This is a genomic window from Pectobacterium sp. CHL-2024 (assembly GCF_044751765.1).
GTDB lineage: Bacteria > Pseudomonadota > Gammaproteobacteria > Enterobacterales > Enterobacteriaceae > Pectobacterium > Pectobacterium brasiliense.
The window spans coordinates 1-48,425 of the sequence record NZ_JBIXKO010000021.1 but is presented as its reverse complement, the minus strand read 5'-3'; the positions used below and the strand labels follow the sequence as shown (position 1 = coordinate 48,425).

Here is a 48,425-nt window from a genome sequence, read left to right as displayed (position 1 = left end):
CGAGCCGCCAGTGACGCGTTCCCGACGCGGCACTGGCTTTCGCGACGTCCTGTCGCTCACTCGGCGGTCAAGCTCACCGCTGCATAATTTTTACGCCGGATAACGGCAAAATCCTTGATGCCCTTATATTTGTGACTAAGAGATACACCCTATATTATTGATTACAGAACGGGCAGGTTTCTGCCGTAATAGATTTCCTGCATTTCGTGATACAGCAGATCGGTAATTCTTTTCCGTTCGGCAGCGCTGAGCTCTTCAGGGCTGACGTTGAACAGGTAGTGTTTCAGGTCGAAGTCTTTCAATAACATCTTGGTATGGAAGATATTTTCCTGATACACATTCACGTCCATCATGTGATAGAGCGATTTCATGTCCTCGGACATGAAGTTCTGAACCGAATTGATCTGATGATCGATGAAATGCTTTATGCCATTAACATCACGGGTAAATCCCCGCACACGATAGTCGATGGTCACAATATCGGATTCAAGCTGGTGGATGAGGTAGTTCAACGCTTTCAGCGGCGAAATGACGCCACAGGTAGAGACTTCAATATCTGCACGGAAGGTACAAAGCCCGCCTTCTGGGTGGCTTTCCGGATAGGTATGAACGCAGATATGGCTTTTATCCAGATGCGCAACAACGGAATGGGGCAACGGCCCAGGATGTTCTGAGGTATCGACATCTCGTGGATCGATGGGTTCTTCGCTGACCAGAATGGTCACGCTGGCACCTTGTGGATCGTAGTCCTGACGCGCGATGTTAAGGACGTTGGCACCGATAATTGAGCAGGTTTCAGTGAGGATTTCTGTTAAACGGTTAGCGTTATATTGTTCGTCGATATAGGCGATATAACCATCGCGATCGTCGGCCGTTTTGGTGTAACAGATATCGTAGATACAAAAACTCAGGCTTTTCGTCAGGTTGTTAAAGCCGTGTAGCTTCAGCTTGTGCAATTTACGTCACCCCCTTGTGGCTGTGTGATTCCCTAAGTGATGGATTATTGCGCATCTTGTAACGCGCTCAACAGATACTGTGGCAGGGCAAAGCTGCCGATGTGAACATCAGGCGTGTAATAGCGACAGGCGATAGCGGATTGCGCAAAACGCTGGCGCAGCGTGGTGGCGTCTATCTGGCGCAGCGCAGGATTATTGCTGGCCCAGGCGAACGTCATAATGCCGCCGTAATAAGTCGGGATCGCTGCCTGATAAAAGCTGACATCCTTGAAATAGTGGCCGAGCTTTTTATGGCTGCCGACAGCTTCATCCTGTTGCAGGAAGCACACGCCATTCTGAGCGACGAAAATCCCACCTTCGTTCAGGCAGCGGGCGCAGCCCTGATAGAAATCGGAGGTGAACAGGCTTTCACCGGGGCCGATAGGGTCGGTGCAATCGGAAATAATGACGTCAAATTTTTCGTTGCACTGTCTGACGAAGTTAACGCCGTCATCAATCACCAGATTAAAACGCGGGTCGTCATAGCTACCGGCGCTGTGATTGGGCAGATATTGGCGACAAAATTCCACCACACCGGCATCGATTTCTACCATTGTGATATGTTCGACGCCGCGATGCCGACAGACTTCTCGCAGCATACCGCCATCACCGCCACCGATAATTAGTACGCGTTTGGCGCTGCCGTGTGACAAAAGGGGAACGTGAGTGAGCATTTCGTGATAGATGAATTCATCGCGCTCGGTGGTTTGCACCACGCCGTCAAGCGCCATCACGCGACCTAATACGTCGTTTTCAAATATGATGAGATCTTGATGATCGGTCTTTTCGTGATATAGCACGCGATCAACCGAAAAGTACTGGCCAAAGTTGGCATGCAGAGTTTCATACCAAATTTCTTTCTGGGACATGTTAGGGCTTCCTCCGCGATAACAGCCATGAAAATTGGCGCGCCATCATAGCTGACTCTTTTGCCGCTTGCACGGTCAAATTTCAGTCAGCACGGAGGAGGAGGGGAACTACTGTGCGTAGGAGAGCAGACCCAGTGAATTACGTGCCAGAGACTGACATTTCTTCGGTGTCGGGATAGCGATTTTACTCAGATCGCGATAGCTGTCTTCACCCATCGCCGTCATGTCGTACGCGCTGTAATTGCTGAGATCCCAGCGGTTTTGCTGAGCAAAAGCGACCAGCGTCCGACGAATCTGTTCATTCGGCAGATCTTGATAGCCACAGTGGTTTTTCAGATAAACAAAGATCGCGGTCAGATCGGCCAGATCTTCCGCTTCAAATTCATTCAGCGCCTTGCTGGCGGAAGAGAAGCTCATCAGGCTTAGCAGGAGCAGAGCCAGCGCAGAGTTTTTCATGGTTGAACCTGTTCCAAATGTTGTCAGATGACGTTATCACAGATATCCCATGAGGTTCCAAGTTTTCTTACGGGAAACATCTGATATCCCCGTCATTCTTCAAGCTGCATGTGCGTTGACTTTCCTCGCTCACCCCAGTCACTTACTTATGTAAGCTCCTGGGGATTCGCTGTGTCGCCGCCTGCCTGCAACTCGAATTATTTAGGGGATTGCGATAAAAAATGAATGGTGAAAAGGCGGAAAACCAATAATCGCAATCTATTGAAATGGTTGGTTTTTATTTTATTGGCAGTCGGCGATGGCAATCGCCTCAGGTTAATCGCAGGATTAAAGCCCATTTATCGCTGTTTGATACGATGACGCCACCGCCAGCCTCTGTTATTAATAACAGCGATCTCATCTAATACAGTTTTTATTCTATGATCTCCGGTGTCTGGCGCGTCAGTAGTTGGTTGTTGGCGGGACTGTTGCTGCTTCCTTTAGCAACGGTTTTTTATCAGGCTTTTTTTGCCGATGGGATGGGATTTAGCCAACTGTGGCAAATCGGATTACCCACCTATCTGATACATTCAGTGGTCATCGTGATTGGCACGCTTTTCTTCAGCCTGCTGTTTGGGTTGCCTTCCGCCTGGTTTATCGCCATGTACCGTTTTCCCAGTCATCGCGTACTGCAATGGGCGCTTTGCCTGCCGCTCGCGATGCCCGCGTTTCTACTCGCCTACCTTTATACCGATGTGCTACGGCACCTATCCCGGTTGTTGCAGGAAGGCGGGCTGCAGATAGCCTCGTCGTGGGGGGAATCCCACATCGCTGGGCTACCCGTTTCGCTGGGCTGCATCAGCCTGGTGTTGGCGCTGGTGCTTTATCCCTATATTTACCTGCTGGTGCGTGAAGCGCTGGCGAAACAGCCTGCCAGCTTGATTCATTCGGCTCGATTACTGAATCAAACACGTACCCAGGTTTTACGCCGCTTATGTTTGCCGATTGCACTGCCTGCGATTGCCTGCGGTGGCGCGCTAGTGGTGGTTGAAACGCTGGGCGATTATGGCGCGGCGTCTTATCTTGATACCCCAACGATGACAACGCAGGTGCTGGATATCTGGCAGAAGCAGGGCGATCTCGGCGCGGCGGCACGCGTTGGCGTATTGATTTTGCCTGCGATCTTCCTCTTGATGTTTCTGGTTAATGTCTGGCGTCGCAAGCAGAGAATTTATCAAGCTCAAGCCAATCCTTCTCAGGTGGTTCCGCCTGTGTTGAGCGGGTGGCGCAGCAAGGCGGTTCGCAGTTACTGCTGGGGCATCGTTTGTCTGTCGTTTCTGTTCCCGGTGCTATATCTACTCTTTCTGGCGCTTCGACACATGATGTCAGTGTGGGATATGGCGTTCCTCCATGCAGTGATGAATAGCCTGTTAGCCTCAGCCATCGCGACTATCATCATTACGCTAATGGCGCTGTCGTTTATCTTCTACACGCGCACGGCTGGGATATTTGCCAATCAGACACCGGTTCGACTGGTCAGCCTGAGTTTTGCCTTGCCCGGCGCGGTACTGGCCGTCGGACTGTTTACGTTACTGTCGCTGGTGGACAGCGGAATTAATCTGTTTGCCAACGCGGCGGGGTTACCTCCCGCGGAGGCTTTGCTGGCGGGATCGCTGTTTATTCTCATCCTCGCCTATAGCGTTAAATTTGGGCGTCTGATGCTGGACAGCCTTGAGCGCAGCATGGAAGGCATTCCGCGATCGCTGGACAGTGCGAGCCTTGTACTGGGCGCCTCTCCCCTCAGCCGTTGGTCGCGCGTGCATATTCCGCTGTTGCGCCGCAGCCTGTTCATCGGGGCGCTGCTGATTTTTACGGAAAGTATGAAAGAGCTGAATGTCTCGTTACTGCTGCGCCCTTTCGGGATTGATACGTTGGCAACGTATGTTTTCCGCTTTACGGCGGACGAGCAGATTGCGTCATTTGCCTTTCCTGCGCTGGTGCTGGTAGCGGTAGGGTTAATCCCCGTTTTCTGGCTGAATCGCGCACTGAATATAAAAGGATAATCACATGGCCGCGCCGATAGATATTCTGAGCGTTCAGGCAGTAAGTTGTACGTTGCAGCAGTCTCCCGTGCTGGAGAACATCTCATTTGCCGTGCGTGATGATGAGACGATCTGCCTGTTGGGGCGAAACGGCTGTGGTAAAACGGCGCTATTACAGGTGATCGCTGGCCTGCTGCCGATTACTCAGGGCAAGATTTTTCTGGAAGGTGAACCCGTCAGCTCGCCGCAAGCGTACGTCCTGCCCGAGCTGCGTCAGGTTGGTCTGATTTTTCAGGACTACGCGCTCTTTCCGCATCTGACGGTGGAAGGCAACATTGCGTTTGGTTTATATGGCCGCCCGGACAGCGAGGTGAAGCCAATTTGTGCGGAGATGCTGACGCTCTTGCAACTGGATGATGTTGCCGTACGTTACCCACACGAGCTATCGAATGAACAGCAGCAGCGTTTGGCGATTGCCCGGGCGCTGGCCTGTGAGCCGAAATTGCTGTTGCTGGATGAGCCGTTTCCCGGTCTGGACAGCCAGACCCGCTATCGCCTGATCACCGAATTGCGGCAGATTCTCAAGCAGCGTCATGTTGCGGCGGTTTTCGCTACGCACAGCCGGGAGGAAGCTTTTGCCTGCGCCGACCATCTGATTCTGCTGGATGAAGGGAAGATTGTGCAGCAGGGCTATCCATCCGAGCTGTACCATCGCCCGAATAGCCGCTTTGTCGCTGATTTTATGGGGAATACGAACTATTTGCCTGTGAAAATTATGAGCGACCATCAATGGCAAAGCCCATTGGGCGATCATCAGGCGACCCATCCGCTCAATCAGCCGATGGATTCACAATGCGACTGGATGGTACGCCCGGCAGACGTGGCGCTGGCGCTCGATCCCGATGGCCCGGCGTCTATCGAAGATAGGCTATTCATGGGCACATCAAACTTGTATCGGGTGAAGATGGGAGAACTGATGCTGCTGGTGCAAACCGGCAACTGGTTTGAACCGGGGCAGCAGGTGCGTTTAAGCATTAAGACGGATCCGCCAGTCTTGTATCCTGCTTTACCCGCCGTCAGCACTCCGGCTGACGGCCCTGAAACGAAATAATTATGCCTCTGTGTGCAGGTCTGCTGCTGGCATGAGCCAGGTGCTGTTATGCTTTTCAAACCCTAATTTTGGGTAGTAATCCACCGCCAGCGGCGCGGCCAGCAAAATGATTTTGCAGCCTTTTTCAAGCTGCTGAGCGGTTTGTTGAATCAGCTTCTTGCCTATTCCCGCGTGCTGACAGTCCTCTGATACCGCCAGATCGGACAGATAGCAGCAAAAATGAAAATCCGTCACGCTGCGCGCGATCCCAACCAGCGTCTCCCCTTGCCAGGCGGAAACCAGCAGGTTGGCGTGCTTAAGCATACCTGCAATTGCCGTCTCATCATCCAGCGGGCGGCGCGGCCCCAATGACGTTTTCGCCAACAGCTCAATGAACTGCTGACTGGAAAGCGGGGCGTTCACTTTGTAGCAAACATCCACTGGTGGTGTGCTCATGGTGTCTCCTTCATGGTGTGGTTTCTGATATACTTCGCGCGCTTGGGCATTGCCCAGACTGATTCAAAAGTCAGCATTGGCGCATCATCGATAGTGAGTCTGTCATTCTACCGAGGGTGCTGAATACCTTACTTCAAAGAGTTATCAGTATGATGAAACATACCGTGGAAGTCATGATTTCTGAGCAGGAAGTGATGGCGCGGGTTACCGAACTGGGGCAACAGATCAGCGAACACTACCGTGATAGCGGCAGCGATATGGTGCTGGTGGGGCTATTGCGTGGATCGTTTATCTTTATGGCCGATTTATGTCGGGCGATTGATGTCCCTCACGAAGTGGACTTCATGACGGCATCCAGCTATGGCAGCGGTATGAACAGTACGCGCGATGTTAAAATCCTGAAAGATCTGGACGAGGATATTCGCGGCAAAGACGTGTTGATCGTTGAGGATATTATCGACTCGGGCAACACGCTGAGCAAAGTGCGGGAAATTCTGCAACTGCGTGAGCCAAAATCGCTGGCTATCTGTACGCTGCTGGACAAACCAGAGCGCCGTGAAGTGGCGGTGAAAGTCGAGTGGGTTGGGTTCTCGATCCCTGATGAATTTGTTGTGGGTTACGGCATCGACTATGCCCAGCACTATCGCCATTTACCTTACGTCGGCAAGGTTGTTCCACAGGAATAGCGTATCAGATAAGGCCGATGTCGTGAGCGACGCCCAGCGAGTGGGCGTCAGACAGCGTATCAAGGCAGGGAGGAAATCGCGCGGCGATAACGCTGTTCCAGCGTCTCCCGGTTGGTCGCCGTCACTTCCAGATCGCGCAGACGGCCATCCTGAATACCGTAAACCCAACCGTGGATCGTGACTTTCTGCCCACGCTTCCAGGCGGACTGCATGATGGTGGAGTGGCCGAGGTTATAAACCTGCTCGACAACGTTGATTTCACAGAGCGTATTCAGCCGCTGTTCGGGAGGCAATTCCCCCAGCAGCGAACTATGCTTGTACCACAAATCACGGATATGCAGCAGCCAGTTGTTAATCAAACCCAGTTCCGGGTTTTCCACCGCAGCCTGAACACCACCGCAGCCGTAGTGGCCGCAGATGATAATGTGTTCGACTTCGAGAACTTCGACGGCATATTGCACGACAGACAGGCAATTGAGGTCGGTGTGAATAACCAGATTGGCGACGTTGCGGTGAACAAACAGTTCACCTGGCTCAAGGCTGGTCAGACTTTCCGCAGGTACGCGACTGTCCGAGCATCCAATCCATAGAAAACGGGGACGTTGTGCCTGCGCCAGACGTTCAAAATAGCCAGGATCCTCTTCCACCATCGTTTTAGACCAAAGCTGGTTATTGGCGATGAGCGTTTCAATTTCTTTCATGAAAGTAAATGACCTGTAACAAACAAGGGGCAGTGAGGAGTAATATAAGGCAACATGCGTCGTTTGAAAAACGATAGTTTATACTCGTCATACTTCAAGTTGTATGTGCGTTGGCTGCGTTCACTCACCCGAATCACTTACCTGAGTAAGCTCATCGGGATTCCCTCGCTTGCCGCCTGCCTGAAACTTGAATTATTTAGAGTATTCATTTGTCACACTTCAAATCTGTAGAATTCACTGATAATAAGGCAATCCATTTCTTATGACATATGCACTGGAACTGGCGCAACTAACCAAAACCTATTCGGGAGGCGTCCAGGCGCTACGGGGGATCGACCTGAACGTGGAAGCGGGGGATTTCTATGCGCTTCTGGGGCCAAATGGCGCGGGAAAATCGACCACGATTGGGATTATCAGCTCGCTGGTGAATAAAACGGCCGGTAAAGTTCGCGTCTTCGGCTATGACCTTGAGCTGGACAAAGTGAATGCAAAACGCCAACTGGGGTTGGTCCCGCAGGAATTTAACTTCAATCCTTTCGAAACGGTATTACAGATTGTGGTTAATCAGGCTGGCTATTATGGCGTGAAACGTCAGGATGCATTGCAGCGTGCCGAAAAATACCTGAAACAGCTCGATCTGTGGGAGAAACGCAACGAAAAAGCGATGATGTTGTCCGGCGGGATGAAGCGTCGTCTGATGATTGCGCGTGCGTTAATGCATGAGCCTAAGCTGCTGATTCTTGATGAGCCGACCGCAGGCGTGGATATCGAATTACGTCGTTCCATGTGGGGCTTTTTGAAGGAACTGAACGCGCAGGGCACCACGATTATTCTGACGACGCACTATCTGGAAGAAGCGGAAATGCTGTGCCGCAACATCGGGATCATCCAGCGGGGAGAGCTGGTGGAGAACACCTCGATGAAGCAGTTGCTTGCTCAGCTGAAGTCCGAAACGTTTATTTTCGATCTGGCGGCGAAAAGCCCGCTGCCACAGCTGGAAGGCTATGTGTTCCGCCTGGTGGATACGTCAACGCTGGAAGTGGATGTGATGCGTGAGCAAGGTCTGAATGCGTTATTCAGCCAGCTAAGCGCGCAGGGGATAACGATATTGAGTATGCGTAATAAAGCGAACCGGTTGGAAGAGCTGTTTGTCACCTTGGTTAATGGGGACGGGGCGAACGGTAAGGGAGAAAAGGCATGATGCATTTGTATTGGGTAGCGCTACAGAGTATTTGGGTGAAAGAAGTCACTCGATTTGGGCGTATCTGGATTCAGACGCTGGTGCCGCCAGTGATCACCATGACGCTGTATTTCATTATTTTTGGCAACTTGATCGGCTCACGTATTGGTGACATGCACGGTTTCACCTACATGCAGTTTATCGTGCCGGGCCTGATCATGATGGCGGTCATTACCAACGCCTATGCTAACGTCGCTTCTTCCTTTTTCAGCGCCAAGTTTCAACGCAATATTGAAGAACTGCTGGTCGCGCCAGTGCCGACTCACGTGATCATTGCTGGCTATGTTGGTGGGGGGATTGCACGTGGCCTGTGCGTCGGGGTTCTGGTGACTGCCGTATCGCTGTTCTTCGTCCCGCTGCATGTTCATGCCTGGTGGATCATTGTTCTGACGCTTTTGCTGACGGCGACACTGTTCTCGCTGGCAGGCTTATTGAATGCGGTGTTTGCAAAAACCTTTGACGATATCAGCCTGATTCCGACGTTTGTGTTAACGCCGCTGACCTATCTGGGCGGGGTGTTTTACTCGCTGACGCTGCTGCCGCCGTTCTGGCAGGCCGTCTCCAAGCTGAACCCGGTGGTGTACATGATCAGCGGCTTCCGCTATGGCTTCCTCGGGATTCAGGATGTACCGCTGCTGTTCACGATGTCGGTGCTGATTGCCTTTATCGTGGTGTTTTATCTGCTGGTCTGGTGGCTGATTGAACGCGGACGAGGGTTACGGACGTAGTATGTGAATGAGAAGGCGGTGGTAACACCGCCTTTTGCTTATCTAAAGCTATCAGGCAACCTGAACCGGAATCGCTTTTGCCTGACGCTGTAGCTCATTATCGCCAGAGAAATAGGCAACCTTCGGGCTGTGGCTTCTGGCCTGTTCGTCGGACATCTGCACGTAGGAGCAGATAATCAGTTTGTCGCCCACGCAGGCAAGGCGAGCGGCGGCGCCGTTCACAGAGATAATGCGTGAACCTCTTTCGCCCGCAATGGCGTAGGTAGAGAAACGCTGACCATTATCAACGTTGTAGATATCAATCGCTTCGTATTCCAGAATGCCAGCGGCATCCATAAAATCCTGATCGATGGCGCAAGAGCCTTCATAATGCAAGTCAGCCTGAGTTACTTTGACCCGGTGCAGCTTGCCTTGCAGCATGGTACGTATCATCGCTTTGTTACCTCGGTTCATACAGTCAAATCGACCTGGTGGTTATCAATCAATCTGGCCTTGCCTAACCAGGCAGCCATCAAAATCACTGCACGCGTGCTGGCCGCGCTCAGCGGTTGCAGCGTATCTGCATCGCGGATAAACAGTTCATCAGGCGTAAAGCCCGCTTCACGCAGCTTGTCTGCCGCCTTTTCCAGCAAGGTGTCTATCTGGCGATCGCCGTTGTCCAACTGTGTCGCCATGTCCATCATCACCTGATAAACATACGGCGCCCGCTGGCGTTCTTCCGCACTGAGATAGCCATTGCGCGAACTCAATGCCAAACCGTCTTTGGCACGCACGGTAGGGACACCAATAATATCAATGTCATAGCCCATATCGCGGACAAGCTGCCGAATCAGCGCTAGCTGCTGGTAATCTTTCTCACCGAAGCAGGCGACATCAGGCTGTACCATATTGAACAACTTACTGACGATGGTCGCAACGCCCCGAAAATGGCCGGGACGGCTGGCACCTTCCAACATGGAAGACAGGCCGGGCACATCGACAAACGTTTGCGACTCCAGTCCATTGGGGTATATCACATCCGGGCTCGGTGCGAAAACCAGATCGGCACCGCGGCGATTCAATTTCTCGCAGTCTTCCTGCAACGTCCGGGGGTAGCGGGCTAAATCATCTGGCCGCTCAAACTGCATAGGATTGACAAAAACGCTGACAATAACGATATCGGCACGCGCTCTGGCTTCATCGACCAGCGTCATGTGCCCGTCATGCAAATTACCCATGGTGGGAACTAAAGCAATGCGTTTCCCTTCCTGACGCCAGCGACGAACCTCGCGGCGCAGCAGCAGAGGGGTTTCGATTATTAACACACCCGTACTCCTAAAAAATAGCCTGATTAATGGAATGCTCGTTCTTTAATGAAACGACATTTCTCAATGAAATGAATGTCTCAATGAAATGAATGTTCTTCGGCTGGGTAGAGACCCTGTTCGACTTCTTGTGCATACAAACGCACTGCCGCGCGGATATCACCACCGCTTTGCGCCAGAAAATTCTTGGCAAATTTAGGTGTGTTGTCGCCGGTAATGCCGAAAGCATCATGCATGACCAGAATCTGCCCGTCTGTCACGCTGCCAGCGCCAATACCGATCACTGGAATCGACAGGGCGTCTGTTACGCGCTTGGCCAACGCGACAGGCACGCATTCCAGCACGAGCAGCTGTGCGCCCGCTTCTTCAAGCGCAAGCGCATCGGCCAGTAGCTGATTGGCATCGCTTTCGCTACGGCCCTGAATTTTATAGCCGCCGAAGATATTAACGGACTGCGGCGTCAGACCCAGATGACCGCAAACTGGCACGGCGCGTTCGGTCAGCATTTTTACCGTCGGGGCAAGCCAGCTTCCGCCTTCCAGCTTCACCATATTTGCACCTGCGCGCATCAGCTCGGCGGCCTGGCTGAACGTTTGTTCTGGCGTGGCATAGGTCATAAAAGGCATATCGGAGAGAACCAGCGCCAGCGGTGCGCCACGGCGGACACACTGCGTGTGGTAAACGATATCGTGTGTGGTCACGGGCAATGTGGAATCGTGACCCTGCACGGTCATTCCCAGTGAGTCACCCACCAGCATCACGCGGATGCCTTGCTCGAAAAACAAGCGAGAGAAACTGGCGTCGTAAGCGGTAATCGTAGCGAATTTTCGCTGATCTTGTTTCCATTGGCGCAAGTGGGAGATAGTCGTCGGTTTCATGACGGTCTTCCTATGTCAATAGGGCGAAGAATTGAGGGGGACATTCTAATGTAAGCCGACGTGTAGCGATATACCCGTCGCGCTTCAAGTTACAGATGGGGGGGATGATTAGTGGCCGAATGTTCCGGTCAGCTTCTCGTCATCATACGGTTTAGTATCCCGTTGTGTATTATCCCACTCTTTATTATCCCGTTTTTTATTATCCCATAAGGTCAAACCGTTGCGGTCGACATGGGTTAACCGCTGGGCGAGGGTTTCACCATCGGGGAACGTCAGTTCAGGGGCGATTTCTGCGAGCGGGTAGAGCATGAATTCACGATTCTTCATGTCGTAATGCGGCACGGTCAGACGTTCAGTCTGGATGATGGCATCGCCAAACAGCAGAATGTCCAGATCCAACGTGCGCGGACCCCAGCGATGTTCCTTGCGTTCGCGACCTTGTTCCAGCTCGATAGCCTGTGTGTGATCCAGCAGTGATTCGGCCGCCAATGCGGTTTCCAGTTCAACGACGGCGTTGAGGTAGTCTGGTTGATCCTGCGGGCCGAGCGGACGGCTACGATAAAATGAGGAGCAGCAAACGACGCGAGTGTGTGGAATCGCGTCCAGCGCAGACAATGCTGCGCGCACCTGTTGCAAAGGCTGGGCAAGATTGCTGCCCAGCGCCAGATACACACGGATCGTCATGCTTGATCTCTGCGTGCCGCTGTCGGTTTACGCGGTCGACGAGGGCGGGAACGACGGTGTGGTGTCGGGCCGTCATCCAGCGATTTCAGCATGTTTTGCTGACGCGGTGGTGCGGCAACCTGGAACTCTCCCCACCACTGAGCCAGACGCAGCAGCTCCTGATGGTTTTCGATTTCGGCACGCAGGCAAAGCAGGTCATACGCGGCGCGGAATTTAGGGTGTTCCATCAGCTTATAAGCGCGTTTACCCTGACGACGAGACAGACGCGTTTGCAACTGCCAAATATCACGAACTAAAGACGTAATACGCTTAGGAATGGCCAGAGAACGGCACTGTTCATCCAGTATATCGTTCATCGCCAACGAGAAGGCATCGAAGTAAGCCAGACCGCTTTCCTGAGTCAGTTTTTGTGCATGTTCAACCAGCGGATACCACAGCATGGCGGAAAACAAAAACGCCGGATTGACTCGCATGTCATTTTGCAGGCGCTGATCGGTATTTTTCAGCACCTGTGCAACCATGCGCTCCAATGTGGAATCGCCGTTTGGTGTGAAGTAGCGACTCAGCAGCGGGAAAAGCGGCTGGAACAGCTGGTATTCACACAGCATTTTATAGGTTGGATAGCCATAGCCTGATTGAAGCAGCTTCAGCGACTCTTCAAACATGCGCGCCGCAGGAATATCGTGCAGCAATGAGGCCAGACGAGGAATCGGCTCAGCGGTTTCCGGGCTGACCGTCATGTTCAGCTTGGCGGCGAAACGGACGGCGCGCAGCATACGCACCGGGTCTTCACGGTAGCGTGTTTCGGGATCGCCAATCATACGGATGACGCCCTGACGCAGATCGTTCAGGCCATCGGTATAGTCACGTACGCTGAAATCAGAAATGCTGTAGTAGAGGCTGTTGATCGAGAAATCGCGGCGCTGGGCGTCTTCTTCAACGGAACCAAAAATATTATCGCGTAACAGCATGCCGCTTTGGGCCTGCTGAGAGGAGTTTTTGATTTCTTGCTGTTCCTGATGCTGTTCGTGGTGACCACGGAACGTGGCAACTTCAATCACCTCTGGCCCGAACATGATGTGGGCGAGACGGAAACGGCGCCCGACCAAACGACAGTTGCGGAATAATTTGCGCACCTGATCGGGTGTGGCGTTAGTGGTGATATCAAAATCTTTCGGCTTTTTGCCCAGCAGCAGATCGCGTACGCCGCCGCCAACCAGATAAGCCTCGTAGCCCGCTTTGTTCAGGCGATAAAGTACTTTCAGCGCGTTATCGCTGATATCGCTGCGTGAAATAGTATGTTGGTCACGCGGAATCACCGTCAGATGCTGGCGCGGTTCCTCTGATTCGACCATTTCGTTCTCACGATTCAGTACCTTACGACAAAAATTAGCAACTCGGGAAAAGATAATACACCTCGATAGTGATGGATAAATCAACGGCACAGCAAAAAATGTCTGGGAAACGTTTTTGACGTCGACCCAGCGACGGCCTGCAAATGTGACGGCCAAAGAGAGTGCGTCACTAAAAATAGCGGCTAATCATAGCTCACCAATGCCCCTTTGAGAATGCCGATGTGATCGCGGACGGGTTTATTGCCGCCTGTAACGGAACAACATCAAGGGACCAGTGCGCGACAGACCAGGCCAGAAGTGCAGAAAGCGTCATCTCCTGACCGTTCTCCGGCAGCGGTTGGTTCAAGAACTGCAGTGCGGCCAGCAGCACGGGACGCGGATCGCTATTCGGCAGTGCTGGTGCATGATTCTGCTTGGAAAGTTTATTGCCCTCGGTATTCAGCACCAGCGGCAGATGAACATAGGTAGGGATCGCGTAGCCCAACTGCTGATAGAGCGAAATTTGTCGCACTGTCGGCTCGATCAGATCGGCACCGCGCACGATCTCCGTAATCCCCTGATCGTTATCGTCGACCACGACGGCCAGATTATAGGCAAACAGCCCATCGCGGCGGTGGATAATAAAATCTTCCTGCGCGAGTGCCGTGTCGGCATACAGCTCGCCACGCAATTTATCGTGAAAGTGAAATACTGGCATTGTCTGGCGCAGGCGTAGCGCGGCGTTATCGGAGGGCAGGTTACGCGTCCGGCAATAACCGTCATAGTGTCCACCTAGCTGCTGAATACGGCTACGCGTACAGGTGCAGTAGTAGCTCACTCCCTGCTGTCGAAGCTGCTGAAGGATCTCTCGGTAACGCGCATGCCGCTGTGACTGGTACATCACCTCGCCGTCCCAATACAGGCCGTAATGTTCTAATTGTGCAAGGATACGGGAGGCTGCGCCGGGAATTTCCCGTGGCGGGTCGATGTCTTCAATGCGTACCAGCCAGCGCCCTTGTTGGGAACGCGCTTGCAGATAACTACCTAGTGCGGCGATCAGTGAGCCAAAATGCAGGTCACCAGAAGGAGAGGGAGCAAAACGCCCGACGTAACGATGCGTTTCGGTGAAGCCAATTGTTCCAGACATAAGAGGTTGATGCTATCTCGTCAGCGTTTTATCCAGACAGAAGATAGAGTGATGAACATCATTCATCAGCGGTAGCGTTCCTGGAGTCGGCCCCCGCGACGGGCAGGAGCCGATTCTGGACAGGAAAATTAGCCTGCCATTTGCTTTTCGCGTATCTCTGCCAGCGTTTTGCAGTCGATACACAGATCGGCGGTCGGACGTGCTTCCAGACGGCGGATGCCAATCTCGACGCCACAGGATTCACAGAATCCGAAATCCTCATCTTCGATTTTCACCAGCGTTTTGGCGATTTTCTTGATCAGCTTGCGCTCACGGTCACGGTTACGCAGTTCGAGACTGAACTCTTCTTCCTGCGCTGCGCGATCCACGGGATCCGGGAAATTAGCGGCTTCATCGCGCATGTGCGATACCGTACGATCCACTTCATCCATGAGTTGGTTGCGCCATGCTTCAAGAATACGCTTGAAATGAGCCAGCTGAGCGTCGTTCATATACTCTTCGCCCGGCTTCTCCTGGTACGGCTCTACTCCGGCAATTGCGAGAATGCTCAGAGAAGATGTCTTACGGTTTTGCCCTTCTTGCATGTTGCTTCTCCTACATAACACGACACGCATAATACCCTTTTATGCAGTGAAATTGCGGCGTTGTTGGCCATAACTTCAGCTATCTGGGTATATCGGCCCCCAAAGGGGGAAAAAACAGGCCGCTATAAATAGCAGATGAAGATGGGGTTGGCAATGCTTCCTGACACCGGCCTGATAAAGTGTGAGGAACAACCTGCTTACATTAAATAATAAACAATGTGTTACGCCTTTAGTGGTACGTTCGGCGTGTTATGCAATGCTTGTACGTCATCCCAACAACGGTAGCTTATGCGTCAATGTAATACCGTCAGGGCATAATGTGGAGCCGTAACATAAAATTTCAACCCCTGCCCGTTGTGCTTCTGTAAATAATTCCGCATAGCGTGGATCGATATGCCGGGCGGGAGAAACCTGCTGAATGCCTGAATGGAGCACGGCGAAAAAAAGGACTGCGCGTTTTCCATTGGCAACCATTTGTTGCAGTTCACGCAGATGCTTTTGCCCTCTGAGTGTCACCGCATCGGGAAAGTAACCACATTCATGTTGCAATAATGTGACAGATTTCACCTCAATATAGCAGTCAATCCTGTCCGGCGCCTGTAAAAGCAGGTCGACTCGGCTATTTTCCGTACCGTATTTTACTTCCGTTTTTACGTCCGGGTAGCCTGCCAGCTCTTCTATGCGATTCTCCAATAAGGCTTCGTACAATAATGTGTTGGCACGCAGAGTATTGACACAAATCCAGTGATTTTGTTGCGTTTCAGTCAGTTCCCAACTCTGGGCATACTTACGCTTAGGGTTATCCGATGTGGAGTACCAGACAGTATCGCCCGGCGTTGCACAGCCCGTCATCGCACCGGTATTCGCACAGTGCAGCGTAAGCGTCTCGCCTTCCGGGGTCACGACATCGGCCAAAAAGCGTTTGTAACGTTTAATCAACCGGGCAGGTTGTAAACGTGGGGTATAGTTCATGCGTATCCTGTTTTGTTCGTTTATACCCGTCATACTTCAAGCTGCTTGTTCGTTGGCTGCCCTTACTTACCCCAGTCACTTACCTGTGTAAGCTCCTGGGGATTCGCTCGGTTGCCGCCTTCATGCAACTCGAATTATTTAGGGTATATCTAACTATTCTCTTATTTAATAAATGGCCAGCTTTCCAACTGTTGATAGCGGGTTTTGCCATTGTCGAAAAGTGACTCGTAAAGCGAAAAGTGCGTCATGTCGACCTGCCAGCTAAAGGTGGCGGGGGGAATCGCAACGGGGCGAGTCGCGCCGCGCAATAGTGTAATGTGCGGGTGAAACGGTAATGCCGTTTGATAGCAGCCGCTGCGTGCCGCCTGAGAACGCAGCAGTTCCGCCAACTGTAACAGCCCGCGCGGTGCACGGCGGCAACCCAGCCAGACCACGCCAGGGCGCGGCCAGTGTCCGGCGTCATTCAGCGTAAGGGAAAAGGCGGGCTGACGGATGCGGCTCGCCAGCGTTTGCAAAACCTGCGCTTTTTGCTCGCTGACATCGCCTAAAAACGCCAGCGTCAGATGAAGATTGGCCGCCGCGACCGGACGACCGGCTTCCAGAGGGAAGTGCTCGGCACGCCAGCGGAGAATCTCTTGCTGTGTGGTTTCCGGCAGTGATAAGGCAAAAAACAGGCGGCGTGTGGCTGACATGGCGATCTCTCTGTTCTGATTCCATCAGATGCTACATTCATCCAGATGCTACAATGCTCGCCGCTGAAAGTTAACTTTATACGGAGATGTCTGTGATTTTACCGCCCGTCAGCGCCGTGCTGGATGATGTCATAACGGCGCTACATACCGCGCCTCAGGTGCTGCTTAATGCGCCAACAGGGGCGGGGAAATCGACCTGGCTGCCGTTGCAATTGCTGCAACAGGGCAATGTGAACGGGCGAATCATCATGCTGGAACCGCGCCGTCTGGCGGCGAAGAGCGTGGCCTGGCGGCTGGCGCAGCAGCTCGGTGAAGAACCGGGGCAGACGATAGGTTATCGCATGCGGTCGGAAAGCCGCGTGAGTGACGCAACGAAGCTGGAAGTCGTCACCGAAGGGATGTTAACCCGTTTGCTGCAACAGGATGCGGAACTGCAAGGTGTGGCGCTAATCATCCTTGATGAATTTCACGAGCGCAGCGTGCAGGCTGATTTGGCATTGGCACTGCTGCTTGATGTGCAGCAAGGGCTGCGTGAAGACTTAAAACTGCTGATTATGTCCGCGACGCTCGACAATGCGCGGCTGGCGGCGCTGCTGCCGGAAGCCGTCTGCGTGGTTTCTGAAGGTCGCAGCTATCCGGTTGAACGGTGTTATGCGCCGCTGAATAATCAGGAGCGTTTGGAAGAGGGCGTTGCGCGGCAGGTGCGGCGTTTGCTCAGTGAAGAAGACGGCTCGCTGCTGCTGTTTTTGCCCGGTGTCGCGGAGATTCGCCGCGTGCAGGCGCTGCTGGAAAATAGCGTATCGAGCGAGACGGATCTCTGCCCTTTATATGGGGCGTTGACGTTGGCGGAGCAGCAAAAGGCGATTCTGCCCGCGGAGCCGGGTCGCCGTAAGGTGGTGTTAGCCACCAATATTGCTGAAACCAGCCTGACGATTGAAGGGATCCGGCTGGTGATGGATAGCGGCCTTGAGCGCGTAGCTAGCTTTGATGTGAAAAGCGGCGTCACGCGACTGGTGACGCAGCGAATCAGTCAGGCGTCGATGGTGCAGCGCGCCGGACGTGCCGGACGTTTAAGTCCCGGTATTTGCTGGCATCTGTGCTCACGTGAACAGGCAGAACGCGCGGCGGTGCAAAGCGAAGCCGAAATACTGAACAGTGATTTAAGCAGCGTCTGGCTGGATTTATTACAGTGGGGCTGTACCGATGTGGCGCAGTTAACCTGGCTGGATACGCCACCCGCTCCTGCGCTTTATGCCGCACGCCAACTGCTGCGCCAGCTTGGTATTACCGATAAACAAGATCGGCTGACTGCCGAGGGGCGGAAGATCGCTGCGCTAGGCTGCGATGCCCGACTGGCGACGATGCTGTATGCCGCGTCACAGCAAGGTTCAGATGCATTGGCAACTGCCGGATGTCTGGCGGCCATCCTCGAAGAACCGCCGCGTAGCGGGTCGATCAATCTGGCTGACTGGCTGCATCGTCCATTGCCGCACTGGCTACGGCGGGCAAAACAGCTGACGCGCCGTTTATCGACGGCTTCGGGGCGCATTGACGGCGGGGAAGCCGACTGGCTGCTGGCACAGGCTTTTCCCGACCGCATTGCCCGGCGGCGCAGTCAGGATGGACGCTACCAGCTTGCTAACGGCAGCGGCGCGATGATGTCGGCTGATGAGGCGTTATCAGGCACCGAATGGTTGCTGGCTCCAGCACTGCTGCAAAATGGTCGATCAGCACAAAACAATCAGAACGCAGAGGCACGGATCCTGCTGGCGTTGCCGCTGGATATTGAGCGGCTGGAACGGCGGCTACCCGGACTAATAAATGAACATAACGTGGTGCACTGGGACGAAGAAAAGGGTACTCTGCGCGCCAGCCAGCGTGACCAGATAGGCTGCCTGGCCCTGCGAACACGCCCGCTGAACAAGCCTTCCGATGAAGCTTTGCAGCAGGCGTTGTTATCCTGGATTCGGGAGCAGGGGATTGATGCATTAAACTGGGACGCCACGGCGTTGCAGTTACGTGCCCGGCTACAGTGTGCTCAGCAGTGGTTGCCTGAGCTTGACTGGCCGCGAGTGGATGATGACGCGCTGCTGGCGACGCTGGACATCTGGCTACAGCCGTCACTTGTCGGCGTGCGTGATTTACGGGCGTTGCACCAGATCAATTTGAGCGATGCACTACTGCGGCTGTTGGACTGGTCGCTGCGCCAGCGGCTGGATAGCGCGCTGCCCACGCACTACACGGCACCCGGCGGTAGTCGCTTGCCTATCGCCTATTATGACGATAAGCCTCCGGTACTGTCGGTGCGGATGCAGGAAATGTTCGGTGAGCAGCAGAGCCCGCTGCTGGCGGAAGGGCGTGTGGCGCTGGTATTGGAACTTTTATCACCCGCACAGCGACCACTACAAATTACGCGGGATTTAGCCGCATTCTGGCAAGGCACGTACCGCGAGGTGCAAAAAGAGATGAAGGGGCGTTACCCCAAGCATGTCTGGCCGGACGATCCGGCGAATACGGCTCCGACGAGACGTACCAAGAAATATCAGAACCACTAATTTCAGACGTTTCCGCTTTCCCAAACTAGGGGCTGGAAACAGAGTAGGCGGCTTGAGCGCAGAGCGGATAGCCGTGAACAACCTGACGGAGAAGTGATTGTAATGTCTCGGGATGACCGCGAACCTATCGGACGCAAAGGGAGAGCGCCAAAACGTAAGCCTGAACGCAAGCAGGCCATACGACGTCGCAGGGATGACGACTATGATGATGAAGATTATGACGATTATCAGGACGACTATGACGACGATGATGATTACGACGGCGATGACACCATGACGCGTAAACCGCAGAGAAGACGGCGCTGGCTGGGGCTGGCGATTAAGCTGTTCCTGATCTTTGCCGTGGCGATGGCGATCTATGGTGTGTACCTCGACAGCCAGATCCGTAGCCGTATTGAAGGCAAAGTCTGGCAGTTGCCGGCCGCCGTCTATGGCCGCATGGTCAACCTTGAGCCGGGCATGGCCTACAGCCAGAAAGAGATGATCAGCCTGCTGGAAGGCATGCAATACCGTCAGGTGAGCCGCATTACCCGTCCGGGTGAATTCAGCGTGCGTGGCAACAGCATCGATATGCTGCGTCGTCCGTTTGATTTCCCCGATGGGAAAGAAGGGCAGATTCAGGCACGTCTGACGTTTGCCAACGATCGCCTGTCGCAGATCCAGAATCTGGACAACCAGCGTAACTTCGGCTTTTTCCGCCTCGATCCGAAGCTGATCACCATGATGCAATCGCCGAATGGCGAACAGCGTTTGTTTGTGCCGCGTGCCGGTTTCCCCGATCTGCTGGTTGATACGCTGGTCGCGACCGAAGATCGCCACTTTTATGAACATGATGGTATTAGCCTGTACTCCATTGGTCGTGCGTTCTTAGCGAACATCACGGCGGGGCGCGCGGTTCAGGGCGGCAGTACGCTGACGCAGCAGCTGGTTAAGAACCTGTTCCTGACTAACGAGCGTTCGCTGTGGCGTAAAGCTAACGAAGCCTATATGGCGCTGATCATGGATTATCGCTACAGCAAGGATCGTATCCTTGAACTGTATCTGAACGAAGTGTATCTCGGTCAGAGCGGTAACGATCAGATCCGCGGCTTCCCGCTTGCCAGCCTGTATTACTTTGGCCGTCCGGTGAATGAACTGAGCCTCGATCAGCAGGCGCTGCTGGTGGGGATGGTGAAAGGGGCATCGCTGTATAACCCGTGGCGTAACCCGCAGATTACGTTGGAACGACGCAATCTGGTGCTGCGTCTGTTGCAGAATCAGCAGGTTATTGATGCCGATCTGTACAACATGCTGAGTGCGCGTCCGCTGGGCGTACAGCCGAAAGGTGGCGTCATCAGCCCGCAGCCGGCGTTTATGCAACTGGTGCGTCAGGAACTGCAACAGCGGCTTGGCGACAAGGTTAACGATCTCTCTGGCGTGAAGATTTTTACCACGCTCGATCCTGTCTCGCAGGATGCGGCGGAAAAAGCGGTGGAAGTTGGGGTTCCGGCACTGCGTGCAGGGCGTAACGTCAGCGATCTGGAAGCGGCGATGGTGATTGTCGATCGCTTCAGCGGCGAAGTCCGCGCGATGGTTGGCGGTTCTCAAACGCAGTACGCCGGGTTTAACCGTGCGCTACAGGCGCGTCGTCCCGTCGGGTCGTTGGCGAAGCCGCCAACCTACCTGACCGCGCTGAGCCAGCCGGACACCTATCGTCTGAATACCTGGCTGGCGGATGAACCGCTGTCGATCAAACAGCCTAACGGGCAGGTGTGGCAGCCGAAGAACTACGATCGTGAGTTCCGTGGCCGCGTCATGCTGGTCGATGCGCTGGCGAACTCGCTGAACGTCCCGACTGTCAATCTGGGTATGGCCGTGGGGCTGAATCAGATTACGGAAACGTTGAAGCGTTTAGGGATCCCGGAAAACGTGATTCAGCCTGTACCGGCGATGCTGCTGGGTGCGATCAGCCTGACACCGATGGAAGTGGCGCAGGAATACCAGACGATCGCCAGCGGCGGCAACCGCGCACCGCTTTCCTCGCTGCGTTCGGTGATTGCTGAAGACGGTACGGTGTTGTACCAGAGCTTCCCGCAGGCGGAACGCGCGGTGCCGGCGCAGGCGGCTTATCTGACGCTGTATGGCATGCAACAGGTTGTCGAACGTGGTACGTCGCGTTCGCTGGCGGTGAAATTCCCGAATTATCATCTGGCGGCGAAAACCGGTACCACCAATGACCTGCGTGACAGCTGGTTTGCTGGGATCGACGGTAAAGAAGTGGCGATTAGCTGGGTAGGGCGCGATAACAACGGTCCGGCCAAGTTGACTGGGGCGAACGGTGCGCTGACGATTTATCGTCGCTATCTGGAAAACCAAACGCCGCTGCCGTTAATGCTGACGCCGCCGGAAGGCATTACGACCATGACGGTGGATGCCAGCGGTAACTTTATCTGCAACGGCAGCAGCGCCGGACGCGTACTGCCGGTCTGGACGGATAATCCGCAGGCACTGTGTCAGGCGAGCCAGCCACAGCCTTCAGCGCAGCAGGACCAGCAAAACGGAGAAGGTGTCGCTGATTGGATCAAACAAATGTTTGGTCAATAATCTATCGATGCTTCAACTGGTTGCCGTCTCTTAGCCATATTTTTATGCAGCCTGAGAGACGGTTTCGTGCGCTTACAATACGGTTATTTCATGCTACCTCGTAGCACGCGCCCGACACGAGGCGACTCAAACGCCGCCGCCCCGTGACCCCAGGCTTTCGGCGGAAATTATGCCGCTGACGCGGTACCTTCGTCGGTATCTGGCTTAGCGGACCGCTTGCGACACGTTCCCGACGTGGCGCAAGCTTTCGCCGCGTCCTGCGGCTCATCCGAATCCAGCTACCGCCTCAGCATAATTTTTTACGCCTGACCACGGCAAAAACCGCGATACTTCCAGACTTGTGTATAAGGAACAGGATTAATTTGGGGGTATTTTTTTGTGCCTACCGTTTTCCGAGAAGGGTCATGCCCTGCCTGACACTGCTTTTCTGTTCACGCTACTCTGGAGCTGCCCGGTAAAAGTCTTGCGATTGGTATTCTGTTGCGCCTATCATGCTGCCTTTATCGTAATCATTATCGTTCTCTTTTAGACTGACGATTACGGGAATAGTGAATTCTGCTCACCCCTTTCCTTCGGTGACATGACAAACCAAAAGCGCTATGCAAAATCAAACTGTACTGCCTGATACCACTTTCAGACTGGACGACGTCAGCTTTTCCGTCGCCGGACGCACGCTGCTACATCCGCTCTCTATCACGTTCCCCGTCGGGAAAGTCTGTGGTCTGATTGGTCACAATGGCTCAGGCAAATCGACATTGCTGAAAATTCTGGGGCGCCATCAGCCCGCTAGCAGCGGTACTGCTCTGCTGGGCGAACAGGCGATCGGAAGCTGGGACAGCAAATTGTTCGCTCGTCAGGTAGCTTATTTACCACAGCAGCTTCCCGCTGCCGAAGGGATGACCGTGCGTGAGCTGGTTGCCGTAGGGCGTTACCCGTGGCACGGCGCATTAGGCCGCTTCGGTAGCGCCGATCGGGAAAAGGTCGAGGAAGCCATCACGCTGGTGGGGTTGAAACCGTTCGCAAACCGTCTGGTGGATAGCCTATCCGGCGGTGAACGGCAGCGAGCCTGGCTGGCGATGACGGTGGCGCAGGATAGCCGCTGCCTGCTGTTGGATGAACCGACCTCCGCGCTGGACATTGCGCATCAGGTTGAGGTTCTGGCGCTGATTCAGCGCATGAGCCGCGAGCGTGGCATCACCGTCATTGCGGTATTGCATGATATCAATATGGCTGCACGCTACTGCGATCATCTGGTGGCGTTGCGCGGCGGTAAAATGATTGCGCAGGGTGAGCCTGTCGCGCTGATGCAAGGGGACGTGCTGGAAAATATCTACGGCATTCCCATGGGCACTTTGCCTCATCCGGCGGGTGGCGCGCCGGTCAGCTTCGTTTGTTAACTCGGTTTTTCTGCTCATGATGCCTGAATTTTTTTCTTCTCCATCCTCTCCCGATCCGCTACGCCGTCGTTTGCTGACGGCGCTGCTGCTGTCACCGCTGGTTTATTCGGCGGCGAGCAGGGGAGCGACTGCCACATTCCCCGATGTAAACCGCATTGTGGCGCTGGAGTGGTTGCCTGTTGAACTGCTTCTGGCGTTGGGCATCACGCCCTTCGCAATTGCAGATAAGCATAACTACAACCTGTGGGTGAAAGAGCCCGCGCTGCCTGAATCGGTAATTGATGTGGGGCTGCGTACCGAGCCTAATCTGGAATTGCTGACGCAGATTCGCCCATCGCTGATTCTTTACTCTGAAGGTTACGGCCCTTCAGTCGCAAAAATGTCTCGTATTTCTCCGCTGCTGGGCTTTGGCTTCAGCAACGAACAGGGAAAACCGCTGACGTCGGCACAGGCCTCTGTCATGAAACTGGCCGATGCGCTCAATATGAAAGCGGCTGGCGAGCAGCATCTGACAGAGCTTGCGCAGTTTCTCCAGCAGGAAAAAATCACACTCCAGCCTTACACCCAGCGGCCGCTGTTGCTCATTACGCTGGTCGACAGCCGCCATGTGCTGGTGATTGGCAAGAACAGCCTTTTTCAGGAGGTGATGGATCATGTCGGGATAGAAAATGCCTGGCGTGGTGAAACCAGCTTCTGGGGCAGTACGATTGTGGGTATTGAGAGTCTGGCAGACGTCGGCGATGCCAACGTGCTCTGCTTCGAGCATGGCGATAGTGCCATCAGCGCGCAGCTTGATAAGAACCCGCTCTGGCAGGCCATGCCGTTTGTGCGTAATCAGCGTTTGCAGCGCGTGCCTGCCGTCTGGCTGTATGGTGGAACGCTCTCGGCGATGCGCTTCTGCCGCGTATTGAATCAGGCGCTGGAGGCGAGAAATCATGCCTAATCCTCTGTCTGTCGGTGCCTCGCACGCGCACAAGCACGTTGCTCATCCGCTGGTGCTGCCAGTGGTACTGATTGGTTTTCTGCTGATCGTGATTCTAGGGATGGGCAGCTACAATTTGCAGCAGCAATTACCGGTGTCACAGTGGCTTGAGGGGCTGACTCAGCCTGCCTTGAATAATATGCCGCAGTTGCTATTTCACTACAGCCTATTGCCGCGCATGGTGCTGGCGCTGCTGATTGGCGCGGGGCTGGGGCTGTGCGGCGTGCTGTTCCAGCAAGTCTTGCGTAATCCGCTGGCTGAGCCATCAACGCTGGGGATCGCCACGGGCGCACAGCTCGGGATCACAGTGGTCACACTGTGGGCGCTGCCGGGTGGCGCATGGCTCCAGCAGGTCGCGGCCATGGCTGGGGCGCTGGTGGTTGGTGCGTTGGTCTTTGGCGTCGCTTGGGGCAAGCGTTTATCGCCCGTGACGCTGATTCTGGCGGGGCTGGTGCTGAGTTTCTACTGTAGCGCGGTCAATCAACTGCTGGTGCTCTTCCATCATGAGCAGCTTCAGGGCCTGTTCCTGTGGAGCAGCGGCGTGCTGAACCAGCAGGACTGGAGCAATGTGCAGTTTGTTCTCCCGCGTCTTCTTGTGTGTTTCTGTCTGGCGCTGCTGCTGATTCGTCCGCTAACGCTGCTGGGACTGGATGACGGCGTCGCGCGTAACTTGGGGCTTGGGCTGTCGCTGGCACGTCTGAGCGCGCTTGGGCTGGGGATTTTCCTGTGTGCGCAATTAGTGAATGCGGCAGGCATTATCGGTTTTATCGGCCTGTTTGCGCCGCTGCTGGCGAAAATGCTAGGGGCTCGGCGGTTACTTCACCGTCTCTTATTAGCGCCGCTGCTGGGGGCACTGCTGCTTGGCGTTACCGATCAGGGCGTTATCTGGCTGAGCCGCGTGTGGCTTGACGTTCCAACGGGTGCCGCGACGGCGCTGATTGGTGCGCCGCTGCTACTGTGGCTCTTGCCGCGCCTGCGTAATAGCGGTCAACCTGCGATGCTCGACAGCAGCAGTACACCGACGGCTGAACGTCGCCTGTGGGGAACGTGGCTGGTACTTGGCGTCATGCTGCTGGGAATGGTGGTGATTACGGCGCTGATGTTAGGGAAAGATGCCGACGGCTGGCAGTGGGGCGGCGGTGATGTGTTAACGCAGTTGCTCTCATGGCGCTGGCCTCGGGTGCTGGCGGCGTTAACCGCTGGAGTGATGCTGGCGGTGGCGGGAACGCTAATACAGAAGCTGACGGGCAACCCGATGGGGAGCCCGGAAGTGCTGGGGATTAGCTCTGGCGCATCGTTTGGCGTCATTATTTTGCTGTTCTTCATTCCCGGCAATGCGTTCGTGTGGCTACTTCCGGCCGGTAGTGCGGGTGCGGCGCTGACGCTGTTGGTCATGGTGATGATCGCCGGACGCGGTGGTTTCTCCACGCAGCGTATGCTGCTGGCGGGGATTGCACTGAGCATGGCGTTCACCACCGTCATTGCGCTGCTGCTGGCCAGTGGCGATCCGCGCATGGGAACCGTGTTGACCTGGCTGTCGGGCTCAACCTATGCGGTTGAACCGACGGACGCGATACGCACGGCGGTGATTGCCGTTCTGCTGCTGTTGATCGTCCCGTTGTGTCAGCGCTGGCTGCGTATTCTGCCGCTTGGCACTACCACAGCCAGAGCGCTTGGCGTGGCCGTTACGCCGGTTCGTCTGCTGGTTTTGCTGTTGGCATCGGTACTGACCGCGATGGCAACCCTGATGGTCGGGCCGATGAGCTTTGTGGGTTTAATGGCACCCCATATGGCACGGATGCTGGGTTTTAGCCGCGTGTTACCGCAAATTGCCTGTTCGGCATTGATTGGCGGTGCGCTGATGGTAATGGCAGACTGGTTTGGCCGGATGATCCTCTTTCCGGCGCAGATCCCGGCGGGGCTGCTCGCGACGTTTATCGGTGCGCCTTACTTTGTTTATCTATTGCGTAAACAGGTGAAATAATGCGGGCATCGGCGGGGAGGGAAGCCCGCCGATGCCGTGTGATTAGCCCGAAACGTTAATAGCTTCGACCAGCATCCAGAACGTGGTGAGCACCAGAGAAAGCGCCATGATGCCGTTGAAGGCTTTCAGTTTCCACGGTTCCTGAAGATGTTTACCGATGCGATCGCCGAGTAGTGCCCAGACTAAAATACAGGGTAGATTGAGCGCCATAAAGGCGACCATCGTGGTGAAAATACCGTTGCTGGCGGTATACAGCAGCGCGATGTTGCTGGACATCAGCCAGGCTTTCGGGTTCACCGCCTGAAATAGCGTCCCTTGCAGTACGGTCATCGGCTGTACTCGCCCTTGTAATTCTGGTGCCGATGAGCGCACGATTTTCCACGATAGCCACAGCAGATAGACGCATCCCAGCACGGTAAGGGGGAGGCGGATCGCGCTCAGCCAGTTCAGCAAAAGCTCCAATGCCACCCCCATCAGCGCCGTTTGTAGCGCGCAGCCAATTAAAATACCCATCAGCATCGGCAACGTACGACGCAGACCAAAATTGACGCCTGATGTCGCCAGCAGCAGATTATTAGGCCCCGGCGTGATGGACATGACGGTGACGTAGCTGAAAAAAGAAGGGTCGAGCATGGTGTTATCCTGATGATGGGGGAGAACACTATGGTAGGCAGAAAAAAGAAATGGTTACAGATACACAAAATGATTATTGTTATGGGTACAAAATGCATTAACTATTAACTGTACTCATCGGCTGGCGGGGGAACTGTGTCCATTATCGACTCACAAGAAAGTACGCTCTATCAACAGCTCGCGGAAACCTTCGCCACGGCGATTCATCAAGGGACATTAGCGCCGGGAAGCCGTCTGCCTTCTATTCGCCGCGTTGCCGGTTCGCATCAGGTGAGTGTCAACACGGTGTTGAATGCCTGGCGCATTCTCGAAGATCGCGGGTTGATCGAAGCACGGCCGCAGTCCGGCTACTTTGTGCGAGGACGTCTGCCGTCGCTGACGGAGAGCAAGCCCCACCGTGCACAGGTGATTGTGCCGGGCAGCGAGCAACTGGATCTGATTGATACCGTTTTTGCTGCTCAGACGCACCCGGATTACATCAACATTTCTCTGGCGTGCCCGCAGCATGCCGATTTCTATCCGACCGAAAAGATCAGCCGTATTGCGGCTTCCTTGCTGCGAAGACAGCCCGACCTGATTGGTCGCTATGCGCTGCCGCCGGGCAGTGAACGGCTGCGGCGCGAAGTGGCGCGGCGGGCGATGGATTTGGGTATGACATTGACCCGAGAGGACATCACGATCACCCACGGCTGTATGGAAGCGCTACAGCTGGCGCTACGCACGGTCACGCAGCCGGGCGACTGTGTGGGGCTAGAAACGCCAACCTATTTTTATCTCTTTCCTCTGCTTGCCAGTCTGGGATTGAAAACGGTGGAAATTCCCACCGATCCGCAACGTGGTCTTGCGCTGGATGCACTGGAACTGCTGCTGTCAGAACAGCGATTACAGGCGATTATCGCTATGCCGAACGCCCAGAATCCGTTGGGATGCAGCATGACGCTGGCCGATAAAAAGCGGCTGGCAAAGCTGGTGAATGACTATCAGATTCCGCTTATCGAGGATGGGCTATACAGTGAACTTCAGTTTACCTGGCCGCTGTCGCCGACGGTGAAAGCCTTCGACCGCGACGGATGGGTGATTTACTGCTCCAGCTTCACGAAAACGCTGGCACCGGATTTTCGTATCGGCTGGATGGCATCGGGCCGTTTCCGTGCCAAAGTGGCGCGGCTGAAAGCGGTCTCGTCAATGGCGGAATCGGCGCTGCTATCGGAAACGCTGGCGCAGTTTCTGGAGTCCGGCGGTTACGACCACCATCTGCGCACGCTGCGTCGCCGCTATGCCGCGCAGATGGATGAAGCGCGTGGGCTGATTGCCCGACATTTTCCGCAGGGAACACGCGCGACGCAGCCGCAGGGCGGCTTTGTCTTCTGGCTGGAATTACCGGGCGGTGTGGATGGCGTTGAGTTATTCCATCGCCTGCTGCAAGAGCGGATTTGCGTCACGCCCGGCGAACTTTACACGCTGAGCGGTCGCTGTAAACATGCGCTTCGGCTATCGTGCTGCTACCCGTTTGATGAACGCTACACCTATGCGCTTAAGCGCGCGGGGGCGCTGGCCTGTGAGATGAGCGGCATCGAGCCGGGTAGCGTAGCGTTATGAGTAGCCTTATGGCGTGCCGTTGCGTCCCCAGGTCAGGTAGCCCGAGCGTTCGCTTAAACGCTCATAGTAGGCGCGGACGGCGGGATAGTCTGTGTGTTCCAGCGGCGTTTCATACCAGCGGTTTACCGATAGCCCGATGGGAATATCGGCCAGCGTGAACGTTTTTCCTGCGACGTAGTGGCCGGTTCGCTCTAGTTGCTGATTCAAAATGCCCATCGTGCGGGACCAAAGATTGCAGGATGCGGCCAAGAGCGCCGGATCCTGATGTGCGGGGGATTGGCGCACCAGCGACATAAAGGCGTAACGCCATGAGGGATTGAGCTCGTTGGCCTGCCAGTCGATCCATTGATCGACCGAAGCACGACTACGCGGATCCTGTGGGTAGAGCCAGGCACCGTCCTTCGCGTTGGCGAGGTAACGTATAATCGCGTTCGATTCCCACATGACGAAATCGTCGTCCTGAATCACCGGTATCATGGCATTAGGGTTGAGCGCCAAAAATTCCGGTGACTGCGGTGACTGATAGCCTTCACCCCAATCTTCGCGGTCAAAAGGAATCGCCAACTCATCACACAGCCACAGCACTTTCCGAACATTGATTGACGACGTGCGTCCTAGAACCTTTAACATGATCTCTCCGCTATTTTCAGGAACATAGACTTACTCATAACCAATTTGAGAGGGCTTGTCATTCTCAAACGAGAATCCTGACGAAAAAAGTGGGGGCGGAGCAGAGGCGGGTGTTGAGCAGCAATGGCGTCAGTGAGTGACGCCATTGTGTACGAGTCCGTTTTACAGGCGTGAGAAGCAGAGCTGAGCAGCTTCGATGGTACGATCAATATCCTGTGGCGTGTGTGCCAGCGACATAAAGCCCGCTTCAAACGCGGACGGCGCGAGGTAAATCCCTTCTTCCAGCATCATGTGGAAGAACCGCTTAAAGCGCTCGACATCGCACTTCATCACATCCTGATAGCAGGTGACGCTCTCCGCATCCGTGAAGAACAGGCCGAACATGCCGCCTGCCTGATTCACCACCAGCGGAATGTTTTCGGCTTTCGCGGCAGCCAGCAGACCGTCAGCCAGCTGATTGGTCAACGCGGTGAGCTTTTCATGTACGCCGGGTTTCGCGACTTCAGTCAAACAGGCAAAGCCTGCGGCCATGGCAATCGGGTTACCGGACAGCGTTCCCGCCTGATAAACCGGGCCGGTTGGTGCCAGCGCCTGCATGACTTCACGCTTACCGCCGAATGCGCCGACTGGCATGCCGCCGCCGATGATTTTCCCCAGACAGGTCAGATCTGGCACCACGCCGTAGTGCGACTGTGCACCTGCTAGTGCGACACGGAAGCCGGTCATCACTTCATCGATGATGAACAGGGCACCAAACTCGTCACACAGAGCACGCAGGCCGGGAAGGAAATCTGGCAGCGGTGGGATGCAGTTCATATTGCCCGCAACAGGTTCGACAATGATCGCGGCGATCTCGTCAGGATATTGTTCAAATGCGGCGCGAACGGATGACAAATCGTTATAGACGCAGGTCAGCGTGTGGCGGGCGAAATCAGCCGGAACGCCGGGGGAGTTAGGTTGGCCCAGCGTCAGCGCGCCAGAGCCGGCTTTCACCAGCAGGCAGTCGGCGTGGCCGTGGTAGCAGCCTTCAAATTTGATGATTTTGTCGCGGCCGGTGTAACCACGTGCCAGACGGATCGCGCTCATGGTGGCTTCTGTACCGGAGTTGACCATCCGCACCATATCCATGCTCGGCACCAGCGAGGTAACCAGACGCGCCATCTGCACTTCCATTTCTGTCGGCGCGCCAAAGCTCAGGCCGCGTTCTGCCGCCGCGATCACTGCATCACGGATTGCCGGATGATTGTGACCCAACACCATTGGGCCCCACGATCCCACGTAATCAATGTACGCTTGCTCGTCAGCGTCATAGAGATAAGCGCCGTCAGCCCGTTCGATGAACAGCGGAGTACCGCCAACGCCGTTAAAAGCACGAACGGGTGAGTTCACACCGCCGGGAATAAGTTGCTGTGCCGCAGCATACAGGCTTTCAGATTTGTTCATTACGCGGTCCTGACTGGTCTTGATCGTAAAATGTAGGGGTATTCTAATGAACTGACCGCCGTTATGAAATCGCTGTTCAGCAGATACTGGTCTCTTTGTATTCTGCTCTGGTCAAATAGGCAGTTTTATCCTTAAGGGGTAACATAGTGACTCTTATTTCTCTTTTTTGGTTATGACCGCTGTGATCAAACTTTCCGTACCCGTTTCTTCTGCGGCGGAGCGCCGCGCTGCCATCGCACAATTTATGCGGCGCGATAAAACCCCTGCGTTGATTCTTCTGCTGGCGGCGATAGTAGGAACGTTAACCGGGTTAGTCGGCGTGGCCTTTGAACGTACGGTGAACTGGGTTATACAACAGCGAATGGCACTCTTAGCGCATTTTCCTGAAAGTGGGGTGAGCTGGCTTGTTGCTGCGGCGGTGTCGGCTGTACTCGCGATGTGGGGATATTTTCTTGTTCGCCGATTCGCTCCAGAAGCGGGTGGATCGGGGATTCCCGAGATTGAGGGCGCGTTAGAAGAACTCAGACCGGTACGCTGGTGGCGCGTATTGCCCGTTAAGTTTTTTGGCGGTATTGGCACGCTCGGGTCAGGAATGGTGCTGGGGCGGGAAGGGCCGACGGTACAGTTGGGGGGAAATATCGGCGGTATGGTTGCGGACATGTTGCCCAAAAGGCAGCAGGACGGACGCCATTCATTATTAGCTACTGGCGCGGCAGCCGGGTTATCCGCTGCCTTTAATGCGCCGCTGGCCGGAATACTTTTTATCATTGAGGAAATGCGGCCTCAGTTCCGCTATAGCCTCATCTCAATTAAAGCGGTATTCATCGGCGTCATTATGTCGAGCATCGTATTTCGGCTCTTCAACGGTGAACAGGCTGTGATCGATGTAGGGCAACTGCCTTCCGCACCGCTCAAGACGCTGTGGTTATATTTGGTGCTTGGGATTATTTTTGGCGTTGTCGGCGTGGTGTTTAATACCCTGGTGTTACGTACTCAGGCGCTGTTTTTGGCCTTCCACGGTAAACGGATGTCGCGCTTCCTGCTGGTTGGCGCACTGGCGGGCGGCCTTTGTGGCGTGTTGTCTGTCGTTTTTCATGAAGCAACCGGAGGCGGGTTTACGCTTATTCCCCTTGCGGCGGCGGAGCATTACAGCATTAGTATGCTCTTTGGGATCTTTATAATCCGCGTCTTCATGACGCTGCTTTGTTTCGGATCGGGAGCTCCTGGGGGGATTTTTGCACCGATGTTGGCGTTGGGAACGCTGCTTGGAGCCGCGTTTGGTATGGCGGCCAGTCAGTTATTTCCTGATTATGCGATTGGCGCCAGTACGTTTGCTGTGGCGGGTATGGGGGCACTGTTCGCGGCATCGGTTCGCGCTCCGCTCACCGGCATCGTTCTGGTGTTGGAAATGACTGACAACTACCAGTTGATCTTACCCATGATCGTGACGTGTCTGGGCGCGACACTGTTGGCGCAGTTTCTGGGAGGGAAGCCGCTATATTCTTCTATTCTGGCGAGGACGCTGCAGCGACAGGCGTTGGCTGAGCAGGATCAGCAGATTAATTCAACAATTTCTGTCAAATCTTGAACGTTTTCGCATACTGCCGGATAATAAGCGTATGAATATGGGTCTATCACCTGATAAGCCCTGAGTTGGGAGTAAAAATATGAGCGATGATATAGCAGCACTGCCTCTGCAGTTTACCGATGCGGCGGCAAGCAAGGTGAAAAACCTGATTGCTGATGAAGAAAACCCAGAGCTGAAACTGCGTGTGTATATCACGGGCGGCGGCTGTAGCGGTTTCCAGTATGGTTTTACCTTTGATGATCAAATCAACGACGGCGATATGACCATTGAGAAACAAGGTGTGGCGCTGGTGGTTGATCCGATGAGCCTGCAATATCTGGTTGGCGGTGCGGTGGATTATACCGAAGGTCTGGAAGGTTCTCGCTTTATCGTAACGAATCCGAATGCGAAATCCACCTGCGGCTGTGGTTCCTCTTTCAGCGTCTGATCCTGCATTGCGGTGATTGACCGACTGAAAAATAAAAACCGTGTCTCGGCAACAAGACACGGTTTTTTTATAGCAGATAATAAGCCTGTCACAAGACGCGTTAATTAAAAGAACACGCCTCGTGTTTTTACTGTGATTACCATTCGACCGTAATCAGACGCGTTTCCGTACCCTGTGCGGTTTTTGCCGCAGAGGTCGAAAATTTTGCCTGATCGACCTGAATACGTGACTCAGTAATTTTAGGTTGTGGTACAGAGGCTACGTTACAATTCATTTTATATTGACCGGATTGAGGCGTTACGCCGCATGCCGGTAGTATCGTCAGTTGAGCGTTAATCTGCCCACCCTGACTCCCTGCATATGCCGTGGTACAGGCCGCCATAAGTAAGCCCGCGTAAAGCAACGCATTTTTCATAGTTAAAGCTACCTGGTGTTAAAGGAACCGATATCGGTTCAAAAGTTTTCTAATTCGTCTTTGCTTTGGCTTTATCGCCGGGTGGTAATCAACACCTTTATTGATGTCTATGATTCCACCGTTGCGTTCAGATTATCGGCAACTATTGGCGAAATAAAAGCCTGTTAGTGTTACAACTTGTATACTAATGAAGCTATTGTTATCGGAATGATTTCATTCTGTTAACTAACAATCACTTCGCTGACGAAAGCGTGGGTCTTAACTCGGCTAATTGAGAACAAATTTGCCGGGCAGCCAAGCGTAAACGCGGGCCGCTGCGGCTAAACCAGTCTTCATTAACGGTAATTACCGGAACCGCTAATTGCGGCTGCCAAAACGCCTGCACGCTGGCAATTCTATCTGGCGTACCGCCGACAATAATGACCTGCGGCTGGCGTCTTAACACCTGTTCACGACTGACTTGCGGCCAGGGTACCGGGCTGTCGCTAAAGACATTTTCGGCACCGCACAGTGAAACGATCTGGCTTTGCAGCGTTGCTTGCGAAGAAGTAAACAGCGGTTGAGTGCCAAATTGAATGAATACCCGCAATGGCATGGCGTGAGGTGCCTTACCAGCGTGCCGGAGTTCACCTATTTCCTGCTGAAAATCGGTCGCGGCCCGTTCGGCTTGCTCAGGATGGCGGCTGTAGGTCGCCAGCTGTCGTAGTGACGCAGGGATATCGTCTAACGTCTTCGCATCCAGATAAACGATAGGAATCGAGAAATTGGCGAGCTGTTCCAGCGGCCGCTGCGGGTTACCCTCGCGCCACGCCAGAATCAGATCGGGCTTGAGGGCGAGGATCCGCTCCAGATTGATTCCCTGCCATGAAGCCACCTGCTCCAGCTTTTTCGCTTCTGGCGGATAATCTGACCAGGCGCTGACTGCAATCAGCTGTTCGCCCATACCTGACGCATAGGCCATTTCCGTCGCGTGTGGTGCGAGACTGATGACACGCTGCGGAATGGCATAAGCGGCAGAGCAGAGCAGCAGCCCGGTCAGCCAGCAGAGGAGCCTGACTGTCACGATTAGCGTGCGGCCAGCTTGGCCAGAATCGCTTCTACCATCCGCGTTGATTGCTGTGCTGCAACGCTCAGGAACTCATCGAAACTCAGGTGTGAGGCTTTATCGGCCACATCAGAAATCGCGCGTACAACGACAAACGGGACGGCGAACTGGTGGCAGACATGGGCGATGGCCGTCGCTTCCATTTCTACGGCAATCGCTTTCGGGAAGGTGGTGCGGATACGAGCCAACGGCTCTGCGCCATTAATGAAGGCATCGCCGCTGACAACCAGGCCGCGCACGGCGTTCAGCTGTAATTCGGCAATCACTTCCTGCGCCAGTGTGATGAGTTTTTCATCGGCAAGGAAAGCGGCAGGGCAGCCCGCCATCTGGCCGGGTTCATAGCCAAAGGCCGTAACGTCAGCATCGTGGTAGCGCACTTCATCGGAAACGACGATATCACCGACGTTCAATGTAGGTGCGAGTCCGCCAGCGGAACCGGTGTTAATGACCACGTCTGGCTTGCTGTGTTCCAGCAGTAGCGTGGTGCCCAGCGCGGCGGAGACTTTGCCGATACCGGATTTCAGCAGGGCGACATCCACACCGTTGATTTGTCCGGTGTAGATTTCGCAACCCGCACGCTGGAAGGTCTGACGGTTTTCAATCCGATCGCGCAGCAGCGTTACTTCTTGTTCCATCGCGCCGATAATACCGACTTTCATAAGGTTCCCCGCAAATTCTGTTATAAATGGAAGGCGTGTAGCTGGGGTTAGTCTATCATGGCTAGCGGGATGAGATGGAATGTCCATTACTGTGCTGTAGCGGGATGATAGGGAGAAGCGTATGTCTGGTGTCGATTTCGCCAAAAAAATGAGCTTTCAGCGCCATTTCAGTCGGCCTAAAACGGCTGAGGATGAATATACGATTGTGCGCCAGTTTGAGAGCGATCGGGGTCGTATTATTAACTCCGCTGCCATCCGCCGCTTACAGCAAAAAACCCAGGTCTTTCCGCTAGAACGTAATGCGGCCGTCCGCTCCCGTCTCACCCACTCAATGGAAGTTCAGCAGGTTGGCCGCTATATCGCCAAAGAGATTTTGCACCGCCTGAAAGTCGACGGGCGGCTGGCGTCGCTGGGACTGAACGACAGAGAAACACCGTTTGAAAGTCTGGTCGAAATGGCGTGCCTGATGCATGACATCGGCAATCCGCCGTTTGGGCATTTTGGTGAATCGGCGATTAATCAGTGGTTCAGAAAATTACTGGATAGCCACTATCTGGACAGTGAATCCCCGGAGCGCGTCGATGACTGTAGAGTGCCTACGCTACGGATGCAGCAGGACGGACTGGACGATCTGCGTGGGCAAATCCGGCAGGATCTGAGTCACTTTGAAGGTAATGCACAGGCGATCCGTCTGGTGCATACGTTGCTGAAGCTCAACCTGACCTATGGGCAGGTGGCCTGCATTCTGAAATACACCCGTCCCGCATATTGGCATGGCGAGCTTCCGGCGGATTACCATTATTTGATGAAGAAGCCGGGCTACTATCTGGCAGAGGAAGCGTTTGTCGCCACACTGCGTGAAGAGCTGGATATGGGCGAATTTCATCGTCACCCGCTGAGCTACATTATGGAGGCGGCCGACGATGTGTCCTACTGCATCGCGGATCTTGAGGATGCCGTCGAGAAAGATATCCTCACGATCGACGAACTTTACGATCGTCTGCGCGAAAATTGGGGCGCAGGAGCAGAGAAAGACATCTTCGCTAAAACGATTGAACGTGCTTACAAAGAACGCGAACGCTTTCAATGGCGTAGCCACGACGATCAGTTCTTCATGAATCTCCGTGTTCATACCGTGGGGCAGATGGTGCCGCATGCCGCACAGCGTTTTATCGACAACCTGCCGGAAGTTTATGCCGGTTCGTTCAATCAGGCGTTGCTTGAGGACGACAGCCCGCAGAATCGCCTGTTAGGCATTTTCAAACGCGTCGCCTTAAAGCACGTTTTTAACCATCATGAAGTTGAACAGTTGGAGCTACAGGGGGATCGCGTGATTCGCGGCCTGCTGGATATTTATAGCCCGCTGCTTGAGATGCCCTATCAGGATTTCAGCCAGCTTGTTAGCGACGATACGCACAAACGCTATCCGATTGAAACGCGGCTTTATCACAAGCTATCCAGTAAGCACTGTCTGGCCTATTGTGAAGCGGTTGCTGAGTTGGAAGGATTACCCGAAACCGAGCGCGTCATCCGTGAATATTATTATCGGGCGCGCCTGATTCAGGATTACATCAGCGGTATGACCGATTTGTACGCCTACGACGAATACCGCAAGCTGATGGCGGCGGATTAGCGATGAACAGGCCGCAACGGAAATCGCGACTTTTGTAAAGCCGTTCAATATTTCCTTACGCTTCACGATCTTCCCCTCGGGAACCTTGTTGGTCCATATTTATCTCATACAGCACGACCACTGAGTGTACCCGGTGTCGGGTACACGGGCCGTAAGACTCGCGTGTTGATTACTATGAGATAACCTCCTATGAAAAGAAAATCACTGGTTCTGAGTGCGCTGGCGTTAAGTCTGGCGATGGCAATGGGTTCCACCACGGCGAATGCCGCTGAGTCAGCGGCGTCTGCCGTGTCATCGGGTCAATTACCCAGCCTGGCCCCTATGCTGGAAAACGTCATGCCTTCCGTGGTGAGCATCTATGTGGAAGGGCATACCACCCATGCGGGCAATGCGGGAAAAGACGGTATCCCACCGCAGCTTCAGCCATTCTTTGGTGAAAACTCGCCTTTCTGTCAGGAAGGATCGCCGTTCCAGTCATCGCCGATGTGTCAGGGAGACGGTGACGACGACGGTCAGCCGCCGCAGCAGGAAAATTTCCAGGCGCTGGGTGCGGGCGTCGTGATTAATGCAGAAAAAGGCTATGTGGTGACCAACAGCCATGTGGTGGATAACGCCGATAAGATTCAGGTTCGACTCAGTGATGGCCGCAAGTATGACGGCAAAGTGTTAGGCAAAGACCCGCGTTCAGATATCGCGCTGGTGCAGTTGAAAGACTTTAAAAATCTCACGGCGATTAAGGTCGCAGATTCTGACCAACTGCGGGTCGGTGATTACACGGTAGCGATTGGTAACCCGTATGGTCTGGGCGAAACGGCGACATCGGGCATTGTGTCCGCGCTGGGGCGTAGCGGGTTGAATATTGAAAATTATGAGAACTTTATTCAGACCGATGCGGCGATCAACCGGGGGAATTCCGGTGGTGCGCTGGTTAACCTGAACGGGGAACTGGTTGGGCTGAATACCGCGATTCTTGCTCCAGATGGCGGCAATATCGGGATTGGTTTCGCTATCCCCAGCAATATGGTGAAAAGCGTCGTGGCACAGATTGTCGAATTTGGCGAAGTGAAGCGCGGCGAGCTGGGTATCACCGGGACGGAGCTGAACTCCGAATTGGCGCAGGCGATGAAAGTTGATGCACAGCGCGGGGCGTTTGTGAGTCAAGTGCGACCTAAATCAGCGGCAGATGAAGCGGGCATCAAGGCGGGCGATGTGATCGTCACGCTGAATGGTAAGGCGGTCAGCAGCTTCTCTGCACTGCGTGCGCAGGTTGGATCGCTGCCAGTGGGCAGCAAAGTCGCGCTGGGACTGCTGCGTGAGGGTAAACCGCTGACGGTTGAGGTGACGCTGCAGCAGAGCAATCAGGCTCAGGTGGCTTCCGGTAATCTCTACTCTGGCATTGAAGGTGCCGAGCTGAGCAATACTCAGGTGGACGACAAAAAAGGCGTCAAGGTGGATAACGTCAAACCCGGTTCCGCGGCGGCTAAAATTGGCCTGAAGAAGGACGACATTATTCTGGGGGTTAACCAACAGCCGGTACAGAATATTGGTGAGTTGCGTAAAATTCTGGACAGCAAACCAGCTGTATTGGCCTTGAACGTTCGTCGCGGTGATGCCACGATTTATCTGCTGGCTCAGTAATCGATCTGTTCAGCGTCTACGTTAATAATTACCTTTTAAGACAATTTGTTACGTTACTTATCTGGCCGGGTACTCAGGTACTCGGCCACTTCTTCCTTCTCTATCAACGTGCTTTTGTGAGTTCTTCCACAGATTTAATCTAATTCCCGTTTCTTTGTTAATTTGCACAATGTGTGGCGCACCGAGTGGCGGTATGCTGGTGCAATTGTCAATGTTCCTCTCAGAGGTAAAAATGGCGTCGTATCATCTCAATGCCAAGATGGCACAGGATATTGTCGCGCGGACCATGCAGATCATTGATAGCAATATCAACGTGATGGATGCTCGCGGTAAGATTATCGGCAGTGGCGATCAGGAACGATTGGGGGAACTGCACGAAGGCGCGCTGCTGGCGCTTTCGCAGGGGCGAGTCGTCGATATTGATGATGCTGTAGCGCGTCACCTGCACGGTGTGCGTCCGGGCATCAATTTACCTTTGCGCATCGATGGTGAAATCGTTGGCGTCATCGGCCTGACCGGGAATCCCAGCCAGCTACGGCAATACGGCGAGCTTGTCTGTATGACGGCGGAAATGATGCTGGAGCAGGCGAGGCTGCTGCATATGCTGGCGCAGGATAGCCGCCTGCGTGAAGAGCTGGTACTGAACCTGATTCGTACCGACGATCTCTCTCCCGCTCTCATGGAGTGGGCGCAGCGTTTAGGTATCGATCTGAATAAGCCCCGCGTCGCTGCGGTGATCGAAGTCGATAGCGGGCAGCTCGGCGTTGACTCTGCCATGGCAGAGCTACAGCAGCTGCAGACGTTGCTGACCACACCGGAACGCGACAACCTGATCGCTATCGTTTCTCTGACGGAAATGGTGGTGCTAAAACCGGCGCTGAACAGCCACGGGCGCTGGGATGCAGAGGAACACCGGCGTCGCGTGGATACACTGATGTCGCGTATGGCGGAAAGCAGTCGGCTACGGGTACGGTTGGCGCTGGGGAACTATTTTTCTGGCCCCGGCAGTATCGCGCGTTCCTACCGCACGGCACGAACGACCATGAGCGTAGGTAAGCAGCGCATGCCCGCCCAGCGCTGTTATTATTATCAGGATTTGATGTTACCCGTGTTGCTGGACAGCCTGCGCGGCGGCTGGCAGGCAAACGAGCTGGTGCGCCCGCTTTCGAAGCTTAAAGCAATGGACGGTAATGGTCTGCTGCGTCGGACGTTGGGGGCCTGGTTCCGTAACAACGTCCAGCCCGGTGCGACGGCGAAAGCGCTGTTTATCCACCGTAATACGCTGGAATATCGCCTTAATCGTATCTCTGAACTGACGGGGTTAGATCTGGGGAATTTCGACGATCGTCTGCTGCTGTACGTAGCTTTGCAACTGGACGAAGAAGAGTAGGGCAGAAAGACACGTCGTTTTACGCCCACTGTGATTCAAGCTGACCTTGCACCGTATTTACCTGATGCCGCACGGCATCAGGGTTAACTCATATCCCGTCGAAAAATATTACCGCTGCAACAAAATTGCTTAGACTGAAAACTATTACATAATCACTAACAATATAACGCGATAGCATAAATTATCGCGAAACAATATTTTTGCCCCTTCCTTATATCCACTATTGTCACTTCCATGTTGTCAGCCTGATATATCCGTCCTACTTCAAGCGGCATGTACGCGGTTCAAAACGATAACGTCTTGTCCTGCAAATCGAATTATTTAAGTTATTAATCAGTCACATCCGTCATGATTTCATCTGATACTTTCGAGCATTAGGGAGTGATAAGAATGTCAATACGTCGTCTGGGGTTATCTGTTGCTACGGCAGCACTGTTGTTTTCCGGTGTGGCCTCGGCGGCTACCGAATTATTAAACGTGTCTTACGATCCGACCCGCGAACTGTATCAGCAATACAATGCGGCGTTTATTAAGCATTGGAAAGCGACCACCGGTGAAGATATCACTATCAAAAATTCACACGGCGGGTCTGGAAAGCAGGCGCGTTCGGTGATTGACGGCTTGCAGGCCGATGTGGTGACGCTGGCGCTGGCGGGTGACATTGACGCCTTAAACCTGAATCAGCAGTTGATCGATCCTAAATGGCAGGCGCGTCTGCCTGACAACAGCACGCCTTACACCTCCACCATCGTTTTTCTGGTGCGCAAAGGTAATCCGAAGCAAATCAAAGACTGGAACGATCTGGTGAAGCCGGGCGTTGAAGTGATCACGCCAAACCCGAAAACCTCTGGCGGTGCGCGTTGGAACTTCCTGGCGGCGTGGGCGTATGCCAAAGCACAACCGGGTGGCAATGATGAAACCGCACTGAAATTTGTCACTGAACTGTATCGCCATGCTCCCGTACTGGATACCGGTGCGCGTGGGGCAACGATCAGCTTTGTGCAACGTCAGCTAGGCGATGTGCTGCTGGCATGGGAAAACGAAGCCTACCTGTCTCTGCAAGAACAGGGTGGCGATCAGCTTGAGATCGTGACGCCTTCTCTGTCGATTCTGGCTGAACCACCGGTTGCCGTTGTCGACAAAGTCGTTGAGCGTAAGGGAACGCAGAAGCAGGCCGAAGCCTATCTGCAATACCTCTACAGCGATGAAGCGCAGCGCATCATCGGTAAAAATTTCTACCGTCCACGTAATGCCAAGATCGCTGAAGAGTTTAAAGATCAGTTTGCACCGGTGAATCTGGTGACGATTGATAAAGATTTCGGCGGCTGGAAAGCGGCACAGGACAAATTCTTTAACGACGGCGGTGTGTTCGACGCCATCTTTAAAGAGATTAATAAGTAAGTTTTTAATGTCTGACGGATTAAGGCCGCTATCACCCTAGCGGCTTTTTTCAGGTTAAGAAGGCAGAGGACCTGCCGCCTTAACCTTTCTGTCAGGTAGCGCGCGTCGGCAAGCAGTTGTTGGCTGGGTAGTGAGTATGAAAATTAAAGGCACGGTATGTCACAACGTTCTTCCTCAGTGATTCCCGGTTTCGGGCTAACGTTAGGGTTTAGCCTGAGCTATTTAGGATTAATTGTCCTCATTCCGTTGGCGGGGATGTTTTTGTATGCCAGCCAACTAACGTTTGGTCAGTTTTGGGATCTGATCACCAGCCGTCAGGTGCTTTTCTCCCTGCGGCTTTCGTTTGGTACGGCGCTGGCTGCGGCATTTATTAACGGCATTCTCGGGACGCTGCTGGCCTGGGTGCTCGTGCGTTATACCTTTCCCGGCCGTAAAGTGATCGATGCCATGATCGATATGCCCTTTGCGCTGCCAACTGCTGTGGCAGGGATTGCGCTGACGGCGTTGTATGCGCCGAATGGCCTGATTGGCTCACTGTTTCCGTTCAAAATTGCCTACACCGGCATCGGTATCACGCTGGCGCTCATTTTTGTCACGCTGCCTTTCGTGGTCAGAACGCTGCAACCGGTGCTGGCTGATATTCCGAAAGAAGTGGAAGAAGCCGCCGCCTGCCTTGGCGCGCGTCCGCTTCAGGTTTTCCGCCATGTCTTGCTTCCTGCGCTGTTACCTGCGTGGTTGACGGGCTTTGCGCTGGCCTTTGCCCGCGGCGTTGGCGAATACGGTTCCGTGGTGTTTATCGCGGGGAATATTCCGTTTAAAACCGAAATTCTGCCGCTGCTGATCGTCTCCAAGCTGGATCAGTATGACTACAAGGGAGCAACCGGGATCGGTGTATTCATGCTGCTGGTTTCTTTCATTATGCTGCTGCTGATTAACGTGTTGCAGCGCCGCATTCAACCGAAACTGTAAGGGCCGGTCTTCATGGAACAGGTTATTTCCACTCAGGCCAACGCGGCTAAAAGAAAAAAACAGCCCGCCGCCTATTACATTCTGGTTTCACTCGCGTGGGTCGTCTTTTTCCTGATTCTGGTGCTGCCGCTGATGATGGTCGTCACTCAGGGACTGGATAAAGGCGTCGGCGCATTTTGGGACGCGATTACCGAGCCGGATGCGATTTCTGCACTTAAGCTGACGCTGCTTGCGACCGTCATTTCTGTACCGCTAAACGTAGTGTTCGGGCTGGCGACGGCGTGGTGTGTGACGAAATTCGAATTTCGTGGCAAGAGCTTTCTACTGGCGCTGATCGATTTGCCGTTTTCCGTTTCCCCTGTGGTTGCGGGGCTGGTGTATGTGCTGCTGTTTGGGGCGCAAAGCAAGATCTATCCCTTCCTGCTCGAACACGATCTGCAAATTGTTTACGCCGTACCGGGCATCGTGCTGGCGACAATTTTCGTTACGCTGCCTTATGTTGCCCGTGAGCTGATTCCGCTGATGGAAGAGCAGGGTTCGCAGGAGGAAGAAGCGGCACGGTTGCTGGGGGCGAATGGCTGGCAAATGTTCTGGCACATCACGCTGCCGAATGTGAAGTGGGCATTGATCTACGGCGTAGTGCTGTGTACCGCGCGTGCGATGGGGGAGTTTGGCGCGGTTTCCGTCATTTCCGGTCATATTCGCGGTCTGACGAACACGCTGCCGTTGCATATTGAAATTCTTTATAACGAGTACAACATCGTTGCGGCTTTCAGCGTGGCGATCCTTCTGCTAATTATGTCACTGGTAGTGCTGCTGCTGCGCCAGTGGAGTGAAAGCCGATTGACGAAGCAAATAGAGAAACAACAGGAGTTGGCCAAAAATGAGCATTGAGATTCGCAATATTAATAAACAATTTGGTCAGTTCCGGGCGCTGAACGAGATTAATTTGTCTATCCACAGCGGCGAGCTGGTGGCGTTGTTGGGGCCATCGGGCTGCGGTAAGACAACGCTACTGCGTATTATCGCCGGGCTGGAACAGCCGGATAGCGGCAGCATTATCTTTCACGGCCAGGATGTGTCCGTTCACGATGTGCGTAAACGCAACGTAGGGTTTGTATTCCAGCACTACGCGCTGTTCCGCCATATGACGGTATTCGATAACGTGGCGTTTGGGCTGCGAATGAAGCCGAAAAATATCCGTCCATCGAAGAGTGACATCGAAAAGAAAGTGCATGAATTGCTGAATTTGGTACAGCTGGATTGGCTGGGGGATCGCTATCCTGAACAGCTTTCCGGCGGCCAGCGTCAGCGTATTGCGTTGGCACGTGCACTGATCGTCGAGCCGAGCATATTGCTGCTGGATGAACCTTTTGGCGCACTGGATGCCAAGGTACGTAAAGAGCTGCGCCGCTGGCTGTCTCAGCTGCATGAAGATATCGATCTGACGTCGGTATTTGTGACACACGATCAGGAAGAAGCAATGGAAGTTGCCGACCGCATCGTGCTGATGAACAAAGGTGTGATTGAACAAATCGGCACGCCAGCGGAGGTGTATAACAACCCGGCCAGCGAGTTTGTTTACCATTTCCTTGGCGACAGTAACCGGTTGAAAGTGGCGCAGACGGAAGAGACGATTCTGTTCCGTCCGCATGAAGTGTCGTTATCCGTTCAGGCACAGGAAGGCTATCAGGCAGTGACAGTGCGAGATATTCGCCCACTCGGCGCTTTGACGCGCCTGTCGTTGAAGCTGGGTGAGCAGTCTGAACTGATTGAAGCGGAAGTCGCAAAAGACGATGCAAGCCTGCACGGGCTACAGAAAGGCGATGTGATTCAGTTCAAACCCAAACGTTATAGTCACGATTGGGAAATCTAATCGACAGAGCATCGAAATAAAAAACCCGCGAATCCGCGGGTTTTTTGCTTTTGTCGTGAATACCTGCCGGATGGCAAGGATTAGCGATAAGCAGGGTTAGAGGCAACAGAATAGCGACCGCTACCGACCAGCATGATAATAATGCCGGCGAAGAAGTAGAGTGCTTCCAACTCCAGCGCCCAGGCGCCAACGTTAGTCAGGGTGAAGAATTTACCCGTTCCTACCATCAGCGTCGCTACAACCAGCGTCAGCGCGGCAATCAGGCCGGAAATGCGGGTAAATACGCCCAGAATAATCAGAATCGGGGCAACAACCTCGCCGATATAAACGCCATAAGCGATAAAACCAGGCAGACCTGCACCTTGCAGAATCTGTACGATCCAGCCTACACCGTGCTCAATTTTTGCTACGCCGTGAAACAGCAGCAGAATACCCACGGTTAAACGCAGTAAAAGTTTACCAGCATCAGGATGATCGGTTAAACGCGTGAACCACTGATTCAACTGAGAAATCATAATAAAAAACCTCATAAGTGAGCAAAAAGTGCTTGTTGGCAATGTTTTGTATAGTGCGGCAGTGTCGTCGATTTAGGGACTGAATAGAAAACCAATAAATTTGATATTTTCTGTCAAAAAATTAGGCGAACAGGGCAAACGCAGATAAGCATAGCACCGCGATTGCGGCGGTCTAATGATGGATGGGAATAATGCAATAACAAGATGTTATGAAAAAGGACGTCGTCTGAATGGCTGACGATCAGAGGAATGGGTTGTATACAGGGAATAGTTTTAAGAGTGGATGCAGTTTGGAACCTATCCTGGATGCGACAGGCCCCTTTCCACAACCTGTTTATGCTTTGCCAAGCAGTGCCTTTTTGGCGGCATTGAGAAAGTCGTCTGACAAGGTATCGCCAGCTGTTGCGCGTGCTAGCGCCAGCGCGCCGGATAACAGGGCGAATTGCGCCAGAGCATGCTGCTTGCGCTGCTCTTTATCTTCTATTGTCGAGAGGGACTCCAGCCTGTCCAGCATGGCTTTGACACCGCTGAGATAAACGTCGTGTACTGGTTTATCTGCACTTTCTCTGGCTATGTCATTGGCTAGTGCCGTGAGGGCGCAGCCATCTTTTGCGCCGTCGCGATGGGCGGGGGAAAGATAGTGTTCCACCAGTGTTTCCAGGTTATGTTTATCTGCGCGCTGGCACATTTCCTGCCAGCGAGTACCGGAATCCTCAAGCGCTTTTCGGCTGGCGATGGCGGCGAGTTCATCTTTAGATGCAAAATGACCATAGAAACCACCGTGGGTTAAGCCTGCCGCAGCCATCAAGTCGTTCACGCTAACGCCGTTCAGGCCCCGTTCACGAAAGAGCTGTGAAGAAACCTGGATGATTTCTTCTCGGTTGCGCTCCATCTGCTGTTTTGATACACGGGCCATGTTGTTCTCCTTTTTCTGTCAGGCATCATCTTAGGGGATGAAAAAGTCAGACTCAATAGATGATGCTTTTCATCAATAGCCGGATCAGGCTCGTGGCGGCCACGGTGTAATAATATGGGCGCTGTCGCCTCCCTGAGCCCGAGGTAATGACCCTGCGATCTGATCGTGCGGCGTCCCCAGCGAAATAGCACTGACTTCATCCAGTCGCGCGACCTGATCGTCGCTTAGCGTCACATTCAATGCGAGCAGCGTATCATCCAACTGCGCCAACGTGCGGGGGCCCAGGATAGGGATCAGGCTGGTGCTGGCGCGGGCTGATTTATGCCGCAACCAGGCGATGGCAATGTGTATTGGCATGACGTTCAAGTCGTTTGCAACGCGAAAAACCTCATCCAGCAAGGTCGTGTCTTGTTCGGTGTGCACTAATCTTCCGCCAAAACCGATCAGACGGCCTTCTTTACTTTGACGATATTTTCCCGTCAGCAGGCCGCCGCCCAGTGGAGACCAAAGCGTTGCTGCCAGCCCCATTGCTTCAGCCATCGGCAGTAGTTCTCGTTCTGCGGTGCGCTGCACCAGACTGTATTCCACCTGAATACCGGCAATTCGCGACCAGCCGCGCAGTTCCGCGATGGTGTCCGCTCGGGCAATGCGCCAGGCTGGGAAATTAGAGAAGCCTGCGTACTGGATTTTCCCAGCCCGAATGAGATCGTCGAAAGCACGAACAATCTCTTCCAGTGGCGTTAATTGGTCATCAAAGTGCGCCCATAGCACATCAATACGATCGGTTTTCAGTCTCTTCAGGCTGTTTTCTACCGATGAGATCATGTTCTTGCGGCTATTGCCGGTTCGGGAAATTCCGGCATCCGGCATGGCACTTAAGGTGTATTTCGTCGCAACGACAAAATGGTCGCGATCTGCGGCAATGAATTCTCCGACCATCTGCTCAGATTGGCCTAACTGGTAAGCATCCGCTGTATCGATGAAGTTGCCGCCCGTGTTGGCATAACGATCAAATACCTGTTTAGCCTGTTCTTTTTCAGAACCATAGCCCCAACCGGTGCCAAAATTTCCTGTTCCGAGAGCAAGTTCGGAAACGCGTAAGCCCGTATTACGTCCAAACGTTGTGTATTTCATACCGTGCCTCTATTTTTAAATGTCGATTGACATCTATTATATATGTCATACATCATCTATAAGTGCAAGCAGGGTGGCATTCTCTTTACGGGAGGCGATGCTCACGGAGGTTGCTTAACAGTATGAATTGCGTTTCTAATCGACATTCAACGCCGCTATGACGTTAAACCATAAAAGGAAATATTTATGTCTGATGATGTTCTGTTTCGTCCCTTCACGCTGAAAGGGTTAACTCTTTCTAACCGCATTGTCATGGCACCAATGACGCGAGGTATGGCTGAAAACGGCATTCCTGGCCCAGCGCAGGCGGAATATTATCGCCGCCGTGCCGAAGGGGGAGTCGGGCTGATTCTGACAGAGGGAACGGTAGTCGATCGTCCCGCTTCGCGTAATATGCCAGGAATCCCGCTCTTTCACAGCGAAGCCGCGTTAGCCGGTTGGGATGCGGTAGCGAAAGCGGTTCATGCCGCTGGTGGCCGTATTGGGCCGCAAATTTGGCATACAGGTTCAACCCACGGACGTGGCTGGGAGCCTGATGCGCCTGTTGAAAGCCCCTCGGGAATCGTCGGCCCAGATGAGCCTCGCGGTGTGGTGATGACCGAAGAAGATATTGCCGATACCGTGGCGGCGTTTGCTCGTGCTGCGGCGGATGCAAAACGATTGGGTTTTGACACGCTGGAACTGCATGGTGCACATGGTTACCTGATCGACCAATTCTTTTGGTCGGGCACGAATAAACGTGAAGATGCCTTTGGTGGCGCAACGATCCGCGAACGCTCTCGCTTTGCCGCTGAGGTAATTCGTGCTGTCCGGGCCGCTGTTGGTGAAAATTTCCCGCTGATCCTGCGTGTAAGTCAGTGGAAGCAGCAGGACTATACTGCACGGCTGGCGAGTTCCCCACAGGAGATGACGGACTGGCTAGCGCCGCTGGTTGAGGCTGGTGTGGATATTCTGCACTGTTCCCAGCGTCGTTTCTGGGAGCCTGAATTCCCGGAGGTTGATGGGGCTGAAGGGCTGAACTTCGCCGGTTGGGCGAAAAAACTGACGGGTGCCGCGACAATCAGCGTTGGCTCGGTGGGATTGAGCTCGGATTTCTTTGCTGCGTTTGGCGGTGAAGGTTCTGGCACGGCGGCACTGGACAACCTATATGCACGGATGGAGCGAGAAGAGTTTGATTTGATCGCGGTAGGCCGAGTCCTGCTTTCTGATGCGCAATGGGTGCAAAAAGTGCGTTCTGGGCAGACTGATCAATTACGCGGTTTTGATGCTGAGGATTTAGCCGTACTGGCGTGATATTTAGGTGCCGTAGCTGAATAGGGCTGCGGTACTTCATTGAATATTGGGAAAACTAATGCGGAGCAATTGAGCAGGATTTTATCTACACGACACGTGCAATATATAACATTGGGTGGATTTACTTCAGGAAGGATTCACTTTGCGGAAGTGGTGGGTCGTGCAGGATGACTCGGCCTTTGGCCTCGCCCCTTCGGGGTCAACGCTAGCGCGTTGCTGTCTCGCTTCGCTCGGCTAAAACCTGAGCGCAGGTTATTCGCCTTATTCTAAGGCTCACCCTTGCAGGGCCAACGCAAGCATTGTTCAAAACCATTTTCAATGATTTTGTCTCACCTACACGACACGTGCAAGATATAACATTGGGTGGATTTACTTCAGAGAGGAATCACTTTGCGGAAGTGGTGGGTCGTGCAGGATTCGAACCTGCGACCAATTGATTAAAAGTCAACTGCTCTACCGACTGAGCTAACGACCCGCAGAAGTGGTGGGTGATGACGGGATCGAACCGCCGACCCCCTCCTTGTAAGGGAGGTGCTCTCCCAGCTGAGCTAATCACCCACTTCTGAACTACATTTACTTCTTGATTTACTTCAACTTCTAATAAGAAGACCAGCTGGTATGAGATTGGTGGGTGATGACGGGATCGAACCGCCGACCCCCTCCTTGTAAGGGAGGTGCTCTCCCAGCTGAGCTAATCACCCAATCTCAAATCTTCTTACTCTACACAGCGAGACACTTTTTACTTAAAACTCGTAAAGAGTGGTGGGTGATGACGGGATCGAACCGCCGACCCCCTCCTTGTAAGGGAGGTGCTCTCCCAGCT

Annotated in this window: 44 protein-coding genes, 3 tRNA genes and 1 other RNA gene; 21 read left to right on the top strand and 27 right to left on the bottom strand. The window is 53.9% G+C overall.

The annotated features are described in order from the left end of the window. Positions 1-161: 161 nt before the first annotated feature. From speD to ACIPUG_RS19640, 3 genes are all read right to left on the bottom strand, one after another. Positions 162-956: an adenosylmethionine decarboxylase gene (gene speD, locus ACIPUG_RS19650; RefSeq protein WP_014916293.1), complete on the bottom strand. Its 795-nt coding sequence runs from the start codon at positions 954-956 to the stop codon at positions 162-164. Between the two features lie 44 nt (positions 957-1,000). Then, positions 1,001-1,864 (bottom strand): polyamine aminopropyltransferase, encoded by an 864-nt coding sequence (gene speE / locus ACIPUG_RS19645; protein ID WP_400339868.1) that lies wholly within the window; start codon positions 1,862-1,864, stop codon positions 1,001-1,003. A gap of 108 nt (positions 1,865-1,972) precedes the next feature. Beyond that, positions 1,973-2,320 carry a YacC family pilotin-like protein gene (locus tag ACIPUG_RS19640; RefSeq protein WP_010280797.1) on the bottom strand — a complete coding sequence of 116 codons (348 nt, stop codon included), beginning with the start codon at positions 2,318-2,320 and terminating at the stop codon, positions 1,973-1,975. Positions 2,321-2,739: 419 nt separating this feature from the next. On the opposite strand from ACIPUG_RS19640, the gene ACIPUG_RS19635 reads away from it, so the two are divergent. Continuing rightward, complete coding sequence (locus ACIPUG_RS19635; protein WP_400339866.1) at positions 2,740-4,362, top strand: ABC transporter permease; 1,623 nt, start codon at positions 2,740-2,742, stop codon at positions 4,360-4,362. A gap of 4 nt (positions 4,363-4,366) precedes the next feature. After that, complete coding sequence (locus ACIPUG_RS19630) at positions 4,367-5,452, top strand: ABC transporter ATP-binding protein (protein WP_400339863.1); 1,086 nt, start codon at positions 4,367-4,369, stop codon at positions 5,450-5,452. Here the strand turns inward: ACIPUG_RS19630 and ACIPUG_RS19625 are convergent, their stop codons facing one another. After that, on the bottom strand, positions 5,453-5,887 hold the full coding sequence (locus ACIPUG_RS19625; RefSeq protein ID WP_205591748.1) for a GNAT family N-acetyltransferase: 435 nt from the start codon (positions 5,885-5,887) through the stop codon (positions 5,453-5,455). It abuts the gene before it with no gap. A 152-nt stretch (positions 5,888-6,039) separates the two neighbouring features. On the opposite strand from ACIPUG_RS19625, the gene hpt reads away from it, so the two are divergent. Further along, entirely contained in the window at positions 6,040-6,573 is a 534-nt protein-coding gene (gene hpt / locus ACIPUG_RS19620; protein ID WP_172644812.1) for a hypoxanthine phosphoribosyltransferase, read from the top strand. A gap of 59 nt (positions 6,574-6,632) precedes the next feature. Here the strand turns inward: hpt and can are convergent, their stop codons facing one another. Then, a complete protein-coding gene (gene can / locus ACIPUG_RS19615) occupies positions 6,633-7,274 on the bottom strand; it encodes a carbonate dehydratase (RefSeq protein WP_010280785.1) in 642 nt (213 codons plus the stop codon). Positions 7,275-7,536: 262 nt separating this feature from the next. Between can and ACIPUG_RS19610 the strand changes: the two genes are divergently transcribed. Then, positions 7,537-8,475 (top strand): ABC transporter ATP-binding protein, encoded by a 939-nt coding sequence (locus tag ACIPUG_RS19610; RefSeq protein ID WP_014916287.1) that lies wholly within the window; start codon positions 7,537-7,539, stop codon positions 8,473-8,475. Further along, a complete protein-coding gene (locus ACIPUG_RS19605) occupies positions 8,472-9,242 on the top strand; it encodes an ABC transporter permease (RefSeq protein WP_014916286.1) in 771 nt (256 codons plus the stop codon). The genes ACIPUG_RS19610 and ACIPUG_RS19605 overlap by 4 nt, the downstream gene beginning before the upstream one ends. Before the next feature lie 51 nt (positions 9,243-9,293). Here ACIPUG_RS19605 and panD read toward each other — a convergent pair whose 3' ends face one another. From panD to thpR, 9 genes are all read right to left on the bottom strand, one after another. Then, complete coding sequence (gene panD / locus ACIPUG_RS19600; protein ID WP_014916285.1) at positions 9,294-9,674, bottom strand: aspartate 1-decarboxylase; 381 nt, start codon at positions 9,672-9,674, stop codon at positions 9,294-9,296. A 17-nt stretch (positions 9,675-9,691) separates the two neighbouring features. Then, entirely contained in the window at positions 9,692-10,546 is an 855-nt protein-coding gene (gene panC, locus ACIPUG_RS19595) for a pantoate--beta-alanine ligase (protein WP_205562219.1), read from the bottom strand. Positions 10,547-10,626: 80 nt separating this feature from the next. Beyond that, positions 10,627-11,424, bottom strand: coding sequence for a 3-methyl-2-oxobutanoate hydroxymethyltransferase (panB, locus tag ACIPUG_RS19590; protein ID WP_400339861.1), 798 nt, complete (start codon positions 11,422-11,424; stop codon positions 10,627-10,629). A 108-nt stretch (positions 11,425-11,532) separates the two neighbouring features. Then, a complete protein-coding gene (gene folK, locus ACIPUG_RS19585) occupies positions 11,533-12,108 on the bottom strand; it encodes a 2-amino-4-hydroxy-6-hydroxymethyldihydropteridine diphosphokinase (protein WP_400339859.1) in 576 nt (191 codons plus the stop codon). Beyond that, positions 12,105-13,517, bottom strand: coding sequence for a polynucleotide adenylyltransferase PcnB (pcnB, locus tag ACIPUG_RS19580; protein WP_400339870.1), 1,413 nt, complete (start codon positions 13,515-13,517; stop codon positions 12,105-12,107). The genes folK and pcnB overlap by 4 nt, the downstream gene beginning before the upstream one ends. Before the next feature lie 139 nt (positions 13,518-13,656). Beyond that, positions 13,657-14,589, bottom strand: coding sequence for a tRNA glutamyl-Q(34) synthetase GluQRS (gluQRS, locus tag ACIPUG_RS19575; protein WP_104209501.1), 933 nt, complete (start codon positions 14,587-14,589; stop codon positions 13,657-13,659). 128 nt (positions 14,590-14,717) lie between these two features. Beyond that, positions 14,718-15,173, bottom strand: coding sequence for an RNA polymerase-binding protein DksA (gene dksA / locus ACIPUG_RS19570; RefSeq protein WP_005969032.1), 456 nt, complete (start codon positions 15,171-15,173; stop codon positions 14,718-14,720). Positions 15,174-15,440: 267 nt separating this feature from the next. Continuing rightward, on the bottom strand, positions 15,441-16,145 hold the full coding sequence (gene sfsA, locus ACIPUG_RS19565) for a DNA/RNA nuclease SfsA (protein ID WP_014916279.1): 705 nt from the start codon (positions 16,143-16,145) through the stop codon (positions 15,441-15,443). 161 nt (positions 16,146-16,306) lie between these two features. Beyond that, positions 16,307-16,837: an RNA 2',3'-cyclic phosphodiesterase gene (gene thpR / locus ACIPUG_RS19560; protein ID WP_400339858.1), complete on the bottom strand. Its 531-nt coding sequence runs from the start codon at positions 16,835-16,837 to the stop codon at positions 16,307-16,309. Positions 16,838-16,929: 92 nt separating this feature from the next. On the opposite strand from thpR, the gene hrpB reads away from it, so the two are divergent. The 5 genes from hrpB (at position 16,930) to fhuB (ending at position 26,338) form a co-directional block, all read left to right on the top strand. Next, entirely contained in the window at positions 16,930-19,392 is a 2,463-nt protein-coding gene (gene hrpB, locus ACIPUG_RS19555) for an ATP-dependent helicase HrpB (protein WP_400339855.1), read from the top strand. A gap of 102 nt (positions 19,393-19,494) precedes the next feature. Then, positions 19,495-21,975 (top strand): bifunctional glycosyl transferase/transpeptidase, encoded by a 2,481-nt coding sequence (mrcB, locus tag ACIPUG_RS19550; RefSeq protein WP_039504096.1) that lies wholly within the window; start codon positions 19,495-19,497, stop codon positions 21,973-21,975. A gap of 599 nt (positions 21,976-22,574) precedes the next feature. After that, positions 22,575-23,372 (top strand): Fe3+-hydroxamate ABC transporter ATP-binding protein FhuC, encoded by a 798-nt coding sequence (gene fhuC, locus ACIPUG_RS19545; protein ID WP_277456352.1) that lies wholly within the window; start codon positions 22,575-22,577, stop codon positions 23,370-23,372. 16 nt (positions 23,373-23,388) lie between these two features. Further along, positions 23,389-24,315 carry a Fe(3+)-hydroxamate ABC transporter substrate-binding protein FhuD gene (gene fhuD / locus ACIPUG_RS19540; protein WP_400339852.1) on the top strand — a complete coding sequence of 309 codons (927 nt, stop codon included), beginning with the start codon at positions 23,389-23,391 and terminating at the stop codon, positions 24,313-24,315. Beyond that, a complete protein-coding gene (fhuB, locus tag ACIPUG_RS19535; RefSeq protein ID WP_400339849.1) occupies positions 24,308-26,338 on the top strand; it encodes a Fe(3+)-hydroxamate ABC transporter permease FhuB in 2,031 nt (676 codons plus the stop codon). Before fhuD ends, fhuB begins: the two co-directional genes overlap by 8 nt. 42 nt (positions 26,339-26,380) lie before the next feature. Here fhuB and ACIPUG_RS19530 read toward each other — a convergent pair whose 3' ends face one another. Further along, the gene (locus ACIPUG_RS19530) at positions 26,381-26,971 is read right to left on the bottom strand and encodes a LysE family translocator (protein WP_039317790.1); all 591 of its coding nucleotides are present in this window, start codon (positions 26,969-26,971) and stop codon (positions 26,381-26,383) included. 135 nt (positions 26,972-27,106) lie between these two features. Between ACIPUG_RS19530 and ACIPUG_RS19525 the strand changes: the two genes are divergently transcribed. Further along, on the top strand, positions 27,107-28,570 hold the full coding sequence (locus tag ACIPUG_RS19525) for a PLP-dependent aminotransferase family protein (protein WP_400339846.1): 1,464 nt from the start codon (positions 27,107-27,109) through the stop codon (positions 28,568-28,570). A 6-nt stretch (positions 28,571-28,576) separates the two neighbouring features. Here the strand turns inward: ACIPUG_RS19525 and ACIPUG_RS19520 are convergent, their stop codons facing one another. Next, a complete protein-coding gene (locus ACIPUG_RS19520; RefSeq protein ID WP_400339845.1) occupies positions 28,577-29,200 on the bottom strand; it encodes a glutathione S-transferase family protein in 624 nt (207 codons plus the stop codon). Between the two features lie 162 nt (positions 29,201-29,362). Next, positions 29,363-30,643 (bottom strand): glutamate-1-semialdehyde 2,1-aminomutase, encoded by a 1,281-nt coding sequence (hemL, locus tag ACIPUG_RS19515; RefSeq protein ID WP_075278268.1) that lies wholly within the window; start codon positions 30,641-30,643, stop codon positions 29,363-29,365. A 172-nt stretch (positions 30,644-30,815) separates the two neighbouring features. Between hemL and clcA the strand changes: the two genes are divergently transcribed. Then, a complete protein-coding gene (gene clcA, locus ACIPUG_RS19510) occupies positions 30,816-32,231 on the top strand; it encodes a H(+)/Cl(-) exchange transporter ClcA (RefSeq protein WP_400339843.1) in 1,416 nt (471 codons plus the stop codon). Between the two features lie 79 nt (positions 32,232-32,310). Next, positions 32,311-32,658 carry an iron-sulfur cluster insertion protein ErpA gene (gene erpA / locus ACIPUG_RS19505; protein ID WP_005969047.1) on the top strand — a complete coding sequence of 116 codons (348 nt, stop codon included), beginning with the start codon at positions 32,311-32,313 and terminating at the stop codon, positions 32,656-32,658. 136 nt (positions 32,659-32,794) lie between these two features. Here the strand turns inward: erpA and ACIPUG_RS19500 are convergent, their stop codons facing one another. The 3 genes from ACIPUG_RS19500 to mtnN form a co-directional block, all read right to left on the bottom strand. After that, on the bottom strand, positions 32,795-33,073 hold the full coding sequence (locus tag ACIPUG_RS19500) for a hypothetical protein (RefSeq protein WP_400339841.1): 279 nt from the start codon (positions 33,071-33,073) through the stop codon (positions 32,795-32,797). Between the two features lie 232 nt (positions 33,074-33,305). Further along, a complete protein-coding gene (gene btuF / locus ACIPUG_RS19495; RefSeq protein WP_400339839.1) occupies positions 33,306-34,136 on the bottom strand; it encodes a vitamin B12 ABC transporter substrate-binding protein BtuF in 831 nt (276 codons plus the stop codon). A gap of 2 nt (positions 34,137-34,138) precedes the next feature. Beyond that, positions 34,139-34,837: a 5'-methylthioadenosine/S-adenosylhomocysteine nucleosidase gene (gene mtnN, locus ACIPUG_RS19490; protein WP_048257761.1), complete on the bottom strand. Its 699-nt coding sequence runs from the start codon at positions 34,835-34,837 to the stop codon at positions 34,139-34,141. Between the two features lie 121 nt (positions 34,838-34,958). Here mtnN and dgt point away from each other — a divergent pair, with 121 nt between their 5' ends. From dgt to ACIPUG_RS19455, 7 genes are all read left to right on the top strand, one after another. Beyond that, positions 34,959-36,470, top strand: coding sequence for a dGTPase (gene dgt / locus ACIPUG_RS19485; protein WP_400339836.1), 1,512 nt, complete (start codon positions 34,959-34,961; stop codon positions 36,468-36,470). A 189-nt stretch (positions 36,471-36,659) separates the two neighbouring features. Next, positions 36,660-38,108 carry a serine endoprotease DegP gene (gene degP, locus ACIPUG_RS19480; RefSeq protein WP_400339834.1) on the top strand — a complete coding sequence of 483 codons (1,449 nt, stop codon included), beginning with the start codon at positions 36,660-36,662 and terminating at the stop codon, positions 38,106-38,108. 232 nt (positions 38,109-38,340) lie between these two features. Beyond that, complete coding sequence (locus ACIPUG_RS19475) at positions 38,341-39,498, top strand: CdaR family transcriptional regulator (RefSeq protein WP_010280713.1); 1,158 nt, start codon at positions 38,341-38,343, stop codon at positions 39,496-39,498. Between the two features lie 396 nt (positions 39,499-39,894). After that, positions 39,895-40,899 (top strand): sulfate ABC transporter substrate-binding protein, encoded by a 1,005-nt coding sequence (locus ACIPUG_RS19470; protein ID WP_369987577.1) that lies wholly within the window; start codon positions 39,895-39,897, stop codon positions 40,897-40,899. Between the two features lie 156 nt (positions 40,900-41,055). Next, on the top strand, positions 41,056-41,868 hold the full coding sequence (gene cysT, locus ACIPUG_RS19465; RefSeq protein WP_010280704.1) for a sulfate ABC transporter permease subunit CysT: 813 nt from the start codon (positions 41,056-41,058) through the stop codon (positions 41,866-41,868). 12 nt (positions 41,869-41,880) lie between these two features. Beyond that, positions 41,881-42,762, top strand: coding sequence for a sulfate ABC transporter permease subunit CysW (cysW, locus tag ACIPUG_RS19460; RefSeq protein ID WP_010280501.1), 882 nt, complete (start codon positions 41,881-41,883; stop codon positions 42,760-42,762). Continuing rightward, positions 42,752-43,744 carry a sulfate/molybdate ABC transporter ATP-binding protein gene (locus ACIPUG_RS19455; RefSeq protein WP_010299494.1) on the top strand — a complete coding sequence of 331 codons (993 nt, stop codon included), beginning with the start codon at positions 42,752-42,754 and terminating at the stop codon, positions 43,742-43,744. The genes cysW and ACIPUG_RS19455 overlap by 11 nt, the downstream gene beginning before the upstream one ends. 80 nt (positions 43,745-43,824) lie before the next feature. On the opposite strand, the gene ACIPUG_RS19450 is transcribed toward ACIPUG_RS19455, so the two are convergent. From ACIPUG_RS19450 to ACIPUG_RS19440, 3 genes are all read right to left on the bottom strand, one after another. Continuing rightward, positions 43,825-44,259 carry a DoxX family protein gene (locus ACIPUG_RS19450; RefSeq protein ID WP_180775371.1) on the bottom strand — a complete coding sequence of 145 codons (435 nt, stop codon included), beginning with the start codon at positions 44,257-44,259 and terminating at the stop codon, positions 43,825-43,827. A 334-nt stretch (positions 44,260-44,593) separates the two neighbouring features. Beyond that, positions 44,594-45,175: a TetR/AcrR family transcriptional regulator gene (locus tag ACIPUG_RS19445; RefSeq protein ID WP_400339832.1), complete on the bottom strand. Its 582-nt coding sequence runs from the start codon at positions 45,173-45,175 to the stop codon at positions 44,594-44,596. Positions 45,176-45,259: 84 nt separating this feature from the next. Beyond that, positions 45,260-46,309 carry an aldo/keto reductase gene (locus tag ACIPUG_RS19440; protein WP_400339830.1) on the bottom strand — a complete coding sequence of 350 codons (1,050 nt, stop codon included), beginning with the start codon at positions 46,307-46,309 and terminating at the stop codon, positions 45,260-45,262. A gap of 186 nt (positions 46,310-46,495) precedes the next feature. On the opposite strand from ACIPUG_RS19440, the gene ACIPUG_RS19435 reads away from it, so the two are divergent. Next, positions 46,496-47,602, top strand: a complete 1,107-nt coding sequence (locus ACIPUG_RS19435; RefSeq protein WP_400339828.1) for an NADH:flavin oxidoreductase — start codon at positions 46,496-46,498, stop codon at positions 47,600-47,602. A 151-nt stretch (positions 47,603-47,753) separates the two neighbouring features. Here ACIPUG_RS19435 and ACIPUG_RS19430 read toward each other — a convergent pair. From ACIPUG_RS19430 to ACIPUG_RS19415, 4 genes are all read right to left on the bottom strand, one after another. Further along, a non-coding RNA gene (locus tag ACIPUG_RS19430) (RtT sRNA) lies at positions 47,754-47,882 on the bottom strand. 119 nt (positions 47,883-48,001) lie between these two features. Continuing rightward, positions 48,002-48,077: transfer RNA gene (locus ACIPUG_RS19425), tRNA-Lys, on the bottom strand. Between the two features lie 7 nt (positions 48,078-48,084). Continuing rightward, positions 48,085-48,160 (bottom strand) — tRNA-Val (locus ACIPUG_RS19420). 67 nt (positions 48,161-48,227) lie between these two features. Then, a tRNA-Val gene (locus ACIPUG_RS19415) sits at positions 48,228-48,303 on the bottom strand. Positions 48,304-48,425: the final 122 nt, after the last annotated feature.

Coding starts and splice junctions, on each gene's coding strand:
- ACIPUG_RS19520 (WP_400339845.1), bottom strand. CDS start 29,200: ATGTTAAAGGTTCTAGGACGCACGTCGTCAATCAATGTTCGGAAAGTG.
- dgt (WP_400339836.1), top strand. CDS start 34,959: ATGTCTGGTGTCGATTTCGCCAAAAAAATGAGCTTTCAGCGCCATTTC.
- cysT (WP_010280704.1), top strand. CDS start 41,056: ATGTCACAACGTTCTTCCTCAGTGATTCCCGGTTTCGGGCTAACGTTA.
- panD (WP_014916285.1), bottom strand. CDS start 9,674: ATGATACGTACCATGCTGCAAGGCAAGCTGCACCGGGTCAAAGTAACT.
- ACIPUG_RS19475 (WP_010280713.1), top strand. CDS start 38,341: ATGGCGTCGTATCATCTCAATGCCAAGATGGCACAGGATATTGTCGCG.
- ACIPUG_RS19445 (WP_400339832.1), bottom strand. CDS start 45,175: ATGGCCCGTGTATCAAAACAGCAGATGGAGCGCAACCGAGAAGAAATC.
- ACIPUG_RS19440 (WP_400339830.1), bottom strand. CDS start 46,309: ATGAAATACACAACGTTTGGACGTAATACGGGCTTACGCGTTTCCGAA.
- degP (WP_400339834.1), top strand. CDS start 36,660: ATGAAAAGAAAATCACTGGTTCTGAGTGCGCTGGCGTTAAGTCTGGCG.
- fhuB (WP_400339849.1), top strand. CDS start 24,308: ATGCCTAATCCTCTGTCTGTCGGTGCCTCGCACGCGCACAAGCACGTT.
- ACIPUG_RS19625 (WP_205591748.1), bottom strand. CDS start 5,887: ATGAGCACACCACCAGTGGATGTTTGCTACAAAGTGAACGCCCCGCTT.
- can (WP_010280785.1), bottom strand. CDS start 7,274: ATGAAAGAAATTGAAACGCTCATCGCCAATAACCAGCTTTGGTCTAAA.
- ACIPUG_RS19450 (WP_180775371.1), bottom strand. CDS start 44,259: ATGATTTCTCAGTTGAATCAGTGGTTCACGCGTTTAACCGATCATCCT.
- panB (WP_400339861.1), bottom strand. CDS start 11,424: ATGAAACCGACGACTATCTCCCACTTGCGCCAATGGAAACAAGATCAG.
- cysW (WP_010280501.1), top strand. CDS start 41,881: ATGGAACAGGTTATTTCCACTCAGGCCAACGCGGCTAAAAGAAAAAAA.
- ACIPUG_RS19530 (WP_039317790.1), bottom strand. CDS start 26,971: ATGCTCGACCCTTCTTTTTTCAGCTACGTCACCGTCATGTCCATCACG.
- speE (WP_400339868.1), bottom strand. CDS start 1,864: ATGTCCCAGAAAGAAATTTGGTATGAAACTCTGCATGCCAACTTTGGC.
- hpt (WP_172644812.1), top strand. CDS start 6,040: ATGAAACATACCGTGGAAGTCATGATTTCTGAGCAGGAAGTGATGGCG.
- mtnN (WP_048257761.1), bottom strand. CDS start 34,837: ATGAAAGTCGGTATTATCGGCGCGATGGAACAAGAAGTAACGCTGCTG.
- clcA (WP_400339843.1), top strand. CDS start 30,816: ATGACCGCTGTGATCAAACTTTCCGTACCCGTTTCTTCTGCGGCGGAG.
- gluQRS (WP_104209501.1), bottom strand. CDS start 14,589: ATGTCTGGAACAATTGGCTTCACCGAAACGCATCGTTACGTCGGGCGT.
- sfsA (WP_014916279.1), bottom strand. CDS start 16,145: ATGAACTATACCCCACGTTTACAACCTGCCCGGTTGATTAAACGTTAC.
- ACIPUG_RS19605 (WP_014916286.1), top strand. CDS start 8,472: ATGATGCATTTGTATTGGGTAGCGCTACAGAGTATTTGGGTGAAAGAA.
- hemL (WP_075278268.1), bottom strand. CDS start 30,643: ATGAACAAATCTGAAAGCCTGTATGCTGCGGCACAGCAACTTATTCCC.
- ACIPUG_RS19630 (WP_400339863.1), top strand. CDS start 4,367: ATGGCCGCGCCGATAGATATTCTGAGCGTTCAGGCAGTAAGTTGTACG.
- fhuC (WP_277456352.1), top strand. CDS start 22,575: ATGCAAAATCAAACTGTACTGCCTGATACCACTTTCAGACTGGACGAC.
- erpA (WP_005969047.1), top strand. CDS start 32,311: ATGAGCGATGATATAGCAGCACTGCCTCTGCAGTTTACCGATGCGGCG.
- ACIPUG_RS19455 (WP_010299494.1), top strand. CDS start 42,752: ATGAGCATTGAGATTCGCAATATTAATAAACAATTTGGTCAGTTCCGG.
- thpR (WP_400339858.1), bottom strand. CDS start 16,837: ATGTCAGCCACACGCCGCCTGTTTTTTGCCTTATCACTGCCGGAAACC.
- ACIPUG_RS19640 (WP_010280797.1), bottom strand. CDS start 2,320: ATGAAAAACTCTGCGCTGGCTCTGCTCCTGCTAAGCCTGATGAGCTTC.
- mrcB (WP_039504096.1), top strand. CDS start 19,495: ATGTCTCGGGATGACCGCGAACCTATCGGACGCAAAGGGAGAGCGCCA.
- ACIPUG_RS19435 (WP_400339828.1), top strand. CDS start 46,496: ATGTCTGATGATGTTCTGTTTCGTCCCTTCACGCTGAAAGGGTTAACT.
- ACIPUG_RS19500 (WP_400339841.1), bottom strand. CDS start 33,073: ATGAAAAATGCGTTGCTTTACGCGGGCTTACTTATGGCGGCCTGTACC.
- fhuD (WP_400339852.1), top strand. CDS start 23,389: ATGATGCCTGAATTTTTTTCTTCTCCATCCTCTCCCGATCCGCTACGC.
- folK (WP_400339859.1), bottom strand. CDS start 12,108: ATGACGATCCGTGTGTATCTGGCGCTGGGCAGCAATCTTGCCCAGCCT.
- ACIPUG_RS19635 (WP_400339866.1), top strand. CDS start 2,740: ATGATCTCCGGTGTCTGGCGCGTCAGTAGTTGGTTGTTGGCGGGACTG.
- ACIPUG_RS19610 (WP_014916287.1), top strand. CDS start 7,537: ATGACATATGCACTGGAACTGGCGCAACTAACCAAAACCTATTCGGGA.
- dksA (WP_005969032.1), bottom strand. CDS start 15,173: ATGCAAGAAGGGCAAAACCGTAAGACATCTTCTCTGAGCATTCTCGCA.